The organism is Pseudonocardia tropica (genome assembly GCF_040105315.1).
GTDB lineage: Bacteria > Actinomycetota > Actinomycetes > Mycobacteriales > Pseudonocardiaceae > Pseudonocardia > Pseudonocardia alni.
Map to the genome: position 1 here is coordinate 225,173 of NZ_JBEDNP010000004.1, position 56,058 is coordinate 281,230.

Below are 56,058 nucleotides of genomic sequence, written 5' to 3' on the forward strand. Positions count from 1 at the left end.
GGTGGCGGCGAAGAAGTCCAGCAGCTCGTCGACGAAGCGCGCCGGGCCGGTCCCGACGGCGCGGATCGCGTGGCGCACCTCGGGACCGGCCAGCGCCTGGTGGGTCAGGTCGAGGCCGACCATGACCACCTCCCAGCCCGCCTCGAACACGATCGCGGCGGCCTCGGGGTCGATGGCGATGTTGAACTCGGCCACCGGGGTCCGGTTGCCGACGGCGACGCCGCCGCCCATGAGCACGACCCGCTTGACCCGGTCGACGATCTCGGGTGCGCGCCGGGCGGCGAGCGCGATGTTGGTCAGCCCACCGGTGGGGACGAGGGTGACGGTGCCCGGCTCGTAGGCCAGCACGGTCTCCACGATGAGGTCCACGGCGTGGGTGTCGACCGCGGCGAACGCCGGAACGGGCAGCTCCGGACCGTCCAGGCCGGTCTCGCCGTGGATGTCGGCGGCGACGGCGATCTCCCGCAGCAGCGGGCGGTCGGCGCCGGCCGCGAACGGCACGCCGGTGATCCCGGCCAGGGTCGCGACCGAGAGCGCGTTGCGCGTCACCTTGTCCAGCGTCTGGTTCCCGACGACCGTGGTGACGGCGAGCAGCTCGATCCGCGGGTCGCCGTGGGCCAGCAGCAGCGCGATCGCGTCGTCGTGGCCCGGATCGCAGTCCAGGACGATCTTCTCGGTCATCTCCGGTGTCCCACCTCGTCGTCGCGGTCGTCCGGGGCGCTCCGGACGTGTCGACTGTGACCTGTCAAGCGTATGACGTCAAGCGCTTGATGCCAGGTGCGTCCGGGTAGGCTCGTCGGATGGCAGGACCGGTGGGCCGGCGGGTGACCGCGGCGATGGTGGCCCGGCGGGCGGGGACGAGCGTGTCCACCGTGTCGCTGGTGGTGAACGGCAAGTCGCGCGGACGGGTGTCCGCGGTGATCACCGAGCGGGTCCGGGCCGCGGTCGACGAGCTGGGGTACGTCGTCGACCACGCCGCGAGCTCGCTCGCCCGCGGGACCACCGACCTCGTCGTGCTGCTCGCCCCCGACCTGCCCAACCCCTACTTCGGCCGGGTCACCACCGGGATCCGGGAGTCGCTGGGCAGCAGGCACCAGCTCATGCTGTCGGTGATCGAGGGCGGCGAACAGCCCGGCGCCGACGACGTCCGCCGGGTCGCGGCGTTCCGCCCGGCCGGGCTGCTGGTGCACGCGCCGTCGCCGACGTTCCTCGACGACCTCGAACCGGGCGGCCCGCCGCTGGTGCTGATGGACGCCCCCGGCTTCGAGGGCCGCGCCGCCACGGTGACCTTCGACCTGGAGCCGGGCGTGCGCGCGCTGGTCGCACACCTCGCCGCGGCCGGGCACACGGTGCTCGCCTACCTGGAGGGCTCGACGCCCTCGGCCACCTTCACCGTGCGCCGTGAGCTGCTCGCCCGGGTCGCCGCCGAGCACGGCCTGCGGATCCTCGACGACGGCACCCGGGCCGGGCTGACCCTCGACGCCGCCGCCGACGTCAGCACCGAGGCGCTGCCGCGCTGGCGGGCGGCCGGGGCCACCGCGGTCGTCGCGGCGGCGGACACGATGGCCTACGGCGTGCTGGCCGCCGCGCACCGGCTCGGACTGGCCGTGCCGGGGGACATCGCCGTCGCCGGGTTCGACGACCTGCCGTACTCCCAGGTGACGGCGCCGTCGCTGACGAGTGTGGCGCTGCCGGCGGAGGAGCTCGGCCGGGCCGCAGCCCAGCGGCTGGCCGCCGTCCTCGCCGGGGACGGCGACGGCGCCGCCGCCCCCCTGCTGCCCTCGCGGCTCGCGGCCCGGGCCAGCACCGGGGCCTGAGACACACCACCGGGGCGGCTCCGGGTGGAGCCGCCCCGGGGACGGACGGGTCAGCCGCGCAGCATCTCCGCGACGAGGAACGCCAGCTCCAGGCTCTGCTGGGTGTTCAGCCGCGGGTCGCAGGCGGTCTCGTACCGGCCGGCGAGGTCGGTGTCGGAGATCCGCTGCGCACCGCCGAGGCACTCGGTGACGTCCTCGCCGGTGACCTCGACGTGGATGCCGCCGGGGTGCGTGCCGAGCGAGCGGTGCACCTCGAAGAAGCCCTGCACCTCGTCGACGATCCGGTCGAAGTGCCGGGTCTTGTAGCCGGTCGAGGCCTCGTGGGTGTTGCCGTGCATCGGGTCGCACTGCCAGATGACCTTGTGCCCGGAGGCGGTCACCTTCTCGACGATCGCCGGGAGCACGTCGCGGACCTTGTCGTTGCCCATCCGGGAGATCAGCGACAGCCGGCCCGGGCGGTTGTGCGGGTCGAGCCGCTCGACGTACTCGACGGCCTGGTCGGGCGTCGTCGTCGGGCCGATCTTCATGCCGATCGGGTTGGCCAGCAGCTCCGCGAAGGCGACGTGCGCGCCGTCGAGCTGACGGGTCCGCTCCCCGATCCAGAGGAAGTGCGTGGACAGGTCGTAGAGCTTCGGCGACTCCCCGCCGGTGGGGTCGCGCTCCAGGTCCAGGCGCAGCATCGCGCGCTCGTAGTCGAGCAGCAGCGCCTCGTGGCTGGCGTAGAACTCGACCTGGTGCAGGTTGTGGTCGCGCACCCCGCAGGCGTCCATGAAGCGGACCGCGCGGTCGATCTCGGCGGCGACGGCCTCGTAGCGCACGCCCGCGGCGGAGGTGCGGACGAAGTCCTTGTTCCAGTCGTGCACCTTGGACAGGTCGGCCAGCCCGGTCGCGGTCAGCCCGCGGACCAGGTTCATCGCCGCCGAGGCGTTCGCGTAGGCGCGCACCATCCGCGACGGGTCCGGGATGCGGCCCTGCGCGTCCGGGGCGAGCCCGTTGACGATGTCCCCGCGGTAGGACGGCAGCCCGCTCGCGTCGATCGGCGAGCTGCGCGGCTTGGCGTACTGACCGGCGATGCGGCCGACCTTGACCACCGGCATCGAGGCGCCGTAGGTCAGGACGACGGCCATCTGCAGCAGCGTGCGGATCGTCGCCCGGATGTGCGGCTCGGTGTTGTCGACGAAGGTCTCGGCGCAGTCGCCGCCCTGCAGCAGGAACGCCTCACCGTTCGCGACGTCGGCGAGCCGCGACTGCAGCCGGTCGACCTCCGGCGGCAGCACCACCGGCGGGACGGACTCGAGGACCTTCCGCACGTCGCCCACCTGCGACGGGTCGGGCCACTCGGGCTGCTGGGCGGCAGGGCGGGAGAGCGCATCGTCCAGGGCGGAGCGCAGGTCCGCGGGCAGCGGCGGCAGCTCCGGGAGGACGTCGATGGGCGCGTCGACGGACCAGTTCACACGGCCCAGCCTAGGCCGGGGCCGATCCCTACCGGGGCGCGGCCCCCGTCGCGAGGGTTTCGGCGATCACTTCCCAGCGCCGCAGGTTGTGCCGGGCGTCGACGAGCGCGTCGTGCGCCTCGGCGGGCGGCGGGGGCAGCGCCGGGCGGCCCGCGTCCTCCCACCGCTGGCGCAGCTCGCGGGTGAAGCGCGGGATCGGCCGCGGCAGCGCGGGCATCGCACCCCACAGCTGGCACAGCGCCACGTGGTCGTAGGCGGCGATCCAGGCCCACAGCTCGACGTCGCCGGGGGCGCCGGTGCAGAAGTCGAGGATCTCGGAGCGCATCCGGGACCGCGACATCCAGGCCCGGTCGCTGGGCGAGGGCAGCTTGGGCAGCACGTTGGCCCGCACCCACTTGCCGGCCCGGTCCGGGTCGAACTCGGTGGACACGGCGTAGAACTCGCGGCCGTCCTCGCCGACGATCCCGATCGACACCAGGTCGATCGTCGTGCCGTCCTCGATGAACTCGGTGTCGTAGAAGAAGCGCATTGCCGTCCTGGGCTCGGGTTCGGTCGTTGAGCTGTGCCGCCCGACGAGCGTACGTGCCTCTGCTGCCGTGATCGGGACCGCTCCGGGTCAGGCGTCCTCCGTTGTCTGAACCGCACGCAGCTGGACCGCCAGCGCCGGGACTTCCTGAGACGCAGCAGCCCAGAGGATTTCGAGATCGATCTCGAAGTACTCGTGCACGACACGATTGCGCATTCCCGCCAGTGCCCGCCACGGCAGGTGCGGATGAGCAGCAGCCAGCTCGGGGCTCACGCGTGCAGCAGCCTCACCGAGCACCTGGATCAGATGCGTCAAGACGATCTGCAAGTCCTCGTCGGCATCAAACCGCGCGCGGCCGCGCGCAACCCGGACCCGGATCTTCTCAGCGGCTTCCAACATGTCCGCGATCCGCTCCCGGTCACGTCGGACCAACAGGGATCCCTCCATCACGAGCGATCGTCGAGAAGACAGTCACACTGCCACCGCCTCGGCGAGAACCTGATCACGGACACGGCGTTTGAGACCGTTCACCGTGGCGACCTGTGTGAGAACCCCAAGTGAGTCCTCGACCGCGAGGGCGAAGGAAACCATGTCGACATAACCATGGCCGGGTTCCAGGTCGACCAGCAGGTCGAGATCACTGGTGGGGGTCGATTCGCCGCGCGCGACGGAACCGAAGACACGGATGTTGTAAACACCATGACGGCGCCCGACGTCCACGATGTAGTCCCGACGTGCACTCACGTCGGCCAGCGTGACGGCCTGGTGGGTTCCGGCGGTCATCGCGCCTCCCATACGAAACAGTGCGGCGATCGTACTGCGCTCGCGCGATATCGGGACCGGCCGAGCCCGGGCATCGAGCTCATCCGTCGGACGACACCGGCAGCCGCCCCGCCGCCGAGTTGAAGAACCGGCACTGAGCTTCGCCACGGCTCGACGACCTTCGATCGTAGAGGAGGTCGTCCACCTACCGGATCGAAACGAGCATGCTCGACGCCCTTGTCGCAAGCCGGAAGCTCCACTGACCGGACAGGTGAGCGGGCCGCCGTCCGGCTCCGGCCGACTCGGTCGCCTGCTTCGCCTCCCGAGAGGTCACCGACCGCCGGATTCTGCCGGGCGACAGGTCGGTCCACCACGGGCTCTCACCGACAGAGGAGCCTTCGCCCAGCTCCACATCGGTGGGTCAGATCGCCGGGACGCACTTCCGGAGTCGATCAGGAGGCGCGGGAGTCGGGCACGTTCGCGTCCGGCCGCTGCGGGGCGGGACGCGACGGCGCGGGCGGTGGAGCACCGGCCGCGGCCTTCTCCTTGACAGACGCCGCGTAGAGGTCGACGTAGGTCTGTCCGGACAGCTCCATCAGCGAGTACATGATCTCGTCGGTCATGGAGCGCTCGATGAACCGGTCCCCGGCCATGCCCTCGTACCGGGAGAAGTCCAGCGGCTCGCCGATCACGATCTTCACCTTGCGCGGGCGCCACATCTTGGAGCCGATGGGGTTGACCTTGTCGGTGCCCACCATCGCGACCGGGATGACCGGCACCCCGGCCTCCAGGGCCATCCGGGCGACGCCGGTCTTGCCCTTGTAGAGCCGCCCGTCGGGCGAGCGGGTGCCCTCCGGGTAGATCCCGAGCAGCTTGCCCTCGTTCAGCAGCCGGACCGCGGTGTCCATCGCGGCGCGCGCCGCGGACCCACCGGAACGGTCCACCGGGACCTGCCCGACGCCGGTGAAGAACTGCTTCTTGAACCAGCCGCGGATCCCGGGCTCGGTGAAGTACTCGCGCTTGGCGAGGAAGGTCACCCGGCGCGGCAGCATCAACGGCAGGAAGAAGGAGTCGGCCACCGCGAGGTGGTTGCTGGCGAGGATCGCGCCGGCACCACCGGGCACGTTCTCGGCACCGCGCACCTCCGGCCGGCAGAACAGCCTCATCAACGGGCCGAGCAGCACGAACTTGGACCACCAGTACAGCACCCTGCGCTGCCTCCCTACCGACTTCGGCGACAGCCTACGGAGCGTCGACACCTCCTCACAACGGGGCGGTGGTCACCGGGGTCGGGCGGGCCCCGCGCGGCGCCCGCGCGGGCCCGTGGGCGGTGTCGGGCGGGACACGGGCCGTGACAGGATGGGAGCCGCCGCGAGCGGGGAGGGACGGACCGGTATGAGTTCCGCAGACCCCTCGCGTGACCGCGAGAACCGGCCCGACGACGACTTCGACGCGATCGTCGCCGCCTGGCGCGACGAGGGCTCGGTCCCGGACTGGCCCGCCGAGCCCGTGGAGCGCGCCGACCGCACGGACCGCGGCGACGCCGGTGACGCCGCGGGCGCGGCGGGCGGCGCCGACCGGCCCGCGCACCGGCCCGGCCCGGCCGCCCCGCACCCGGGCACCGGCACGGGTGCCGACCCGGACGACCACTACCACCCGCCGGAGCCGCCGCCGCTGCCGCGGCCGGGACCACCGGCCGTCGTGGGTGGCGGGCTGATCGCGGTGGGGCTGCTGCTGTGCATCGCCCCGGGGCTGATCGGCGTCGGCGGGACCTGGCCGCTGCCGCTCGGGCTGGTGCTCATCGCGGCCGGCCTGGGCTGGCTGCTGCTGCGGCTGTGGAGCCCCGACTCCGACGAGGGCCCCGACCCCTGGGACGACGGCTCGCGGCTGTAGCGCGCTCAGCGCCGGGCGCCGGACCGCAGGCTCTCGCGGGCCAGCGTCGCCGCCCCCACGACGGCGGCGGCCGCGCCGAGCTGCGCGGTCCGGATCCGGGCCAGCGGCCGGTTGCCCGCCCCGGTGAGGATGCGGGCGTAGTGCTCGCGGGCGGCGTCGAGGAACAGCGGCGCCGACGCCGACACCCCGCCCGCGATCACCACGAGGTCCGGGTCGAAGACGTCCGCGACGAGCGAGAGCCCCTCCCCCAGCCAGCGCCCCATGTCGTCGACGGCGGCGCGGGCGACCGGGTCCCCCTCGCGGGCGGCCGCGGCGACCCGCTTGCCGGTGACCCGCCCCGGGTCGACGGCGGCCTCGCGGGCCAGCCCGGACGGGCCGGGCACGTCGCCGCCCGAGAGCATCTCCAGCGCGGTGGCGCCGAGGGCGGTCCCGCTGCAGTAGCGCTCCCAGCAGCCGCGCTTGCCGCACGGACAGGCCCGTCCGTCCGGGACGACCCGCAGGTGCCCCAGTTCGGGTGCGACACCGTGCGCGCCGCGGAACAGCTCGCCGTCGAGCAGCAGGGCGCCGCCGATCCCGGTGCCCAGCGCGATCACCAGCGCCACCGAGGCACCGGCCGCGGCGCCGTGGCGCCGCTCGGCGAGCGCGGCGGAGTTCGCGTCGTGCTCCACGACGACCGGGATCCCGCCGAGCCGGTCGCCGATCCGCTCGGCGACCGGGGCGTCGCGCCAGGACAGGTGCGGCGCGTAGCGGACCAGGCCCCGCGGGGCGTCGACGAACCCGGCGAGCGCGAGACCGACGGCGGCGACGGTGTGCCTGCGCCGCAGCTCGTCGACGGCGCCGGCGATGGCCGCCTCCAGCGCGTCGTCGGTGCGCGGGGTCGGTGCGGAGGCGGAGTCGAGGATGTCCCCCTCGGCGTCGACGACGCCCGCGCGCACGCTGGTGCCCCCGACGTCCACCCCGATGGTGCGGACGTCGGACATCCGGGGGCTCACGTCCGGTGCACCACGATCCGCTGCACGGAGCGTCCGCCGCCGTGCGGGCGGCGGGGCTCCTGGCGCGCGGGCGGGGCGGCCTCCTCCAGCACCGCGACGAGCACGGCGAGCAGCCCGCCGGCGTGGGCGGCGAGCCGGGTGACCAGCTCCGACCGCTCCCCCCGCACGACGGCGATCAGCGCGCACACCGGGCAGGCGGTGCAGGAGCCGGCGTCGCCGGGGCCGGGGTCGCTCCCGCCGGCCCGCAGCGAGTCCGACATCGTCTCGGTGGCCGCACGCAGCCGGTCGAGCAGCGCCACCGCGGTGACCCGCAGGTCCTCCGGGATGCCGCCGTGATCGCCGCAGTGGGTGCCGCCCCGCGTGTCACGGCCGCTCACGAGGTCATCCAGGTGCCCGGGTCGGGCACGAAGGAGATCACCAGGCGGGCGTCGGAGCCGCGGCCCTCCAGCCGGGCGCCGGTGGCCTCGCAGCGGCGCAGGACCGACGGCAGCGAGACCACGCGCCGGGAGAACCCGATGCCGACGACCATGTCGTCGCCGACCCGGGCGAGGTCCAGCGGGGCGTCCTGCGCGCCGGGCAGCGCCACGTCGAGCTCGAACTCGGTGTCGGCGGAGACGCCGTGACCTGCGGTGCGGCGCAGCTCCATCAACGGCCGCGGCGGGGCGCCGTCGGCGGCGCCCGCGGGGTCGTCGTCGCCGTAGACCGACAGGGCCAGCTCGCGCAGCGCACCGACGCCGGTCGGCTCGGCGGCGGTGTAGCGGACCGCGGTCACCGGCACGTCCGCACCGAGCTCGCCCAGCTCGGCGAGCACGGACTGCTGCTCGGTGGCGCGTTCGCGCAGCCAGCGCGCCGCGGGCCCGCGCAGCGACGGCGGCGGGCCGGGCATCACCCGGTTCGCCAGCAGCCCGTCGACCCGCAGCTCGTGCAGGGCGAGCGCGGTCAGGGTGCGGCGGGTCTCGGCCGCGACGACCCGCTCCGGGGTCAGCACCAGCCGGATCGAGGTGCGGGAGCGGTCGGCGAGCAGGCCGCGCAGCCCGCGCAGCTGCTCGGCCAGCACCCCGAGCGCGTCGACCGTGCGGTCCCAGCCCGCGCCGTCGGCCTTGGCCCCGGCGAGCCCGGCGACCAGGCCGCGCACGGCGCGGCGGTGCGCGGGGAACAGCCGCTCCAGGTAGCCCGACAGCGCCTCGGGCAGGGTGAGCAGCCGCAGCGTCTCCGCGGTCGGCCCGCAGTCGACGACGACGACGTCGAAGCGGCCCGATTCGGCGTAGCGCTGCACCTCGACCAGCGCGAGGAGGTCCTCGACGCCGGGCAGCACGGTCAGCTCGTCGGCGACGAGCTCGTCCACCCCGGCCCCGGCGAGCATCGTGCGCAGGTGCCCCTGCAGGTCGCCCCAGGCGCCCTCGAGCAGGTGCCGGGCCTCGATGTGGGCGCCCCACAGGTTCTCGGTGACCTCGGTGGGCTCGGCGCCCAGCTCGGCGTCCAGCGCGTCGCCGAGGGAGTGCGCCGGGTCGGTGGACACGACCAGCGCGGACCGGCCGGTCCCGGCCACGTGCGCGGCCGTCGCGGCGGCCAGGGTCGTCTTGCCGACCCCGCCCTTGCCGGTGAAGAGCACGACGCGCACAGCGCGGAGCCTAACGATCGCGTCCGGGGCGCCGCCGACCGGCTCAGCCCTTCTCGACGCGGCGCTTGAGGCCCTTCAGTGCGGCGTCGATGATCACTTTCTCCGCCTTGCGACGGAGCATCCCGATCATCGGGAAGTTGACCTCGACGCTGAGCTCGTAGGTGACGGTGGTGCCGCCGGCGTCGCCGACCAGCCGGTACGCGCCGTCCTGGGCGCGCTGGATGCCGCCCTTGACCAGCGTCCAGGACACCGAGCGGTCGTCGGCGGCCCAGTCGTAGTCGAGGGTGTAGGTGTCCTTGATGGCCCCGGCGTCCATCGCGAAGCGGACCTGGCGGGCGCGGCCGTCGGCACCGGCGTCGAGGATCTCGACGCTGGTGATCTGGTCGGTCCACTCGGGATAGGACGCGAAGTCCGCGATCACCGCCATGACCCGCTCCGGCGGGGCGTCGATGTGGATCGAGGACGAGGTCGCGTCGGCCATGGCGGGAGGCTATCCGGTGGTCAGAACCGGAGCACGTAGGGCGTGCCGTGCGCGCGGAAGTGCCCGGCGTTGACGCACTCGGTGCGGCCGATCCGGGCGCGGCGGTGCAGCGGCTGGTGCACGTGTCCGAACAGGGCGTGCGACGGCTGGTCCGCCCGGATCCGCGCGGTCAGCGGGGCGCTGGCGATCTCGGCGCGGCGGGTGACGACGTCGTAGGTCAGGCCCGGGTGCGCCGGCGGGACGTGGGTGCACAGCACGTCGGCCGGGCCGAGCGCGTCCAGGCGCGCGGTCCAGTCCTCGTGGGTCGTGAAGTGCGGGCGCCAGGGGCCGGTGCGGCGCGGGTCGACCCCGGGCGGCAGCGGCACCCCGCCGAGGAAGCCGAACCGGCGACCGCCGATCTCGACCACCCGTCCGTCGGCGCGGGTGACGCCGTCGGTGTCGGGCCAGGCGTCGGGGACGTCGACGTTGCCCGGGATCGCCCACACCGGCACCCCGAGCCCGCCCAGCACCCCGAAGACCTCGGCGTACTGCGCGGCGACGGCCTCGGCGACGGCGGCGGCCGGGTCGGCGAACCGGGCCCAGGAGCGCTCCAGCAGGCCGAGCATCTGCGCGCGCGGCGCCCCGATCCGGCGCATCCGGCCGAACTCCGCGGCCACCTCGGGCCCGAGCAGCCGGGAGATGATCCCGTTGGCCGGGTCGCGGTAGTCGATGAACTCCAGCAGGTCGCCGAGCACGAGCACACCGTCGGCGCCCTCGGCGGCCCGGGCGAGGGGGCCGGTCGCGCCGTGGACGTCGGTGACGACGTGCAGCCGCACGCTCAGGCCGTCCGGTCCGGCCGGAACGCCGACGGCGCGACGCCCGCCGGGCGCCCGTCCTCCAGGCGCCGCTTGAGCGCGAAGGCGTGTGCCTTGAACGCACGGTGCCGCCGGTCGGTCTCGGCGCGCAGCCACCGGCGCCGGCGCAGCCGTCCCCCGGGCGGCGGGCCGTCCGGGTCCGCGCGCAGGAAGAAGTGCAGGACGGTGCCGTCGCCCTCCGGCTCGCACCAGACCTCCATGGTCCCGAGGAGGGCACCGGTCACGGTCCAGCGCAGCCCGGCCGGGCCCCGGTCGTGCGCCACCTCCGGGCACAGGTCCGGCCAGAACGAGGCCCAGCGCGCGGGGTCGGCGAACTCCGCCGCCACCCGCTCGCGGGGCACGGCCAGGAAGGTCTCGTCGATCACGTCGATCGCGGGCACCCGGTCAGCGTGCCACTCCGTGCGACGGCCCCGGTCACGGGTACCGTCGCGGCCCGGACAGGACCGCCGGCACCACCGACCGATCCGTTATGTCCGATTCGATGTACGTGGACCTTACTCTCCGGTAGGTTCTGCTCCGAAGTGTCGCCGCAGCCGTCGCGGCGACCGTGTTCAGCCTGTCGAGGCCGCCAGGAGGTCGATCCCCGTGCGTGAGTACAGCGTTCCCGCCGCGGTGTCCGTGGAAGACGAGGAATCGCTCTCGGACGCCGTGTTCGACAACGCCGCGCAGCACCCGTCGGACGTGCTCTACCGCCGCAAGGGCGCGGACGGGAGCTGGTCGGAGGTGACCGCCGCCGAGTTCGGCGAGCAGGTCACCCGGATCGCCGCCGGGCTGGTCGCCGCGGGCGTGCAGGCCGGGGACCGGGTCGCGCTGCTGTCGCGGACCCGGTACGAGTGGACCCTGTTCGACTACGCGATCCTCGCCGCGGGCGGGGTCACCGTCCCGATCTACGAGACGTCGTCGCCGGACCAGATCTCCTGGATCGTGTCCGACTCCGGCGCCGTCGGGATCGTGGTGGAGACCGCCGAGCACGCCGCGTCGGTCGAGAAGGTCCGCGGGGACCTGCCCGAGCTGCGCACGGTGTGGCAGATCGAGCCGGCCGCGTCGGCCCCGGACGCCCCCTCGGCGGTCGAGCAGCTGCGCGGCCTCGGCGCGGACACCCCCGACGACGTGGTGCACTCCCGGCGCGGCGGGGTGCGCGCCGACGACCTGTGCACCCTGATCTACACCTCGGGCACCACCGGTCGCCCCAAGGGCTGCGAGCTGACCCACCGCAACCTGATCGCCGAGATCCGCACGATCGCCGCGACGATCCCGCACCTGTTCGAGCCCGGGGACTCGGTGCTGCTGTTCCTGCCGCTCGCGCACGTGTTCGGCAAGGCCATCCAGTGCGGCTGCCTGTCCACGCGCACGATCGTCGGCCACTCCCCCGACGTGAAGACCCTCCTGCCCGACCTCGCGGACTTCCGGCCGACCTTCCTGCTCGCGGTGCCGCGGGTGTTCGAGAAGGTCTACAACGGCGCGCGGCTCAAGGCGCACGACGGCGGCAAGGGCAAGATCTTCGACGCGGCCGCCGACACCGCGATCGCCTACTCCGAGGCGCTCGACGCGGGCGGGCCCGGCCTGCTGCTCAAGGCCCGGCACGCGCTGTTCGACAAGCTCGTCTACGGCAAGCTGCGCGCCGCCGTCGGCGGCCGGGTCAAGGCCGCGGTGTCCGGCTCGGCGCCGCTCGGGGGCCGGCTCGGGCACTTCTTCCGCGGCGTCGGGCTGCCCGTGCTGGAGGGCTACGGCCTGACCGAGACCTCCGCGGGCATCACCCTGAACACCGTCGACGCCCAGCGCGTCGGCTCGGTGGGACGCCCGGTCCCCGGCTGCGCGGTCCGGATCGCCTCCGACGGCGAGATCATGCTGCGCGGCGACATCGTCTTCCGCGGCTACTGGAAGAACGAGGAGGCCTCGGCCGAGGCCCTGGAGTCCGACGGCTGGTTCCACTCCGGCGACATCGGCGAGCTCGACGACGGCGGCTTCCTCACGATCACCGGCCGCAAGAAGGAGATCATCGTCACCGCGGGCGGCAAGAACGTCGCCCCGGCCGTGCTCGAGGACCGGCTGCGGGCGCACCCGCTGGTCGGGCAGTGCATCGTGATCGGCGACCAGAAGCCGTTCATCTCCGCACTGGTCACCATCGACCCGGACGCCCTGCCGGGCTGGCGCGAGCGCAACGGCAAGCCCGCGGGCGACGGCAGCTCGGCCGCCGACCTCGTCGACGACCCGGAGCTGCGCGGCGAGATCGCGGCCGCGGTCGAGGACGCCAACCAGGCCGTCTCGCGGGCCGAGCAGATCCGCAAGTTCACGATCCTGCCGCACGACTTCAGCGAGGCAGGCGGCGAGCTGACGCCGACGATGAAGGTCAAGCGCAAGGTCGTCGTGGAGTCCTACTCCGGCGAGATCGAGGCGCTCTACGCGGGGACCACCGCCGACCGGGGCTGACCCTCCGCCGACGACCTCCTCCGGCGACGACCGGGTCGCGCCACTCAGCGCACCCCGTCGTCGCCGGTCAGGAAGCCGTGCAGGCGCGCCGCCGACGACGGCCCGCCCCAGATCCGCCGGACGCGGGCCCGCCCGGCGCGGCCCATCGCCGTCGCGCGGGCGGGGTCGGCGAGCAGGTCCGCGACCCGGTCGGCGACGGCGGCGACGTCGCGCCCCGGCACGACGTGGCCGGTCACGCCGTCCTCGACGGTCTCCGGCGCCCCGCCGGAGTCCCCCGCGACGACGGGCAGCCCCGACGCCGCGGCCTCCAGCAGCGCGATCCCCAGCCCCTCGACGTCGAGCCCGCCCAGGTGGGTGCGGCACGGCAGGGCGAACACGTCCCCGGCGGCGTGGTGCGCGGGGAGTTCGGCGGCCGGGACCCCGCCGGTGAGCACCACGGCGTCGGTCACCCCGGCGCGTGCCGCCAGTGTGCGCAGCCGGTCCCGGTAGGGTCCGCCGCCGACGAGCAGCAGCCGGGCGCCCGGCACCCGGCGGCGGATCCGGGGCAGCGCCGCGACCAGCACGTCCTGGCCCTTGCGCGGCACCAGCCGGGACACGCACGTCACCACCGGTGCGCCGCCGAGCCGGTACCGGGCCCGGAGCGCGGCGCGGGCGTCCGGGTCGGGCGCGAAGCGGACGGTGTCCACCGGGGGCGGCAGGACCTCCAGCGCCGCGTCCGGGCCGAGCGCGCCGGCGAGCCGGCCGCGGGTCCAGCGCGAGACCGTGGTGACGACGTCGGCGTCCCGGCCGATCCGGTGCAGCGCCCGGCGCGCGCCGGGCAGCATCGACCAGCCGACCTCGTGGCCGTGCGTGGTGGCGACGACCCGCTCCACCCCGGCCCGGCGGCGCAGGTACGGGCCGAGCAGCCCCAGCGGCGCGGCCGCGCCGAACCAGACGGTCCCGGCGTCGTGCTCGCGGGCCAGCTCCGCGGCGCGCCGGGCGACCTCGGGGACCGGCAGCATCAGCGACGACCGGTGCCGGTGCACCGGGAACGGCAGGGTGGCGTCGTGGGCGTCGGCGCCGCGCCAGGCGGGCGCGTGGACCGCGAGCGAGTCCGGCGGGAGCGCGCGGGCGAGGTCGGACAGGTAGGACTGGATGCCGCCGCGCCGGGGCGGGAAGTCGTTGGTCACCAGCAGCGTGCGCGCCACGGACGGCGACGCTAGTCCCCGGCGGGGCGCCGGCCGCCGGTGGTCACCGGCGGACCGGGCGGCGGGGGGTCGGGACGGCGGCTCCGCACGCGCGCTGCGCGTCGGGGATGCGGGCCGCCGACCGACACTCCGGGGAGCGGACGAGTTCCGCGTCCTCACCGTCGCGTGACCGGAACGGTCGCCCGCCGGGACGCCGCTGCTCCGTACGAGTGGTGGTGGTCGCTCCACGGCACAGCTGGTGAGGATGTCGTGCTGTTCAGGTGAACGAGCGCGGCGGCCCGCGGTGACGGTCCGGCCCGGATCTCCTCCGGCGCGGCCATTCTGTCGGACCCCTCCCCTAGCGTCCGCGGTGCTCGACCACCTCGGGTCCGACGAAGGAGGAGCCATGATCGTCGACTGCGATCGCTGCGAGGTCCGCGGTGCCGCGTGCGGTGCCTGCGTCATCGGGGTGCTGCTGGAGGTCCCGGAGGACGACCGGCCGATCCCCTACCTTCCCGTCGACCTGCCGGCCGGCACGGTCGCCACGACCGCCGCCCCGGTGGAGTTCGCGGAGCCGGAGCGCCGGGCGCTGCAGGTGCTGGCCGAGGGGGGCCTCATCCCGCACCTGCGCCTGGTCGAGCCGGGCGCACCGATGCCCGGTCGAGCCGGACGTTCGGCGCTGCCGATGCCGGTGGTCCCACCGGCCGGGCACGGGCCCCGGCACCGTGACGTGGGGTGAGCGCTCAGCCGCCGAGGCGGCGCAGCAGCACCGCGGAGGCCACGGTGTGCGCCCCCCGGCGGCGCACCGAGCGCACGATCTCCTGGTCCGACGTCGCGACCAGCAGCGGCCGGCCCGCCGGCTCGGCGGCGACGAGGTCGCGGACGACGTCGTCGGCGATCACCCCGGCGTCGCTGAACAGCACCCGCACCCCGCGGCTGCCGCGCACCGGCGCGGCGATCACGGCGGCCCCGTCGAACACCACGGTGATCTCGGCCCCGGTGCGGGCACCCAGCGCGCCGAGCTGGGCCACCAGGCGGGATCGCTGGTCGGCCAGCGGCAGATCCGGGTAGCCGGTCTTGCTGACGTTGTAGCCGTCGACGATGAGGTGCACCGACGGCACGGTCAGCAGCGCGTCCAGCGCGGCCAGCCCGTCGACGGGGGCCGCGACGCGCGCGCCGGTCCCGCGGTCGCCCGTGCCCGCGACGAGGTCCGCCGGCCGCGGTCCGCCCGCGCCGACGTCGAGCTCGCGGCGCAGACCCGAGATCGCGCCGCTGACGGTGTCGAGCAGCAGCTCCAGGCGCACCTCGTCACCGCGACGGGCCTCGCGGGCGGCCTGGCGGGCGGCGGCGACCTGACCGGCCGCGGCGTCGGCCCGGCGGCGTTCCCGGTCGGCGCGCTCGCGCTCGGCGGCGGTCTCGGCGCGGGAGCGGGCGAGCTCGTCGTCGACGCCGCCGCGCAGCCGCGCGACCTCCTCCTCCAGCTCGGTGCGGGCGTCGAGTGCGGCGCGCAGCCGGGCACCCTGATCACTGACCCGGCGGCGCATCTGCTGGTACTCGGTCTGCCGCTCGCCGACGAGCGCGCGGGCCCGCTCCCGTTCCTCGACCAGCTCGGCCCGGGCGCGTTCGAGCTCGGCGGTGAGCTTGTCGACCTTGGCCAGGGCCTCGTCGCGCTCGGCGCGCAGGTTCGCCAGGTCCGCGCTCTGCCCCACCTCGGCGACCCGCCGGTGCGCGAGCGGATCGGCGGTGAGCAGTGCGACCGCGGCCGCGTCGAGCTTGTCGACGGGTGCGGGCAGCGGCCCTGCCCCCTCGGCCGCTCCGGCTCCGGCTCCGGCTCCGGCTCCGGCTCCGGCTCCGGCTCCGGCTCCGGACGAGGTGACCGCACCGGGGTCGGCGGGTGCACCCGCGGTCGGCGCTCCCTCCTCGGGCGTGTCACCGGTTCCGGACCGCGGATCCGCGACGGACCCGACCTCCGCGGCGGGGATCGTCCCGTCCACCGGTGATCCGGCTGCGCGCTGCGCCGCGGGACGAGCGGACGGGCCGGCCCCCTCCGCGGCTCCGGTGTCCCCGGTGGGTGCACCGGGTCCGCCAGGGGGCACGGGCGGGCCGCCGGCGGACCGCGCCGGGGAGGGTTCGGGCAGCTCCAGCTCACCGGGCCGGTTCTCGGCCCACCAGGCCACCACGGCCGCCCGGAACGCCGCGTCCTGCTGCAGCCGGGCCACCAGCACCTGACCGCCGAGACGGGCCCGCTTGGCGGGGGTGAACCGGGCGAAGCGGCGCAGCGGGGTGGGGACGTCCCCTTGCGGCAGCCCGCCCAGCGCGGTGCCCGCGATCTCCGCGAGTCGGGCACGCAACGGGGCGGGCAGCTCCGGCCAGTCGCCCCCGGCCGGGTCGGCGGCGCACGACGGGGCCCCGGAGCACGTGGGCTCCGGTCGCTCCGAGTCGTCGTGCGCCATCGGTCCAGGTTATCCCCGTCCGCCCCGGATCGCCGTCGGCGTGGCCGTCCGCACCCGTGACGTCCCCGATCGGTGTCGGCGCCCCGCTCGCACGGGCGCGGGCCGGGTGTTCGAACATACTGTCGGACCCCACGGCTACGGTGCGGGGTGTGACCTCCTGCTCCCCGCAGCTCACCTTCGACGAGCTGGGCACGCCGCTGCGCGACGTCACCTTCTGTGTGGTGGACCTGGAGACCACCGGCGGCAGCCACCGGACCGACGCCATCACCGAGGTCGGTGCCGTCGCGGTGCGCGGCGGCAGCCGGATCTCCGAGCTCGGCACCCTCGTCGACCCGGGCGTGCGGGTCCCGGCCGACATCACCCGGCTGACCGGCATCACGAACGCGATGCTGCACGACGCGCCACCGCTGGGCGCGGTCCTGCCCTCGGTGCTCGACATGCTCCGCGGCTCGGTGCTGGTGGCGCACAACGCCCCGTTCGACACGGGGTTCCTCAGGGCCGCCTGCGAGCGCCTCGAACGCCCCTGGCCCGGTCCGCCGGTCCTGTGCACCGCCCGGCTCGCCCGGGCCGTGCTCCCGCACGCCGAGTGCCCCAGCGTGAAGCTGGGCACGCTGGCCCGGCACTTCGGCTGCGCCACCACCCCGGACCACCGGGCGCTGACCGACGCCCGGGCGACCGTCGAGGTGCTGCACCACCTGCTGGAGCGGATCGGGAACCTCGGCGTGCAGAGTCTGGAGGAGCTGCTGCAGCTCGTCCGTGACCGGGCCCCGCACCGGCCCACCGCCACCCAGCGCCGCCGCAGGCACCTGGCGAACGACGTGCCCTCCGAGCCCGGGGTGTACCTCTTCCGGGGTGGCGACGGCCAGGTGCTCTACGTCGGCACCAGCGGCGACCTGCACCGGCGGGTGCGGTCGTACTTCACGGCCGGGGAGAAGCGCCGCCGGGTCCGCGACATGCTCGCCCGCGCCGAGAAGGTCGACACGGTGGTCTGCGCGCACGCCCTGGAGGCCTCGGTGCGCGAGCTGGCGCTCATCGCGGCGCACCGGCCGCCGTACAACCGGCGCTCGCGCAACCCCGGCCGGGCCTACTGGGTGGTGCCGACGGCGGAGGCGTTCCCGCGGCTGTCGGTCGTCGCCACCCCGCGGGCAGGTGCACTGGGCCCGTTCGGGTCGCAGCGGGCCGCGACCGACGTGCTCGACGCGGCGCTGGACGCGCTGCCGCTGCGCCGGTGCACGATCCGCATCCCCGCCCGGAACCCGTCGGCGACGCCGTGCGCGCTGCACGAGCTGGGCCGCTGCGCCGCCCCGTGCGCCGGTCTGCAGCCCGCCGAGGACTACGCGCCCGCCGTGCACGCCTGGGGCGACCTCGTCGCGGGGCGGGACGACGGCCCGCTGCGGGTGCTGGCCGCCGAGGTCGACGACCGGTCCGCCGGCGGGCGGTACGAGGCGGCCGCACGGGCCCGGGACCGGCTGGTCACGCTGGCCGCCGGGGTCGACCGGGGCGGCACCCTGGCCGCGCTCGCGGGGATCGACGAGCTGGTCGGTGCCCGGCCCGACGGGCGGGGCGGCTGGGAGCTCGCCGTCCTGCGCCACGGACGGCTCGCCGCGGCGGGCAACGCCCCGCGCGGGGTGCGGCCGATGCCGGTCGTCGAGGCGCTGCGGACCGGCGCGCAGACGGTCCTTCCCGGCGACGGGCCGCTGCGCGGGGCGCCGTCGGAGGAGGTCCGGATCCTGCACCGCTGGCTCACCACCGGCGGGACCCGGCTGGTGTACTGCGACCCGCCGTGGACGGAGCCGGCGCGGGGCGGGGGCGCCTGGCGGGAGTGGGCCGACCGGGCCCGGGAAGCGTCGCACCGCACCGGTGACCGTTCCCCGGACGAGCCCGCGGGGGTCTGAGGCCGGCGACCCGCGGTTCCCCCGGACGGCGCCGCCGGGCGAGGCCCCCGTGGCGGACGCCCGGGACGCGATGCCCGACCGTGCGCCGCCCGCGCACGACGGCGGCCCCGCCACCAACGTACGACGGCGGCCCCGCCCTCCGGGACACATGACGGCGGCCCCGCCGGAGACCGTGTCTCCGGCGGGGCCGCCGTCGGGTGCTTCCGGGCCGTGCTCAGTCGCGCGGCTGCTGCGGACGACCACCGTCGTCCGGGCGGCCCGCGAGTTCACCACTCCGGGACTCCAGCTCCGCCTGCGCCTCGTGACGCCGGCGGGACTCCTCGAGCTCCTGCTCGTGGGCCTCGTGGCGGGCCGCGGCCAGCGCACGGGACTCCTCGACGGGGTCCGGCGTGAGCAGCGAACCGGAGACCGGCTCACCGGCGAGGCCGAGCTGGTTCATACGCTTGGGCACCGAGGCGCCCTGGTACTCCAGCGGGATGGCGTGACCGTGCGCGTCGACGCCGCCCAGCGGCTGGTGCACCTCGATGAACTCACCGTGCGGGAGCCGCTTGATGATGCCGGTCTCGATGCCGTGCTCCAGCACCGCGCGGTCCGACCGCTGCAGACCGATGCACCAGCGGTAGGCCACCCAGTACACGATCGGCGGCACGACGAGCAGGCCGATGCGGCCGGCCCACGTGGTCGCGTTCAGCGAGATGTGGAAGAAGTACGAGATCCAGTCGTTGAACCCGCACATCACGAGCCACAGGTAGAACGAGATCGCCATGGCGCCGAGCGCGGTCCGGACCGGGACGTCGCGCGGACGCTGCAGCAGGTTGTGGATCGCGTCGTCACCGGTGAAGCGCCGCTCGATGGCCGGGTAGGCCCCGGCGAGGACGAACAGGACCGGCAGGAAGCCCGCGGTCGGGATGAACGCCGCCGGGATCGTGTACGTCCCGAACAGGTAGAACTCCCACGGCGGGAAGATCCGGCCCATGCCCTCGGACCACAGCATGTAGAAGTCCGGCTGCGACCCGGCGGAGATGTGCGAGGCGTCGTACGGGCCGAGGTGCCAGATGGGGTTCATCTGGAACAGGCCCGAGATCAGCGTCAGCACACCGGCGACGACGAAGAAGAACGCGCCGCCCTTCGCCGCGAACTGCGGCATGATCCGCACGCCGACGACGTTGTTCTCGGTCCGGCCGGGGCCGGGGAACTGGGTGTGCTTCTGGTACCACACCAGGCCGAGGTGCACGGCGATCAGCGCGAGGATGATGCCGGGCAGGATCAGCACGTGGATGATGTAGAGCCGCGGGATGATCTCGGTCCCGGGGAACTCGCCGCCGAACAGCGCCCAGTGCACCCAGGTGCCCATGATCGGCACGGTCAGCGTGATGCCCGAGGCGATCCGCAGCCCGACGCCCGAGAGCAGGTCGTCCGGCAGGGAGTAGCCGGTGAAGCCGGCGAAGGTGCCCAGCAGGATCAGGACGATGCCGATGGTCCAGTTGGCCTCACGCGGCTTGCGGAACGCGCCGGTGAAGAACACCCGGAACATGTGGATGATCATCGCCGCGACGAAGAGCAGCGCCGCCCAGTGGTGCAGCTGGCGCATGAACAGGCCGCCGCGGACCTCGAGCGAGATCTCCAGCGCGGACTCGTAGGCCCGCGACATGTGGACGCCGCGCAGCGGGTCGTAGGGCCCGTTGTAGACGACCTCCTGCATGGAGGGGTCGAAGAACAGCGCCAGGTAGGTCCCCGACAGCAGCACGATGATGAAGCTGTACAGGGCGATCTCGCCCAGCATGAACGACCAGTGGGTCGGGAAGACCTTGTTGAACTGCTTCCGGAGCCCTCCCGCCGCGTGGTAGCGCTGGTCCGCCTGGTCGAGGGCCGCGCCGCCCTTGGCGGCGAGGCCCCCCGAGGAGGTGGTGGGTGTCGTGATCGAACTCATGTCGTCTTCGGCCTCTCCCAGAACGCGGGTCCGACGGGCTCCACGAAGTCGCTGCGGGCGACGAAGAAGCCCTCCTCGTTCACCGTGATCGGCAGCTGAGGCAACGGCCGGGCGGCCGGCCCGAAGACGGGCTCGGCGTCCTGCGTGGCCAGGAACTGCGACTGGTGGCACGGGCAGAGAATGCGGTTGTCCTGCGCCTGGAACAGCGAGGTCGGGCACCCGAGGTGGGTGCAGACCTTCGACCAGGCGTAGAAGTCACCATAGTTGAAGTTCTCCTGACCGGGGCGCTTGGTGACCTCGGTCCCGGGGCGGAGACGGATGAGCATGACCGGCGCGTCCGAGGCACGCTGCGCGTGCAGCAGCTCCTCCTCGTTGCCCCGCTCGCTCTCGCGGTACGGGAAGACGGTCATCATCGCACCCGGCTCCATGTCCTCGGGTCGCACACGGGCGATCTCGGACAGGATACCCGTGTCGGTGCGCAGGTACACCGTCTCGCCGTTCTCCGGACGCCAGCCGGTGTGCCACAGCGGGGCGTCGTCGCCCTCGGCCCACGGGTTCCGGATGATGCCGCCGAGCGCGACGACACCGGTGCCGATACCGGCCACGGCCGCGGCCAGACCGGCACTGCGGATGATCAGCTTGCGACGGCCGATCGTGGTGCCCTTGCCCGCGTCGGCGACCTGGGCCAGGAAGGTGGCGCGGTCGACGTCGGTGGACGGGCCGTCGTGACGCTGCTGTACCGCGGTCTCGTCGGGGAACAGCTTCTTCACCATCTGGATGACCGCGATGCCGATGGAGAGCACCGAGAACCCGAAGGTGAAGCCGATGACCGGGGTGTACAGGTTGTAGAGCGCGTGGCCGGGCTCGCCGACGTTGACGTACTCCCACGGCCACGCGATGAACGCGACCACGAAGGCGATCATGGAGACCGCCGAGATGACGAACCACAGCGCGACCGAACGCTCGGCGCGCTTCTCCGCGCGGGTCCCCGGGATCGGGAACGCCGGCGTGTTGTGCACGACCTCGACCTCGTCGAGCTCACCGGCCAGACGGGCCAGCTGCTCGGGCGACATCGCGTCGAGCTCCTCCTTGGTCGGACGACGGTCCGACCCGGTGCTGACTTCGCTGCTCAACTCTTCGCCCCCAACCAGATGGCGAACCCGACCAGACCGGACATCACGACGGCGAAGATGAAGACACCCTCGGCCGTCGGGCCGAGACCCAGCAGCGAGTAGCCGCCCGGGTCGTTGGCGTGGTTCACCGACTTGATGTACGCGATGATGTCCTGCTTCTCCTGCGGCGTGAGCTGCTGGTCGGAGAAGCGGGGCATGTTCTGCGGACCGGTCTGCATCGCGGTGTAGATCTGCTCCTCGCTGGCCGGCTCGAGCGCGGGAGCGTACTTGCCGGACGACAGCGCGCCGCCGACACCGGTGAAGTTGTGGCACGAGGCGCAGTTCAGGCGGTACAGCACGCCGCCACGGCCCGGGTCGTCGCCGCGCAGGGCCTCGCCGGTCGCGGCCGGGGTGACCGGCCCGCCGCCGTTGGCCTGCACGAACGCGCCCAGCGCCTCGAGGTTCGCCCGGCCCTCCTGGGTCTCCGGGTCGAAGATCGGCAGCGGGTGCTTGCGGGCCGCCTGGGCCTCCTGGCGCGCCATCGGCATACGCCCCGAGGACACCTGGAAGTAGACCGCCGCGTCGCCGACGCCGATGAGGCTCGGGCCGCGGTTCTCGACGCCCTGCAGGTTCGCACCGTGGCAGGTGATGCAGGTGTTGTTGTAGAGCTGCTCGCCCTTGGCGATCAGCGCGGTGTCCTGCTGCGCCTGGGCGACCTGCGGCTGCGGCGCGAAGGCGGCGTAGAGGAAACCGACGGACAGCAGGCCCAGCCCGATGGCGAGGGCGCCGGCGATGCGGCGCTTCAACTTGCCGTGCGGACGGGTGCGGCCCCCGGCCTTCTCGTCCGGCCGTGCGGCCGGTGGTGGGTTCTGGTTCTCGGTCATCGCTGGGGGTCTTCCAACCTCGACGTCGTGGCGGGTGCTGTCAGGGAACGGGCGGCGCGATCGGTCAGCGGATGAAGTAGATCGTGGCGAACAGCCCGATCCACACCACGTCGACGAAGTGCCAGTAGTACGACACCACGATCGCCGCGGTGGCCTGGGCGGGTGTGAACTTGCTGAGCTTCGTACGGATGATCAGGTACACGAACGCGACCAGACCGCCGACCACGTGCAGCCCGTGGAAGCCGGTCGCCAGGTAGAAGACCGATCCGTAGGCGCTCGACGCGATCGTCGTCTCGTGCGAGGTGACCAGGGTGTAGTACTCGAAGGCCTGGCCGAGCACGAAGAACGTCCCCATCGCCAGCGTCAGTGCGTACCAGCGACGCAGCCCGAACACGTCACCACGCTCGGCGGCGAACACACCGAACTGGCAGGTGAACGAGGACGCCACGAGGACGATGGTGATCGCGAGCGCGTAGGGGACGTCGAGCTCGGTGGGCGGCGGCGGCCAGGGGCCGTCGTTCTGCGCCCGCGCGGTGAAGTACATCGCGAACAGCCCGGCGAAGAACATCAGCTCGCTGGAGAGCCAGACGATGGTGCCGATGCTGACCAGGTTGGGTCGGTTCAGCGAATGGATCCGCGCGCTGATGTTGGGTGCCGCTGTCGTCACGTCGGGCATTATGACCCGAGCCGAACTTCTACGGCTTGTCGGGATACCCCTCGACACATCACGATCGGCGAACGGACCCCGTGATCGGGAACTCTTCGCCTGGTCGGGACGACCCGGCGGCCCCGTCCCGGACCGTCGGCACGACAACGTTCGGGGGCGACGGAGGGTTCCCCTAGTATCCCCGGCGTGAGCGGACGAGCGGCAGAGATCGGCAGCGCGGCCGGATCGGTGACGGGGACCAGCACGGTGCTGGTCTACAGCCACCGTCCCGAGGTCCGTGAGAGCATCATCGAGGCGGTCGGGCGGCGGCCCGCGCCGGACGTGGGCCGGGTGCGCTGGGTGGAGGCGGCCGGCATCGCCGAGGTCCTCGCCGCCTGCGACGCCGGTGCGGCCGACCTGCTGGTCCTCGACGGCGAGGCGCAGCCGACCGGCGGGATGGGCGTGGCCAAGCAGCTGCGTCACGAGATCGTCGACTGTCCCCCGATCGTGCTGACCGTCCGCCGCCGGGACGACCGCTGGCTCGCCACCTGGTCGGAGGCGGACGCCGTGCTCGTGCACCCGCTCGACCCGATCGAGGCCGCCGAGGTGGTCGCGCAGGTCCTGCGCGACCACCGGCCCGGCACCCTGACCCAGCAGCAGTAGCGAGACAGAGGACACCTCACGTCGTGAGCGCACCCACCTGGCCCTCCGTGATCGGCCGCCTGATGCGCGGCGAGGACGTCACGGCCGACGAGGCGACCTGGGCGATGGGTCAGGTCTTCGCCGGCGAGGCGACCCCGGCGCAGCTCGCCGGGTTCCTCGTGGCGCTGCGCGCGAAGGGCGAGACGCCCGCGGAGATCTCGGGCATGGCCGACGCGATGCTCGCCCACGCGCTGCGGGTGCACGTGCCCGGCCGCTCGGTCGACGTCGTCGGCACCGGCGGGGACCAGGCGCACACGGTGAACATCTCCACGATGGCGGCGATCGTCGTCGCGGCGGCGGGTGCGCCGGTGGTCAAGCACGGCGGGCGCGCGGCGTCGTCGCAGTGCGGGACGGCCGACGTGCTGGAGGAGCTGGGCGTCGCGATCGAGCTGACCCCGTCCGCGGTCGAGCGGTGCGCCGCGGAGCTGGGGATCGCGTTCTGCTTCGCGCAGTCCTTCCACCCCGCCATGCGCTACGCCGGCGGGGTCCGTCGTGAGCTCGGCGTCCCGACCGCGATGAACCTCCTCGGGCCGCTGTCCAACCCGGCCCAGCCGGAGACCGGCCTGATCGGCTGCGCCGACCCGCGGCACGCCGCGACGATGGCCGAGGTCTTCGCCCGGCGCGGCAAGTCGGTGCTGGTGGTGCGCGGCGACGACGGGCTCGACGAGCTGACCACCACCGGGCGCAGCACCGTCTGGATCAGCGACGGCGGCACCGTCCGCGAGGAACGGCTCGACCCGGCCGACCTCGGGGTCGGCGTGGCCACCGCCGAGGACCTGCGCGGCGGCACCCGGCAGGTCAACGCCGCGGTCGTCCGCGACCTGGTGGCCGGCAAGACCGGTCCGGTGCGCGACGCCGTGCTGCTCAACGCCGCCGGGGCGCTCGCGGCGCACCGCGGGGTCGGCCCGGACCTCACCGCGTCGGTCGGGGCGGCGCTCGACGCCGTCGCCGAGGCGGTGGACTCCGGCGCGGCCGCGGACCTGCTGGCCCGCTGGGCCGCGCTGTCGACCGGCCTCGCGTCGGCCTGACCCGCGGGGCCGGGCTCAGTCGAGCCCGATGGCGAACGCGGCGTCGGTGTCGGCCTTGGAGTAGGACCGGAACGCGATGTGGGTGTCGGTCCCGACGACGCCGTCGATCCGGCTGAGCCGGCTGGCGATCACGTCGGCGAGCTGCTCGTGCTCGCGCACCTTGACGATCGCGACCAGGTCCACGTCACCGGCGCAGGAGTAGACCTCCGACACGCCGTCGAGGTCCGCGATGGCCTGCGCGGTCTCGGGGATCCGGTCGGCGGCGGTGTGCACCAGGACGATCGCGGTGATCACGGTGGGGCTCCCCCTCGGGTCAGGGTGTGGCGGGCACCGATGAGGCTAGTGGGGGCGTCCCCTGGTGGCGCAGGCCGCATCCGGTTGCTACTGTGATCGTCATGCGCACCGTCGAGCACACCCTTGCTCCGGCCGCAGCGCTGCCCGCACGACTTCTCGCGGTAGTAGCACTGCGCGTCGGCTGATCCAGGCCGCCGACGCGCCCGCGCCGCAATCCCGGCGCTTCCCTCCCGCACACCGCGGTGAGGATCTACGAGACCTGGCTCGCGTTCCCGCTTCTCTCTCGCGCAACGCATGGAGCCACACGATCATGAGCATCACCGCCGACCGTCCCACCACCACCTTCTCCTTCCCCACCGGTTCCGGTGGCGCCGCGGACATCGCGTCCCGGATGCCCCGCCGGCACACCGTCGTCACCGGCGACGGGATGGCCGGGGTCATGCAGATCGCCTCGGCGCTGCAGAGCTGCGGCCGCACGCTGCGCGAGTTCTGCGTCGACGTCCGTGAGGGCGTCGCCTACAGCTCGGTCACCTGCACCATGTCGATGACCCCCGACGAGGCCGACGACTTCTCCCGCGGCATGGGCGCGATGTCCTGCGTCATGGCCGTCGACCCGTACTGAGCCGCGCGATGGCCGCGCGGGACCGGCCCGCTACGACCGTGAGCTGCGGCTGCGGGCCGCGTCGAGCATCTCCGCCCGATCGGCGATCTTGACCCGGTCGGTGCCCCCGCGCCGCTCCCCCAGGGCGAGCTCGGCGGCGTCCAGACGCAGCCAGTCCTCCCACAGCACGGGGTCCACGCCGTAGGAGCGCATCCGCTCGACGACGGCGTCGCCACCCGGCCGCGGCGGTGTCGACAGGGTCGGAAGGTCGGCCAGCACCGACTCCGCGGTCTGGGCGCCGTCGCCCTTGTTGGTGCCGATCACCCCGGTCGGCCCGCGCTTGATCCACCCGGCCACGTAGCTGCCGCGCACCGGCTCCCCACCGAGCAGCACCCGCCCGGCCTCGTGCGGGACGGTGCCGGTGGCCGCGTCGAACGGCAGCCCCTCGATGGGCTCGCCCGCGTAGCCGATGGCCCGCACGACCAGGCCCGCCTCCAGGGTCTCCCGCTCCCCCGTGCCGCGCACGCGGCCGTCGGCGTCGGGGGCGTTGCGTTCGATCTCGACGGCGCCGACCCGGCCGGTGCCGTCGTCGACGAGCCGGACCGGGGACCGCAGGAACCGCAGGTGGATCCGCCGGGGCGCGCCGGTGGAGGACCGGCCGGCCCACTCGGTGAGCATCTCGATGTTCTGGCGCATCCGGCGTTCCTCCGGCTCGGCCACGCCCGCGGCGAGCAGGCCGTCGTCGTGCACCACGACGTCGACGTCGTCCAGGCCGCCGAGACCGCGCAGCTCGGCGGGGGTGAACTTCACGTGCAGCGGGTCGCGCCGGACCAGCACGTGCACGTCGGTGACCGCGCTCGCCCGCAGCGCGTCGAGCACCGCGTCGTGCGCGTCGGTGGCGGCGAGGTCGTCGGCGGGGCGGGCCAGGACCCGCGCGACGTCGACGGCGACGTTCCCGGCGCCGACCACGACCGCGCCGGGGCGGTCGAGCAGCGGGCCGGGGCCCACCGCGTCGGGGTGCCCGCAGTACCAGGACACGAACGCACCGGACCCGACCGAGCCCGCGAGGTCCTCCCCCGGGACGCCGAGGTCGCGGTCGACCGCGCTGCCCGTCGCGTGCACGACGGCGTGGTAGTGCTCCCGCAGCGCCTCCCCGGGGATGCCACCGGGGCCGACGTGGACGTTGCCGAGGAACCGGACGCGGTCGCTGTCGTCGAAGGTCCGCACCAGCGCGCGGATGACCGACTTCATCTTCACGTGGTCGGGGGCGACGCCGTAGCGGACGAGACCGTAGGGCGCGGGCAGCCGGTCGATCACGTCGACGTGCACCGACGGGTCACCCGCCAGCAGCGCCTCGGCCGTGTACAGGCCGGACGGTCCGGACCCGATGACGGCGATCCGGTGGGGTCGTGGGGCGGGGACCTGCGGGGTCGACACGTGCGCACCTCCGAGCCGGGGACGGTGACGACGCTAACAGCGATGACCCGTCCGGGCGATCATCGGCGCAGCGCGGTGCCGACGGCGCGCACCGCGGTCCCCCGACCGCGACCTCGTCGTCGAGGTGCAGCAGGGTCGGCTCGGCGCGCAGCCACCGGGCCTCCGCGGCGGGGACGCCGGCGTGATCGAGCCGCAGGTCCACGGGGGCGCGCCGGCGGCGAGCCGGGCGGTGGACGACACGAGGTGGCCCGGTCCGGCGTCGGCGAGCAGCGCCGGGAGCCGTATGCGATCCCGGGGCCGGTCCGGGGCCGGTCCGCCGCGGCGGTGTCGGCCCGGTCATGATCCCGTCGTGCGTCACGCCGGGGGTGCGCCCGGGCCCGGGTCCCGGTACCAGGCGGCGAGGCGGCCGGCCTCGTCGTCGACGGCGCGCCGGTCGGCGGCCGCGAGCGGGACGAAGGGCGCGGTGACGACCCGGCCGTCGCGGTGCCCCCAGGTGCCCGCGACCCGGCCGTGCAGCAGGAAGGTCGGTGCCGACCGCGGGCGGTTCGTCGCGAACACGTGGTGGCGGTGCCCGGCGGGCACGATCCCGGTCGCCGCGGCGTGCCCGAGCAGCAGCACCGCGTCGTAGGGACCGAGGAAGCGCACCGGCAGCGGGGTGCCGGGCCCGGGCAGCGGGGCGCGCTTCACGTCGAGCAGCGCGGTGCCGTCCTCGGCGGCGAACGGGCGCAGGTCCTCCCCCGCCAGGGCGGCGCGGGCGACGCCGACCGGCCAGCCGGCGAACCGCGCGACGTCCGGCGCGGACGCGGGCCCGAAGGCCCGCAGGTAGCGGCGGGCCAGCGCGGCCCGCGCCGCGGCGGGGTCGGGCTCCGGGCCGGGTGCGGCGAGGCCGTAGACGTGGGCGCGCGGGGTCGCCCAGGTGCCCGCGGGCGGGACCCGCACGAGCCCGACCCAGTGCTGCACGCCGGGGAACACACCCGCGGGCAGGCCCGCGTCGGCGAGTGCGGCGGTGATCTCGGCGTGCCGGCGCGGCCCGTCGGCCAGCAGCCCGCCGACGACGCGTGCGGCGGCTGTCATGTCGGCGCCGGTGACGTCGCGGCGCAGCCGCAGCCAGTCCGCGCGCTGCTCGGCGCGGACGGCGGCGGTGAAGACCGGGTGGTCGCGGCGGCTGAACATGTGGATGGTCGAGCGCATCGCCCAGGCCTGTACGACCCGTCCGTCGTGCAGCATCGCGGTCAGCGTGGCCCGGTCGAACCCGCGCAGCCGCGACCAGAGCCCCAAATACCCCGAGGGGGCGTGCTGGGTCTGCAGCCCGCCGGTCCGTTCGAGGGCACGCGGCACCGAGAGGCCGGCCCGCTCGGTGAGGAGCTGGCGGGCCAGCAGCGCCCGGAGCCGGTCGTCGGGGGTGAGGACGCGCACCCCGGCAGTGTGCCGTGGCCGGTCAGCCCGTGGTGCGGGCGTACCGGTCCGCCGGGCGGGCGAGGCCGAAGCGGTCGCGCAGGGTGCCCTCGTAGGGGGCGGGCGTCCAGGCGTCGCCGAGTGCCGGCAGCAGGCCGTCGACGATCTCGTCCACCCCGGACGGCAGCGCCAGCGGGACCAGGACGAACCCGTCGGCGGCGCGCTCCTCGGCGGCACCGCGGAGCAGGGCGGCGAGCGCGGCCGGGTCGCCGACGTGGCGCAGCGTCGCCGGGGCGGGGTCGGCGTCCGCGGGGGCGAGTGCGTCGAGCCCGCGCAGCCGCGCGGCGGCGCCGTCGCCCAGCAGGGTCTCGACGTCGAGCAGCACGGTGACCTGCTCGGGGTCGCGCCCGGCGTCGGCGACGGCGGCACGGACCCGGTCCCGGGCCTCGGCGGCACCGGCGACCGTGTCGGCCGCGACCCGGACGACGTCGGCGTAGCGGCCGACGGTCGCCAGCGCGTCGGTCTCGTCGCCGCGCAGCACCGTCAGGGGTTGCCCCTGCGGCGGGCGCGGCGTGATCGACGGTCCGGTCACGGAGAAGAACTCGCCGGTGAAGTCGATGTGGTGGAGCCGGTCGCGGTCGACGAAACGGCCGGTGGCGGCGTCGCGGATCTCGGCGTCGTCCTCCCAGGAGTCCCACAGCCGGGCGGCGACCTCGATCGCCTCGCCGGCCTCCCGCCAGAGCGAGGCCGCGTCGCGGTCGGCGCGCGCACGGCCGAACAGGTCGGCCTCGGCCTGCGTGCGCGACACGTCGGGCTGCCAGCCGGCCCGCCCGGTGGACACGAAGTCCAGGGTGGCGACGGCCTTGGACAGGTTAAACGGCTCGGTGTGGGTGACCGTCACCGTCGGGACGAGACCGATGCCGGGGACGGCCGGCGCGACCCGCGCGGCGACGGCGACGGCGTCCAGGGTGCCGGGCAGTGCGGCCGGGTCGGCACCGGGCGGCCGCAGCGAGTCGGGCAGCGCGACGAGGTCGAGGCCGCCGCGCGCCGCGGTGCGGACCAGGTCCAGGTGGTGCGCGGCGGTGAACAGCCGGGCCGGGTCGGCGCCGCCGAGCCGCCACGCGCCGGGGTGGCGCCCCGCCGCTCCGAGTTCGACCGCCAGGTGCAGACGTCCGCTCACCGTGCCTCCGTCGCTCGTGATCAGCTCCTGGGAGGGCCAACCCACCGCGGGCGCGGTCTGTTCCCGGCTACCCGGCGGCGCGCAGGTCCGCCTCGATCGCGGCGGCGCAGGCGCGCAGCTCGGGCAGGATGTCGGCGCGCAGGCCGTCGGCGTCGTTGCGGGAGGCGTGGGTGGAGACGTTCGCGGCCGCGACGACCCGCCCGGCTCGGTCGTGGACGGGCACCGCGACCGAGCGCAGCCCGGCCTCCAGCTCCTGGTCGACGACGCAGTGCCCGTCGGTGCGGACCCGGTCCAGCTCGGTGCGCAGCTGCTCCGGGGTCGAGACGGTGTGCGCGGTCAGCGCCGCGGGCTCCAGCGCGCCGAGGTAGGAGTCGAGGGTGGCGGGCGGGAGCGCGGCGAGCAGGACGCGGCCCATCGACGTCGCCCGGGCCGGGAAGCGGGTCCCGATGGTGATGGTGACGGTCATGATCCGCGAGGTGGGGACGCGGGCGACGTAGACGACGTCGTAGCCGGTGTGCGGGTCTCCGTCGAGGACCGAGACCGACGCGGACTCGCGCACGGTGGCGACCAGGCGCTCCAGGTGCGGGGCGGCGACCTCGGGCAGGCCCATCGCGGACAGGTAGGACCAGCCGAGCTCCAGCACCCGCGGGGTGAGGGTGAACAGCCTGCCGTCGGTGCGGACGTAGCCCTCCTCGGCCAGGGTGAGCAGGAACCGGCGCGCCGCGGCGCGGGTGAGCCCGGTGGCACGGGCGACGTCGGCGAGGGTCTGCCGCGGGCGCTGCGCGTCGAAGGACCGGATGACGGCCAGCCCGCGGGCCAGCGAGCGGACCTGCTCGGTGCGCGGGGCGCCCACGCCCCCCGGGGTGCTCACGCCGGCCGCCCGGCGAGGACGGTGTCGACCAGGTCGGCGGCGTGCCCGGTGCCGGGCGGGTGGGCGGTCGACACCGCGCCCGCGGCGAGGGCGAGGTTGCGGGCCATCGCGTCGGGGTGCACCTGCAGCCCCTCCAGGCCCACCCGCAGCCGGGCCGCGGCGCCCGCGGTGACCCGCAGCAGCGCGACGAGCGTCTCCCACTCCGCGTGCCAGGCCCCGGCGGCGCGCTGGAACTCCTGCTCGGCGCCGGCGAGCAGCGTCGCGACCAGGCCGGGGGCGCGCTTCGCGGCGCCCCGGGCGGTGACGGCCGCGGCCGGGTTGCGCTTGTGCGGCATCGACGACGAGTCCCCCGGCGCGGACTCCGAGACCTCGCCGAGCTCGGTGGCGGACAGCAGCACGACGTCGCCCGCGGGTTTGGCGCAGGCCCCGGCGGCGACGCCGAGGGCCCCGGCGAGCTCGCCGATCCGGCTGCGTTCGGTGTGCCACGGCACGCCCTGCGGGGCGAGCCCGAGCCGCGCCGCCAGCGCGTCGGCGACGGCCGGGCCGTGCGGGTGGACGGCCGCGAGGGTGCCGGCGGCGCCGCCGTAGGAGACGGGCAACGCGTCGAGGACCCGGTCGAGGCCGGTGCGGGCCCGGTCGAGCCCGGTGCACCAGCTCGCGGCGACCAGGCCGAACGTGGTGGGCAGCGCCTGCTGGCCGAGGGTGCGGGCGGCGCAGGGGGTGTCGCGGTGGGCGGCGGCGAGCGCGGCGGCGGCGTCGGCGCAGGCGGTGAGGTCGGCGACGACGCGGTGCCCGGCCCGGCGGGTGAGCAGCATCAGCGCGGTGTCCATGACGTCCTGGCTGGTGGCGCCCGGGTGCACCGCCCGCTCGGCGCCGGGCTGGATCCGCGCCGCGGCCGCCTTGAGCCGCTTGACCAGCGGGATCACCGGGTTGCCGCCCTCGACCGACTCGGCGGCCAGCGCGTGCGGGTCGACGCCCGCGACGGCGGCGACGGCGCGCTCGACCGCGTCGGCGTCGTGCTCGGTGACCGCGCCCTGCTCGGCGGCGACGGCCGAGAGCGCGAGCTCGACCTCCAGCAGGGCGGCGATCCACGCACCGTCGTCGAGCAGGCCGTCGACCCGGTCGGTGCCGGACAGCGGCCCGAGCAGCGTGTTCGCCATGCGTACAAGCGTACGGCTCGCGACCGCCGGGGAGAAGGACGGCCGGGGCGCCCGGGAGGCAGAATGACCCGACGTGCTGACCCACATCCTGCTCGACCTCGACGGCACCCTCGTCGACTCCGCCCCCGGCATCCTCGGCTCGATGCGCCGCGCGATCGACGAGGTGGGCCTGGACGTCCCCGAGTCCGCGCTCGGCACGCACCTGCTCGGGCCGCCGCTCTACCGCAGCCTGCCCCCGATCCTCGGCGAGGAGGGCACCGCCGCCGTGCTGCCGGTGTACCGGCGCCTCTACGGCGACGAGGACGGCTGCCTGGACTGCGCGCCCTACCCGGGCGTCGAGGAGCTGCTGCGGGCCCTGTCCGCGGCCGGTGTGACGATGGCGCTGGCCACCAGCAAGGCCGAGCCGTCGGCGCGCAAGATCCTCGCCCACCACGGCTGGACCGACCTGTTCACCGAGATCGTCGGCGACACGCGCACCGCGGACCGGCCGACCAAGGGCGCCGTCGTCGCCGAGGCACTGCGCCGGCTCGGGTCGCCCTCGGGTGCGGACGAACCGCTGATGGTCGGCGACCGGCTGCACGACGTCGAGGGCGCCGCCGAGCACGGCCTGCGCTGCGTCGGGGCGGGCTGGGGCTACGCCGGGCCGGGCGAGCTGGCGGCCGCCGGTGCCACGACGGTGTACGCCTCCGCCGACGAGCTGCGGGCGGCGCTGCTCGGCCGCTGAGCTGCGGCGTCCGGGTGAACCCGGCTCCGACGGTCGCGCATCTGCGGCCGTCGGCCGGGACCGCCTCCTCAGCTGAGGAGCACTCGAGCGGGCCCGTCCGTTCGGGCCGTGCGCGTCGAACGGACGGGCCGATATACACCGGACATGACGGTCGCCGCGCTCTACCGCTATCCGGTCAAGTCGATGCTCGGGGAGTCCCTGACCCGGGCCACCATCACCGAACGGGGCCTGCTGGGCGACCGCGCCTACGCGGTGCTCGACAACGCGACCGGGATCATCGCCAGCGCCAAGGTGCCCAAGCGCTGGCTCGGACTGCTCAGCTTCTCGGCGCGGTTCGTCGCCGAGCCGGCGTCCGGGGAGCCGCTGCCGCCGGTCGAGATCACCTTCCCGGACGGATCGGTCCTGCGCAGCGACGACGAGGGACTGGACACCGCGCTGTCCGCCGCGCTCGGCCGGGACGTGTCGCTGATCTCGGTGCCGCCGGAGGGCAGCTACTTCGAGGAGCTGTGGCCCGACATCGAGGGCCTCACCCCGCAGCAGCTCGCGCCGCGCACACTCATCGAGGACACGACCACCCGGCACGAGGACTCCGGCGAGGTGATCAGCCGGTTCGACATCTCCGCGTTCGGGGCACCGGGCACGTTCTTCGACCTGTCGTCGCTGCACGTCCTCACCGAGTCCACCCTCGGCCGGCTCCGTGAGCTCGCGCCGGAGGCGACCTTCGACCCGCTGCGCTACCGGCCGAACATCGTGCTCCGCGACGACTCCTCCCCCGACGGCGGCAACGGTTTCGTCGAGAACGACTGGCCGGGCAGCACGTCGGCGATCGGCGACGAGGCCCGCGTCACCTTCTCCTTCGCCACCATGCGGTGCGTCATGACGACGCTCCCCCAGGGCGACCTGCCCGACGACCCGGACACCCTGCGCACGATCGCGAAGAACAACCGCATCGAGATCCCGCAGGTCGGCGGGGTCTGGGCCTGCGCGGGCGTGTACGCCGAGGTCGCCGCGGGCGGCGAGGTCGCCGTCGGGGACCCGCACACCGCGCCGGCCCCGGCCTGACCCCCACCCGCCCGGCCCGGCCCTCCCCACGGACGCCGCGCCCCGGCTCCGCCGCGCCCGGTGCGGCCGGGCCGCAGGGCGGTCGCCGGGATGCAGCTCAGCGGGGATGCGGACCGCCCCTGGGCCCGCTGAGCTGCATCTCGGCGCTTCCCTGAGGTGTTCGCACAGCGAACGTTGGTGCGTCTGCCGTACGCCGCGTACCGTCGTCGGCGACGGAGGTGCGTGATGGACAAGGTGGTGGCATCCGCCGCGGACGCGGTCGCCGACATCGGCGACGGGGCGTCGCTCGCGGTCGGCGGGTTCGGCATGTCCGGGGTTCCGACGGTGCTGATCGCGGCACTGCTGGAGCAGGGCGCGACGGACCTGGAGACGATCTCGAACAACCTCGGCGTCGACGGCTTCGGCCTCGGCACCCTGCTCGCCGCCGGGCGGATCCGGCGCACGATCGGCTCCTACGTCGGCAACAACAAGGAGTTCGCCCGTCAGTACCTGGCCGGTGAGCTGGAGCTGGAGCTGACCCCGCAGGGGACGCTCGCCGAGCGGCTGCGGGCCGGCGGCGCGGGCATCCCGGCGTTCTACACCCCGGCCGGGGTGGGGACGCTGGTCGCCGAGGGCGGGCTGCCCTGGCGCTACGCGGCCGACGGCGCGGTCGCCGTCGAGTCCCCGGCGAAGGAGACCCGCGGGTTCGACGGCATGACCTACGTCCTCGAGCGCGCCCTCACCCCGGACTTCGCGCTGGTCCACGCCTGGAAGGGCGACCGGCACGGCAACCTCGTGTTCCGGCGCGCGGCGCGCAACTTCAACCCGGACTGCGCCGCGGCCGGGCGGACCACGATCGCCCAGGTCGAGCACCTGGTCGAGCCCGGGGAGATCGACCCGGACGCGGTGCACACCCCCGGCATCCACGTGCACCGCGTGCTGCACGTCCCCGGCGTCGAGAAGCCGGTCGAGTTCAGGACGGTGCGTTGACCATGGCCCTCGACCGTGACGAGATGGCCGCCCGGGTCGCGGCCGAGCTGCCCGACGGGGCCTACGTCAACCTCGGCATCGGCATGCCGACCCTGGTGCCCGGACACATCCCCGAGGGCCGGACGGTCGTCCTGCACTCGGAGAACGGGATCCTCGGCGTCGGCCCCTACCCCACCGACGACGAGGTCGACGCCGACCTCGTCAACGCCGGCAAGGAGACCGTCACCGTCGCCGACGGCGCCGCCTTCTTCGGCTCGGCGGAGAGCTTCGGCCAGATCCGGGCCGGGAAGCTCGACGTCGCCGTCCTGGGCGGGATGGAGGTCGCCGCGAACGGCGACCTCGCGAACTGGGCGGTCCCCGGCACGATGGTCAGGGGGATGGGCGGGGCGATGGACCTCGTCCACGGCGCGCGCTCGGTGATCGTGATGATGGACCACGTCTCCAAGGACGGGTCCCCCAAGATCGTCGAGCGGTGCTCGCTGCCGATCACCGGCCTGGGCTGCGTCACGAAGATCGTCACCGACCTGGCCGTGATCGACGTGACGCCGGACGGGCTCGCGCTGGTCGAGACCGCACCCGGCGTCAGCGCCGACGAGGTGCGGGAGAAGACCGGCGCCCCGCTGCGCTGACACCGCGCCGACACCGCGCTGACACCGCCCCGCTGCGCCGACGACCGCTCCGCCGGGCCGACGCCCACCCCACCGGGCCGACGGTCACCCCGCCGGACCGACACCCCCCGGCCGGGCGCGCCCCGCTCGTTCGCGCCGGCGGTGGCGATGCCTCAGGCCGGCTCGCCCGGCGTGACCGGCAGCCGGGACAGGCCCCGGACCAGCGTCGACTCGCGGTACACCAGCTCGGACGGCTCGACGGCCAGCGCCAGGTCCGGTCGCTGGGCGATGAGCTTGCCGATCGCCACCCGGCCCTCGGTGCGGGCGAGCTGCGCGCCCAGGCAGAAGTGGATGCCGTGACCGAAGAACACCCCGGACGACGAGTCCCGGGTGATGTCCAGCCGCTCCGGGTCCTCCAGCCACTCCGGGTCCCGGTTCGCCGCGGCGAGCCCGAGCATGACGGTCGCCCCGGCCGGAATGGTCACCCCGGAGTACTCGACGTCCTCGCTGGCGAACCGCATCGGGGCGTTGGCGACCGGGGACTCGAAGCGCAGGAACTCCTCCACCGCCGAGGTGATCAGCGACGGGTCGGCCTGCAGCCGGGCGCGCTGCTCGGGGTGGGTCAGCAGGGCGAGCACGCCGTTGCCGATGAGGTTGACCGTGGTCTCGTGCCCGGCGATGAGCAGCAGCGTCGCCATCGCGACGAGCTCCTCGGACGAGAGCCGGTCGCCGTCGGCGTCGCTGACGGCGAGCAGGCCGGACAGCAGGGCGTCGTCGGGCTCGGTGCGCTTGCGGTCGATCAGCTCGGCGAGGTAGCCGTTCAGGCTGCCCATCGCGGCGAACTTCTCCTCCTGCGGGGAGTCGTCGACCATCACCGACGACCACGCGGAGAACCTGTCGCGGTCCTCGGCCGGGACGCCCAGCAGCTCGCAGATGACCAGCACCGGGACGAGGAACGCGTACTGGCGCATGAGGTCGACGGGACCCTCGGCGGGCAGCGCGTCGAGCAGCTCCTGGGTGATCTCCTCGACCCGTGGCTGCAGGTCGTTCATCCGCCGCACGGTGAACGAGCGGCCGACGAGCTTGCGCAGCCGCGTGTGGTCCGGCGGGTCCATCAGGATCATCATCGGGATCGGCGCGGCCGGCTGGCCCTCGCGCTGGTCGGCGGGGAGCGTGTACCGCCAGTCCTTGCTCAGCCGCGGGTCGACGAACGCCGCGCGGACGTCGGCGTAACGGCTGATCAGCCAGGCCTTCCCGTCCGGCAGTGCGAGTTCCCGCACCGGCTCCTCGGTGCGCAGGGCTGCGTAGGCGGGGTGCGGGTCGGTCCAGAAGTCGCCCGAGAACAGGTCGTGCGTCTCGGTGCCGGTGGTGGTCAGCGCCATGGGGACCATGGTGCCAGCCGTAGGTAAGCGACCGCTTACGACAGTCGCGTGACCGAGCACACAGCGGGGTCGAGGTCGACGTCGGCCGGGGCCGGGCGGCCGAGGACCACCGACGCGGCCAGCGCCGCCAGCGCCGGGGCGGACTCGATGCCCGACCCGCCCTGCCCCGCGACGAAGAAGAAGCCCGGGTGCTCCGGGCGCGCGCCCAGCACCGGGGCGCGGTCGGGGGCGAAGGTCCGCAGTCCCGCCCACGCGGTCCGGACCGACCGCAGCCCGAGCGTGGTCGCCGAGCCCACCCGGTCCAGGGCGAGTGCGACGTCGAGCTCGTCGGGCCGCGCGTCGCCCGGCTCGGCCGGGGTCTCGTCGGCCGGGGAGACCAGCACGACGTCGGCCTCGGCCTTGAGGTACCAGCGCTCGGCGGCGTCGGCGATCATCGGCAGGACGGCGCCGTCGACGGTGAGCACCGACGGGTCGCCGACCGGGCAGGCGGCGATCGTGCGCCGGTACGGGGTCAGCCCGGCGCCGGGTACGCCGGCGAGTGCCGCCACCGCGTCGGCCCAGGCCCCGGCCGCGTCGACGACCACCGCCGCCCGCACCCGGTGCCCGGCGGTCGTCGTCGCGCTCCAGCCGGAGCCGTCCCGGTCCAGCGTCGCCACCCGGGCCCCGCGCAGCACGGTGCCGCCACGGGCGCGCAGCCCGCGCCGGTAGCCGTCGTGCAGGGCGGCGGTGTCGACGTCGCAGGCACCGGCGGTCCACGCGGCCGCCCGCGGGGCGCGGCGCAGCACCGGCGCGCGTCGCCACGCCTGCGCGGGGTCCAGGGCGACCGGGGCTCCGGGCTCGCCGTGCTGCTCGCGCAGCGTCGTGGCGAGACGGTCGACGGCCGGGTCGTCGTCGGCGACGTGCAGGACCGGGCGCGGGGACAGCAGCGGCGGCGTCCCGAGCTGCTCGGGCAGCGTGGCGAACCGCGGCCCGGAGGCGTCGATCAGCGCGCGGAAGGGGCCGGAGCCGTGACCGGGGATGTAGGTGGCGGCCGAGCGGGCGGTGGAGTGGACCGGCAGGTCCTGCTCGGCCTCGGTCAGCACGACGCGGGCGTGCGCGGCCAGCTCCCACGCGACCGACACCCCGGCGATGCCGCCGCCGACCACCAGCACGTCCGCCGTCTCCATGTCCGCGACCCTAGGTCGCCGGCCCTGGGTCGGCGGCCCTAGGTCGGCGGCACCGGGAAAAACCGGTGGCCCCGGTCCGGGCGGGCGTCGTAGCCTCGTCGCCATGCTGATCCGGTTCCTCTGAGCGGCCCGCGGAGTCGACCTTCGCGCCCTCCGCCGCCGGCCCGTGACGTCCGCACCGGGCCCGGAACCGTCGCCGCCCTCGTGCGGCCCTTCCGGCGTCCCCCGCGCTTCACCGGCCCTCCGCACCCGGTCCGAGTCCGACCCGATGCTCCGAGGAGGTCGTGTGCCCACGACCCGAAACACCCCTGTCCAGACCGCCGACACCGGTCCCGCCCCGGCATCCGGGCCCGTCGCCGGACCGCCCGCCGCCGGACCGCCCGCCGCCGGACCGACCGCCGCCGGACCGACCGCCGCCGGACCGACCGCCGGCGGGACCTCGGCCGACGGGACCGCGCCCGGCGGAATCACGCCCGGCCGGGACGCGACCGGCCGGGAGACCGGCGCGCCCGCCAACCGCGCCGAGCGTCGCGCGGCGAGGCGCGGCCGGTCCGGGGCCCCGGGCGGCCCGGCGGTACCGCGCACGGCGGGGCCGGCCCCGCAGGCCCGGCCGGCCCACGTCCGCACGGACTTCGCCGCCCGCCGCAGCGGCTGACCGCACGGGCATGATCACGGATCGGGCACCGGAGACGTCGGCAGCCGACCCTCCGCGTGCCCGATCCGTGATCACTCCCGGCGGTGCGGCCCGGCGCGGGGGTGACATGGGAGGCTGGACGCCGTGACCGTCACCGTCTGGTGGGCCGCCCCGGCCGATCCCGGCGACCGCGCCGACCTCGTCGCGCTGCTGGACGCCCATGAACGCGAGCGGCTTCTCGCACTGCGCCGGCCCGAGGACCGCGCCCGCTACCTCGCCGCGCACGCCCTGGCCCGGCTCGTGCTCGCCGAGCGGCTCGACGCCGACCCCGCCGCGCTCGTCCTGGACCGCACCTGTCGCTGCGGGGAGCCGCACGGCAAGCCGCGCCTGGCCGGGCGTGGCGACGACCCCGGCTTCTCGCTGACCCACTCCGGCGCGCTGGTCGGCGTCGCGGTCGGGACCGGGCCGGTCGGCGTCGACGTCGAGGCGCACCGCCCGCTGTCCGGCCTCGACGGCCTGGTCCGGCACGCCCTCTCCCCCGCCGAACTCGCCGCGACCCCGCCCGACGGGACCGGGTTCCTGGTCACCTGGACCCGCAAGGAGGCGTTGCTCAAGGCCACCGGCGAGGGCCTGTCGAGCCCGATGGACGCGATCACGCTGTCCCCGCCGGACGCGCCGGCCCGGGTGCTGGGCTGGACCGGCACCGGCGGGAGCTGGTGGGTCGCCGACGTCGCCACCGGGCTCGACGACCACCCGGGCGCCGTCGCCGGGGCGGGACCGGTGGCCCCCGTCGTCACCGTCGCCGACGGCGATGCGGTCCTGTCGGTGCGCCGGGGCACGATGCACGGGTGACGGTGAGGTGACCGCGGCGGCCGACCGCTGGGTGCTGCACCTCGACATGGACGCGTTCTTCGCCTCCGTCGAGCAGCTGACCCGGCCCACGCTGGCCGACCGGCCGGTCCTGGTCGGCGGCGCGGGACCGCGCGGCGTCGTCGCGGGGGCGAGCTACCAGGCGCGGGTGTTCGGGGCCCGCTCGGCGATGCCGATGGGCCAGGCGCGGCGGCGCTGCCCGCACGCGACGGTCCTGCCGCCCCGGTTCCCGCTGTACAAGGCGCTGTCCGACGAGGTCATGGCCGTCCTCGGCGAGTTCTCCCCGGTGCTCGAACCGGTGTCGGTCGACGAGGCGTTCGTGGAACCGCCCGACCTCGTCGGCGCCGATCCCGAGCAGGTGCGGGAGTGGGGCACCCGGCTGCGCGGCGCGGTGCGCGAGCGCACCGGGCTGCCCGCCTCGGTGGGTGCCGGGTCGGGCAAGCAGGTCGCGAAGATCGCCTCCGAGCTGGCCAAACCGGACGGGCTGCGGGTGATCGCCCACGCCGAGCAGGCCGCCGTGCTCGACCCCCTCCCGGTGCGGTCGCTGTGGGGTATCGGGCCGGTCTCCGGCGAGGCGCTGCGGAAGATCGGGGTCGAGACGATCGGACAGCTCGCCGCGATGGACCCCCGCGAGGTCGCCGGGGTGCTGGGCGCCGCCGTCGGGTCCGAGCTGCACCGCCTGGCCCGCGGCGTCGACGACCGTCCGGTCGCCCCGCGCGGCGCGGCCAAGCAGATCAGCGCAGAGACGACCTTCGACGCCGACCTGACCGCGATGACCGCGGTGCACACCGCGGTGGAGTCGATCTGCGTCGCCGTGCACCGGCGCCTGGTCGCCGACGGCAGGACCGCCCGCACCGTCACGGTGAAGGCGCGGACCGGGGACTTCACCACCCACACCCGGTCCGAGACGACCCCCTTCGGGACCCGCGACCTGGCCACCCTGGTCGCGGTGGCCCGACGGCTGGCCGAGGGCGCCGTCGGCGAGGGCGGGGTGCGGCTGCTGGGGGTGTCGGTGTCCGGCTTCGGCGACGAGCCGCCGCTGGCCCTGTTCGACGCGGTGCCCTCGGGGAGCGGGTGGACGACGGCCCCGGGGACCGGCACGCCCCCGGGGACCGGCGCGACCGTGGGGACCGGCGCGACCGTGGGGACCGGCGCGACCGTGGAGACCGGTGACGTGCCCGGCCCGCTCCGCCCGGGCCGGCCCGACCGCGAACCCGACCCGGACCGGCCCTGGCGCGCGGGCGACGACGTCGCCCACCCGGAGCACGGCCACGGCTGGGTCCAGGGCGCCGGGCACGGACGGGTCACCGTGCGCTTCGAGACCGCGCTCACCGGCCCCGGACGCACCCGCACCCTCGACGCCGCCGACCCGGACCTCACCCGGGCCGACCCGCTGGGCAGCTGGCGGGCCTGAGCCCGGGCGCGGGGCTCAGCCGATCAGCGGGCTGCGGTGCGGCGGAGCGACGCGGCCGCCCTCGGCGATTCGGGCGCGCAGCGCGGGGGCGGTGCGGTTCAGCCCGTCGAGGACGGCGCCGAGCGCGGCGTCGCCCGCGGGGTCGCCCCCGACCAGCAGCACCGCCGCACCGGCGGGTCCGGCGGCGGCCCAGGCCGCGATGCGGGCGACGGCGTCGCGCGGGGTGACCGGCTCGACCCGCCACGCCTCGGCGTAGAACAGGGCGGTCGGCTCGGCCTGCGGGAAGGCGAAGACCGTCTCGGCCTCCGCCAGCAGGTCGTGCGCACCCGGGCGGGACGCGTCGTCGCCGGACGGGTCGGTACCGAGCACCACCAGGTCGTGGCTCATCGCATGTCCTCCTCGAGGGTCCGCGCCCTCATCAGTGGGAATCCGCGACGACGGGCAGTGTCCTGGCTCCCGGATCGGTGCGCCCTCCCCGGCCTTCCCACCCTCGCGGGCGGTGGCGCCGGTGTGGGGAGGGCACTCCCCGGTGACAGTGGCGGGACCGCGCCGGACTCGCACCGGCTTCCTGATCCGTCGTCGCGGGGAGCCCATCACGCGACGCGACCCCGGTCAACCACCCGGTCGACCCCGTCACGACGACGGGGCCGACCGGTGGGGAGCGGCTCAGTACCCCTTGTCGTGCCCGCACGACACGGCGGGCTTGATCGTCCCGGTGGCGATGGCCGGCAGCGACGGCCGCTTCCAGCTCCGGACGAGGCTCTTCCCGACGGCCTTGAGCGCGCACTCGCCGGCGTCGACGTACATGGCACCCGTGTCGGACAGGGCGTCGTTGAGCCGCTGGTTGTCGTCGATCCCGCCGCCGCGGCAGCCCGAGCCGGGGCCGTCGTGCGTGCCGAACGGGCAGAACGCGACCGTCTGCACGGGCGCGGTGACGGTCCGGGTGGCGGAGTCGGCGGGGCCGAGGGTGAGCCCGGCCGCGAGCGCCCCGGTGAGCGCGAGGGCCGCGGCCACCGCGCCGACGGGTCGGCGGATCGGGGTGGACTGCTGTGTGGATCGCATCGTGCTGACCTCCGAGGTTGGACGGCCGTCTCGTACGGCCGGTGTCGGCACCGGTCTCCCGGTGGGAGAAGGTTCGCCGTGTCCGGCAGCTCTGTCCGGTACCGTGGAACTTGTCCGATCCGTCCGCGGGTGCTAACACTCGCCGGCCCGGGACGAGTACACCGACGGTTCGATGATCAGCTCGCTCCTGTGGAGGCCGTCGTCATGTCCGACCCCGCCGGGGACGTGTACGCCGTCGTCACCTGGCAGGGCGCCCGGTCGTGTCTGCGGCCCCGCGAGTCGATCGGGTTCGGCCGCGCCCCGGCGAACCGCATCCTGATCGGCGCCGACCCCGAGGACGACCGGGTGTCGCGTCGGGCGGGTTCCATCGAGTGCACCCGGGACGGGGTCGTGCTGCACAACCTGTCCGAGAAGCACCCGTTCGACGTGCAGACCTTCCCCGGCCGCGGCTTCACCGTGCCCCCGCTCGAGGTACGCGGTTCACGGCCGCACACCAGGCTGGCCGTGCGCGTCACCGGCACCGGCCGCACCTACGTGATCGGGCTCGATCTCGCCCGGCTGACGGCCGCGGCCGGTGCGCACGGCCGCGCCCGGCACGACCTGACCGGCCGGACGACGACGGGTGTCACCCGCATCGACCTGCCCGCCGAGGACCGGCACCTCCTCGCGGCCGTCTGTCTCCGACCGATGACCCGGACCGGACCGGCCGCCGTGCCCACACATGCCACCGTCGCCGCGGACCTGACCGCCCACGGCCACGGGCCGGTCGCTCCCCTCACCGTGCGCAACCGGGTCGCGGCGTTGCGCACCACGCTGGTCGAGCAGTTCGGGGTCGACGAGCTGTGGGGCCCGTCCCCGGGTGAAACCGTCCTGGACCGCCTGGCGAGGTGGGCACGCCGCTCCGGGAACGTCCTCGCCGCCGATCTGGAGGCCCTCGACCTGCGTGCGGAGGACGCATGAGCACTCCGGGCGCGGGTGGCCGGGACCCGGCGACGACGGCGGCACCCGACCGGGACGACCCGACCCCACGCCGCGCCGGGACCTGGGCCGGGCCGCGCGACCGCCCGTTCCGCTACGAGGTGCTCGCCGAGGTCGGCAGCGGCGGGGAGGGCCGTGTCTACAAGGTGCGCTACGCCGACGACGACAGCGGCGCCGACGAGGTCTTCGCACTCAAGGAGTACCGGGCACCCGCCGCCGCACCGGCGGGCTGGCCCGACGACGGCACCTGGGACCGGGTCCGGAACCAGGCCCGGCTGCTGACCTCGGTCGCGCGCGGGGACCGGCTGGTCCGGGTGATCGAGGTGTTCCGCGGCCGCGTGGTCACCGCACCGGCCGCCCCGGAGGGCCCGCTGGTCCCGGTCGTCGTCATGGAGTGGCTGGACGGTCCGGACCTCGACACCGCTGCCCGTGCCCAGGACTGTGCGGTGCAGACCCGACTCACCTGGCTCGGTCAGCTGGCCGAGGCCGTGCACGCCCTGCACGGCCCGGACGAGCGCGGCCGCCCGTCGGTCGTGCACGCCGACGTGAAGCCCGGGAACTGCATCATCGACGGCGACCGGGGCCTGGTGCTGGTCGACACCGGCACCACCCAACGGGCCGGCGGCGCGCCGGACCCACGACTGCTGCGGTCCGGCCAGTACGCGGCACCGGAGATCCTCCTCGACCCGGGTCGGGCCCGGGACGTCGCCAGCGACGCCTACTCGGTGGCCGCCGTCGCCGTGTTCCTGCTGACCCGCACACCGCCCCCGGCCGCCGAGCGGCCGGACCTGGCGACCGCCGTCCGCACGCTGTTGCTCACCCACGCCGACCTTCCACCGCGGCGGCGGTCCGCCGTGGCGGACCGTGTCGTCGGGTTGCTGGTGGCGCCGCCGGACGAGCGTGCGGTGGTGGACCTCCCGGAGTGGGTGGCGGGGGTGCGACGGGCGGCCGGGCCGCGCCGTCGACGGGTCGTGGTCCGGGTCGTCGCCGCCGTCGCGGTGCTCGTCGCACTCGGGGTGGGTCTCCTGGTCGGGCTCCCCACCGGGGAGCGGGCAGCGGCACGGGTACCGGCCCCGTTCGAGGGGGAACTGCTGTACGCCGCCGACCTGACCGCACCGGCGCCGGAGTGGCCCGAACACACCGATCCCGGTGTCACGACCCGCTACGCCGAGGGCCGTTACGACGTGCACGTCGTCCGGCCCGGCACCTACGTCACCGTCCCCGCACCCCCGACCCCGCAGATCGGCGACGAGGTGGTCACCGCGACCGCCCGGATCGCCTCCGGCCAGGGCGCCTGGGGGGTGTGGTGCCGCGGCACCGACGAGCGGGGCACCCGTCGCTACGAGTTCCAGGTCAGCCACGGTGGCGCTGTGCGCGTCGTCCTGCCCGACGGTACTGCGACCACCTGGTCCTACGTCGACGGTCTCGACACCTCACTGCCGGTCACGCTGTCGGCGCGCTGCGACGACGTGCCGGACGCCCCGGTGGAGCTGACCCTGGCGGTGAACGGCACGACGGTGCTGACCCACCGACCCGCATCGATCCTGGGGCCGGGCTTCGCGGGGGTGTCCGGGATGGCCTTCTCCGACGTCGACGGTCCCACGGTCACGGCCGCCGTCACCCGGTTCGAGGTGCGGCGCGGCCGCTGATCGGCGGTCAGGACCCGACGGGAGCCCGCAGCCCGGCGACCGGTCCGATGACGACGATCGCGGGCGGACTGATCTCCTGCTCGGCGGCGACCCGCTCGGCCGTCTCCAGCGTCGCGCGGACCGACCGCTCGATGCGGGTGGTGCCGTCCTGCACGATCAGCACCGGGGTGTCGGCCGGGCGGCCGTTGGTGATCAGCGCCTCGGCGAACCTCCCGAGCCGCTCCACGGCCATCATCAGCACGATCGTGCCGGTCATCCGGCCCAGCGCGGTCCAGTCGGTGAGGCTGCGCGGGTCGCCCGGCGCGACGTGCCCGGACACGACGACGATCTCGTGTGCGACCCCGCGGTGGCTCACCGGCGTCCCGGCGACGGCCGGTGCGGCGAACGCGCTGGTGATGCCCGGGACGACGGTCACCGGCACCCCCGCCGCGGCGCACGCCTGGACCTCCTCGAACCCGCGGCCGTAGACGAACGGGTCGCCGCCCTTGAGGCGGACCACGAACTTCCCGGCGCGGGCGTGCTCGACGAGCAGCTCGTTGATCCGCTCCTGGGCCATGGCGCGGCCGTAGGGGATCTTCGAGGCGTCGATGACCTCGACCTCGGGGGACAGCTCGTCGAGGATGTCGCGCGGGCCGAGCCGGTCGGCGACGACGACCTCGGCGCGGGACAGCAGCCGCCGCCCGCGCACGGTGATCAGCTCCGGGTCGCCCGGGCCGCCACCGACCAGCGCGACACCGGCCTGCGGGGGCTCGGCCGACTCGTCGACGACGCCGGCGGCCAGTGCCTCGACCAGCGCGGTGCGCACGGCCGCGGACCGCCGGTGCGCGCCCCGGGCCAGCACGCCGACGGTGAGCCCGTCGTACCCGCCGGTGGCGGGGGTGACCGCGGTGCCCTTGTCGCCGTCGTCGGCGCGGACGCAGAACACGCGGTCCCGCTCGGCCTCGGCGACGACGGCGGCGTTGGTCGCGGCCTCGTCGGTGGCCGCGATCGCGTACCAGGCGCCGGCGAGGTCGCCGTCGACCCAGCGGCGGGCGGTCCAGGTGATCTCCCCGGCCGAGGCCATGCCCTCGACCGCCGGGGTGGCCTCCGGCGAGACGACCTCGACGACCGCCCCCGCGGCGATCAGGCGGGCGACACGGCGCTGGGCGACCTGTCCCCCGCCGACGACGACGGCCCGGCGGCCGGCCAGGTCCAGTCCGACCAGGTACTGCTCGTGGTGCGCGTTCAACGACGTTCCTCTCCCGGACTCCGACGCCCGGCGGTGGCGGCGGACCCCTGCACCAGGCCCCCGCGCGACGGCGACGCCGGAGGATAGCCGGACCCGCATGTTCGGGAGGACCCCTCGGAGGGCAATCCCACATCCGCCGCCCGGGCGGCCACGGCGACCGTGACGCCCTGAGCAGCGGTCTTCCCGACGATCAGGTGGGCCCCGTTCCCGGCGGCGAGGAGCGCGGCGGCCTCTGCGACGGACGGGGTCCCGACGGCCGCAGCGACCCGGGTTCCCGGCCGCGGTACCGCGACCGCGGCCAGCGCGGCGGCCGCGAACCCGTGCGGCTCCCGCGGTGCGACGGCCGCACGCAGCCCCGGTTCCGAGGCCCGCCGGTCCAGGGTGGCGACGACGGCGTCGCCGAGCTCGAGCCCGTGCGCGGCGGCGACCCGGTCCAGCAGCGCGCGCACCGCGGCCTCGGTGGAGCCGGGCCGCAGCCCCACCCCGACGGTGATCATGCGAGCGCGGCCGGGGTGCCGAGGCGGGCCGCCGCGACGAACCGGGCGACGGCGCCGGGCACGCCGGCCGGGTGGGTGTGCAGGAACGACGCGTGCACGCGGGCGACGACGTGACCCTCCGGCTCGCCACCGCGCCACGCCCACGCCGGGGCGGCCCCGGCCCGGGGGGTGACCGCGCACCGGTGGAACTCGTGCGCCCCGGCCCGCTCACCGGCCGCGAACAGCGGCGACGCCGACACCGCGACCGCGTCGCGGTAGCCGAGGGTGAGCCGCGGGGTCATCCCCGCCGACGCGTCGAGGACCCCGCACATCGGCGTCCCGTCGAGGTCGCGGCACAGGTACAGCAGCCCGCCGCACTCGGCGTGCACCGGCGCCCCGGACGCGGCCAGCGCGGCGACCTGCGCCCGCAGCGGCGCGTTGTCCCCGAGCGCGCCGACGTGCTCCTCCGGGAAGCCGCCGGGCAGCACGAGCGCGGCCGTGCCCGCCGGGAGCGCGGGGTCGCGCAGCGGGTCGAACGTCACCACGTCCGCACCGGCCGCGGCGAGCAGCTCGGCGTGCTCGGCGTAGCCGAACCCGAAGGCCGGGCCCCCCGCGAGCGCGACCACCGGACGGCCCGGCACCGGGTCCACCCCGAGCTCGGCCGCCGGGTCCCAGACGGGGCCGTCGGGCAGCGGGCGGGCGAGTGCGAGGACGGCGTCGAGGTCGACGTGCTCGGCGACGAGCGCGGCCATCGCGTCCACCGCGGCGGTCGCGGCGACGCCGTGCTCGGCGGCGGTGACCAGACCCAGGTGCCGCGAGGGCACCGCCAGCTCGGCCCGGCGCGGGACCGCGCCCAGCACCGGGAGTCCGACCTCCTCGGCCGCGGCCCGGCAGACCTGCGCGTGCCGGTCGGACCCGACCCGGTTCAGGATCACGCCCGCGACCTGCACGGTGCCCATGTGCGTTCCGCCCGCGCTCCACGCCGTGTCGCCGAAGGAGCGGAAACCGTGCAGCAGCGCGGCCAGCGACCGGGACTGCCCCCGGACGTCGACGACCAGCACCACCGGTGCCCCCAGGGTCGCCGCGACCTGCGCGGTGGACCCGGCGCCGTCGGCGATCCGGCCGTCGAACAGCCCCATCACGCCCTCGACGACGGCGACGTCGGCGTCCCGGGCGCCGTGCCGGGCCAGCGGCGCGAGCCGGTCGGCGCCCTGCAGCACGACGTCGAGGTTCCGCCCCGGGCGGCCCGCGGCCAGGGTGTGGTAGCCGGGGTCGATGTAGTCCGGCCCGATCTTGAACGGTGCGACCCGGGTGCCGCGCCGCGACAGCGCGGCCATCAGTCCGGTCGCGACCGTGGTCTTCCCGCTCCCCGACGACGGCGCCGCGACGACCAGCGCGCGGGCCGTGGTCACCACTCGATCCCCCGCTGGCCCTTCTGTCCGGCGTCCATCGGGTGCTTGACCTTCGTCGTCTCCATGACCAGGTCGGCGGCCTCGATCAGGGCCGGCGGGGCGTCCCGCCCGGTGATGATGACGTGCTGCCGGCCGGGCCGCTCGACCAGCACGTCGACGACCTCGTCGACGTCGATCCAGCCCCACTTGAGCGGGTAGGTGAACTCGTCGAGCACGTAGACGCGGTGCGCCTCGGTCTCGATCCGGCGGCGGATCTCGGCCCAGCCCTCGGCGGCGTCGGCGGCGTGGTCGGTCTCGGTGCCGGCCTTGCGCGACCAGGACCAGCCCGAGCCCATCTTGTGCCACTCGACGGGCCCGCCCTGCCCGGTCCGCTCGTGGACCTCGCCCAGGGCGCGGAACGCCTCCTCCTCGCCGACCTTCCACTTCGCCGACTTCACGAACTGGAACACCCCGATCGACCAGCCCTGGTTCCAGCCGCGCAGCGCCATCCCGAACGCGGCGGTCGACTTCCCCTTCATCACCCCGGTGTGCACCACCAGCAGCGGCCGGTTGCGACGCTGGCGGGTGGTCAGCCCGTCGGTGGGGGTGACGGACACCTGTCCCTGCGGCACGGTGGTCTCCTCTCAGGCGGCGCGGGCGGACCGGGTCGCCCGGACCAGGTCGCCCACGCTGTCGGCGGTCAGCTCGTCGAGGGTCACCAGCTCGCCGCCCGCGGCGGCGGCGAGCGGCGCGGCGAGCCCGAGGCGGACGTGGCCCGCCTCGCAGTCGACGACGACGGTGTGCACCCCGTCCGCGGCCAGCAGTCCGGCGGCACGGCGGGAGTCGGCGACGGGGTCCCCGCCGTCGCGGGCGGCGACGGTGGCCCGCCCGTCGGTGAGCAGCACGACCAGCGGGCGGCGGCGCGGGTCGCGGCGGCGCTCGGCGTCGAGCACGGCGCGGGCCCTGAGCAGCCCGCCGGCCAGCGGGGTCCGCCCGCCGGTGCGCAGCCGGGACAGGCGCTGCTGGGCGGTCGGCACCGACGACGTCGGCGGCAGCGCCAGCTCCGCCTCCCGGGCCCGGAAGGTGACCAGCCCGACCTTGTCCCGGCGCTGGTAGGCGTCGCGGAGCAGGCCCAGCACGGCCCCCGAGACGGCGGTCATCCGCTTGCGCGCGGCCATCGAGCCGGACGCGTCGACGACGAACAGCACCAGGTTCCCCTCGCGGCCCTCCCGCTCGGCGCGGCGCAGGTCGTCGCGGTGGACCAGCAGGCCCGGCCCGCGGCGCCCGCGCCCGGCCTGGTGCGGCGCGGCGGCGAGCACGGTCGCGGGCAGGTGCAGGTCCGCGGCACGGGTGGTCCCGGCCCCGGACGGCCGGACGACGCGACCGGCGTCGGTGCGGGCCCGGGAGCGGCGGCCCGGCGCGCCCGCGCCCAGCCCGGGGACGGTGAACTTGCGGACCGTCGCCCGGTGCAGCCGCGCGGCGTCCCCGACGACGACGGCCCGGCCGTCCCCGCCGTCGCCGCCGGCCGGGGCCCCGGCGGTCTCCGGGGCCCGGTCGTCGCCGGGCGCCGCCGGGTCGGTGGCGTCGTCGGTGCCGTCGGCACCGTCCGAGCCGGGTGCCTCGGCGCGCTCGCCGGCGCCGGTCCCGCCGTCGCCGCGCGGGTCGCCGCCCGCGGGGGGTGCGTCCCCGGTCCCGTCGGCGTCGTCGGGCTCCTCGCCGGCGTCCGGGCCGTCCTGCGGCTCGGCCGGGTCGTCGGGGCCGGGGCCGCCGGGGTCCGGGTCGTCGTCGGGGTCCGGCTCGTCCTCGGGGCCCAGGTGGTCCTCGGCGTCGGCGAGGGCGCGGTCCAGCTCGGCCGGGTCCAGGCCGGGCTCGTCGAACGGGTCGCGACGGCGGCGGTGCGGCAACGCGAGCCGGGCGGCGACGCGCACGTCGTCGGCGGTCACCGCGTCGCGGCCCTCCCAGGCGGCGTGCGCGGCCGCGGCCCGGGTGATGACCAGGTCGGCGCGCATGCCGTCGACGTCGAACCGGGCGCACACGAACGCGATCCGCCGCAGCTCCCGGTCGCTCACCGCGACGGCCGAGACGTGGGCCTGCGCGGCGCGGAGCCGGGCCGCGGTCGCGTTCTCGTCCGGGGCGAAGCGGGCGACGAACCCGGCCGGGTCGTCCTCGAACGCCATCCGTCGCCGGGTCACCTCGACCCGGGTGTCGACGTCGCGGCTGGCCCGCACCTCCACGGTCAGCCCGAACCGGTCGAGCAGCTGCGGGCGCAGCTCGCCCTCCTCCGGGTTCATGGTGCCGACCAGCAGGAACCGGGCCGCGTGCGAGACGGAGACGCCGTCGCGCTCGACGTGCGCGCGGCCCATCGCGGCGGCGTCGAGCAGCAGGTCGACGAGGTGGTCGTGCAGCAGGTTGACCTCGTCGACGTAGAGCACCCCGCGGTGGGCGTCGGCGAGCAGGCCGGGCTGGTAGGCGCGGCGGCCCTCGGACAGCGCCTTCTCCAGGTCGAGCGAGCCGACCAGGCGGTCCTCGGTCGCGCCGACGGGCAGCTCGACCAGCCGGGCCGGGCGACGCCCGCCCGCCGCGCCCGCCGGGTGCGGGCCGTCGGGGCAGGACGGGTCCGGCGCGGCGGGGTCGCAGCCGAACCGGCAGGCGTCGACGACCTCGTGCGAGGGCAGCAGCGAGGCCAGCGCGCGCACCGCCGTGGACTTCGCGGTGCCCTTCTCCCCACGCACCAGGACACCGCCCACACCCGGGTGCACGGCGTTGAGCAGCAGCGCCAGCCGCAGGTCGTCGTGGCCGACGACGGCGGAGAACGGGAAACGGGGAGGTCCGGCGGCGGGGGCGGTGCTCGTGCTCACGCGGGTGAGGCTGCCAGACCGGAGGTCAGCACCGGGAGGCCCGGCGGCGCACCGTGTCCGATGACATGTTCAAGTGACGACGTGTCGAGGTGGTGTTCGACCAGGTCGGCCAGCAGATCCACCTGCCGGCTCCGCTCGGCCGCGAACGACGTGTCCTGCGCCACCACGAACCCCGTCCGTCCTGCCTCTCCGGCGAGGCGGGTGAGCAGCAGCCGTCGGAAGCCGTCGTTCTCGGCGAGGCCGTGCCAGTGGGTACCCAGGACGTGGCCGCGGTCGCTGCCCTCGTCCCCGATCAGGCCGGGATCGCCGGAGCGCACGACGCGGCCGTGGTGGATCTCGTAGCCGGTGACGGTCTCGCCCCACGCCGTCGCCGTGGGGGTGGCGAGGTGCTTGACCGGGTCGAACGCGATCTCCAGGTCCAGCAGACCCAGCCCGGCGACGGTCGTGCCGGGAGCGGCCTCGGCGCCGTCGGGGTCGGAGACGGTGTGCCCGAGCATCTGGTAGCCACCGCAGATCCCCAGCACCGGGCGCCCGGACCCGGCGTGCGCGCGCACCGCGTCGGCCATCCCGGACGCCCGCAGCCAGGCCAGGTCCGACACGGTCGCCTTGGTGCCGGGCAGCACGACGACGTCGGTGTCGGCGATCCGCGACGGCTCGGTCACGTACCGCACGGCGACGCCCGGTTCGCAGGCCAGCGCCTCGGCGTCGGTGGCGTTGGAGATCCGCGGGAACCGGACGACGGCGACCCGCAGCCACTGCCCGCCGCGCGGCGGGGCCGGGTGCCCGAGCACCCCGTCGGCGACGGCCGAGAGCGAGTCCTCGGCGTCGAGCCAGAGTCCCTCGGCGAAGGGCAGCACGCCCAGCGTCGGCCGCCCGGTGAGCTCGCGCAGCCGGTCGAGGCCGGGTTCGAGCAGGCGCGGGTCCCCGCGGAACTTGTTGATCACAAAGCCGGCGACCAGCGCCTGGTCGGCCGGGTCGAGCACGGCGAGGGTGCCGAACAGGTGCGCGAGCACCCCGCCGCGGTCGATGTCGCCGACGACCAGCACCGGCAGGTCGTTGCGCCGGGCGAAGCCCATGTTGGCGAGGTCGGTGGCCCGCAGGTTGATCTCCGCCGGCGAGCCCGCGCCCTCGCAGACCACGACGTCGTGCCGGGCGCGCAGCCGGGCCAGGGAGTCGGCGACGACGTCGGACAGCGCCGCGGTGCGGTGCCGGTAGGACAGCGCCGACACCTGGCCGTCGGCGCGGCCGCGCACCACGACCTGCGAGGTCCGGTCCCCACCGGGCTTGAGCAGCACCGGGTTCAGGTCGACCGAGGGGGCGATGCCGCTGGCGAAGGCCTGCATCGCCTGCGCGCGGCCGATCTCGCCGCCGTCCGGGGTGACGACCGAGTTGTTGCTCATGTTCTGCGCCTTGAACGGCGCCACCGAGACCCCGCGCCGGTGCAGCCACCGGCAGACACCCGCGACGACGGCGCTCTTGCCCGCGTCCGACGTCGTCCCCGCGACGAGGACCGCTCCCTGAACCACCACGGCGGGAAGTATCGCCCCGGCGGGACCGGCCGCGGGCGCGGCTACCCTGGGCCGCGTGCGTTTCCTGCTGCGTCCCGGGTGGATCGCGTTCGTCGTTGCGGTGCTGGCCTTCGCCGTCGCCTGCTACACGCTGCTCGCGCCGTGGCAGTTCGACCGGGAGTCCGAGCGCTCGGCGCAGAGCCGGGCCATCGCCACCGCCGACGCGACCCCCGCGGTCGGGTTCGACACGCTCGTCCCGCCGGGTACGGCGATCGGCGCCGACGACCAGTGGCGCCGGGTCGCCCTGACCGGCACCTTCGACCGCGCCGCGGAGACCCTGGTCCGCCTGCGGGTCGTCGACGGCGCGCCCGCCTTCGAGGTGCTGACGCCGCTGCGGCTCACCGACGGCCGGACCGTCGTGGTGAACCGGGGGTCGGTCCCGGCCGCGGACCGGGGCGCCGTCCCCGACTACGCCGCCGCGCCCACCGGGCCGGTGACCGTCGAGGGCAGGCTGCGCCTGGACGAGACCGACCCGCAGGGCCGCCCGCCGCTGGTCGAGAACGGCACCCGCCAGGTCTACGTGTCCGACTCCCGCTCGGTCGCCGCCGCCACCGGCCTGACGCCGGTCGAGGGCGTCGTCGTCCTGGAGGCCGGCCGGCCCGGCGTGCTGGACCCGATCCCGGTCGAGCCGGTCGGGGGCGGAGCGCCGTTCAGCAACTTCTCCTACGCCCTGCAGTGGCTGACCTTCGGCGCCGTCGCCCTGGTCGCGCTGGGCCTGTTCATCCGACTGGAGCTGTTGCAGCGCAACGGGAAGCGTGAGAAGGCGGGCAGCCTGCGGGACCAGCTCTCGGGCCGCGACGGCTTCGGCGACGAGCCCGTTCCCGCCGACCGGGCCGACGGCAGCACCCCCGGCACCACCCGCGACGCCGCCGCCGGGTCCGGTCCGGGCTCGGGCTGACCCCGCAGCGCGGTACACCCGCCCCGGGCCGCCGCCCTGCGGGGTCCGAGGTGCGGCGTCAGCGTGCCGCGCCGGGCTCCCGGATGCTGTGGGCCGGCTCGCGGACGCCGCGCCGGGCTCCCGGGGTGCTGCGGCTGGATTCGCTTACCCGGTAAGCGGATTCGTCCGTCCGACACGGTGGCCCGCCGGCCGTTCCCCGCCGGCCGTTCCCCGCCGGCCGTTCCCCGCCGGCCGCGACCCTCCGGGACGGTTCCCTCCGAATTCGCTTACCCGGTAAGCGGATTCCCGCGCTCCACCCTCTCCGACCGGGTGGCCGTGAAGACCCGCCGGACTCCGGCGCCACACCACCCCGGAGCGCCGGACCCGCGGACCGCGCACGGTGTCTGCCGGGGCGTCGCCGGGCCGGTCGGAGCAGGCCGGGCCCGGGGCGGACGGTGCCGGTCCGGGGCGACCGGCTCAGCCGCGCCGCCGCCCCAGCACCGCCGCCGTCGCGACGGCGAGCAGTCCGGCCGCCCCGGCCACCAGCCGGGACAGCCGCGCGACACGGTGCAGGTCGGCCACCCGGGGCGGGTGCCCGTCGCCGAGCGACGGGCGGTCCTCGGTGCCGTGGGCGTAGACGGTCGGCCCGCCCAGGCGCAGCCCGAGCGCGCCGGCGGCGCTCGCCTCGACCGGGCCGGCGTTCGGGCTGGGGTGCCCGGCGGCGTCGCGGCGCCAGACCTGCAGCGCGGTCGCCCGCGAGCCGCCCACCAGCGGCGCGACGGCCACGGTGAGCACCGCGGTGACCCGGGCCGGGGCCAGGTTGGCCACGTCGTCGAGGCGGGCCGCGGCCCACCCGAAGCGGGCGTGCCGGGCGGAGCGGTAGCCGACCATCGCGTCGAGGGTGTTCACCGCGCGGTAGCCCAGCAGCCCCGGGATCCCGGCGACCGCGCCCCACACCAGCGGCCCGACGACGGCGTCGGAGGTGTTCTCGGCCAGCGACTCGGTCCCGGCGCGGGCCATGCCGTCGGCGTCGAGCAGCTCCGGGTCGCGCGCGCACAGGTGCGGGATCCGGGCGCGGGCGGCGGCCAGGTCACCGGCGTCGAGCGACGCCGCCAGCGCGGCGCCCTCGCCCACCAGCGAGGTCCCGCCGAGCACCGCCCAGGTGGCGACGGCGGTCAGCCCGGCCCGCACGACGGGCTCGGCCCGGGCGCCCGCACGTGTCGCGCCCGCCTCGGCGAGGGCCCCCGCCGCGACCGCCGACCCGACCAGGATCGCGGTGTAGGCCACCCCGGGTGCGACGGCGTCGCGGTGCATCCGGCCCTCCAGCCGGGCGGCGAGCGTGCCGAAGCCGGCGACCGGGTGCCACCGGCGCGGGTCGCCGAGCAGTGCGTCGGCGACGATCCCGGCGGCCAGTCCGGCCGCGCGGCCACGTGTTCCCATGCGCCGAACCTAGAGCGGCGCGCGCGCAGGGTGCGGGCAGGCCGGGCAGGATCATGGGCATGCGCACGGACCTCAAGCCGGACGAGATGGGCAGCGGCCCGTTCTACAAGCTCCTGACCAGCGTCGTCGTCCCCCGGCCGATCGCCTGGGTCTCCACCCGCTCGGCCGACGGCGTCGACAACCTCGCCCCGCACTCGTTCTTCACGGTGTCCTGCGTGGACCCGCCCATGATCCAGTTCACGTCGGTCGGGAAGAAGGACTCGCTGCGCAACGTGTCGCAGACCCGTGAGTTCGTCGTCTGCCTGGCGAACGAGCCGATGTTCGAGAAGATCAACGCGACCGGCACCGACTTCCCCGCCCGGATCAGCGAGTTCTCCTCGGTCGGGCTGACGGCCGAGGCGTCGTCGGTCGTCGCCCCGCCGCGGGTCGCGGAGTCACCGGTCGCGCTGGAGTGCCGGCTGCACGCCGCGATCGAGCTCGGCGACAGCACGGTGGTGATCGGCCGGGTCGTGCACGCCGCGATCGAGGAGAGCGTGTTCGTCACCGACGAGCGCGGCAACTCCCTGCCCGACATCCGGCGGCTCGCCCCACTGGCCCGCCTGGGCCGCAACGAGTGGTCGCGGATGGGCGAGATCCTGGAGATCACCCGGATCCCCTACCAGCAGTGGCCGGGTCACTTCGGCGACGACTGACCCGGCCCCCGCCGGGTCAGAGGGTGTACTCGGTGGGCGGCGTCGCGTTCGGGTCGGCGTGGATCTCGCCCTCCCGGCCGCGCAGCTCGACCCGGCGGATCTTGCCGGAGATCGTCTTCGGCAGCTCGAAGAACTCGAGCCTGCGGATCCGCTTGTAGGGCGCGAGGTTGTCGTAGGCGAACTGCAGGATCGCCTTCGCCGTCTCCTCGGTCGGCTCGTGCCCGTTGGCGAGCACCACGTAGGCCTTCGGCACGGCGAGGCGGACCGGATCCGGGGACGGCACGACCGCGGCCTCGGCGACCGCCGTGTGCTCGATCAGCACGCTCTCCAGCTCGAACGGGCTGATCCGGTAGTCGCTGGCCTTGAACACGTCGTCGGCCCGGCCGACGTAGGTGATGTAGCCCGACTCGTCGCGGGAGCCGACGTCGCCGGTGTGGTAGTACCCGCCGGCCATGGCCTCGGCGTTGCGCTCCGGGTCGTCGGCGTAGCCCACCATCAGCCCGGTCGGGCGGTGGTCGAGGTCCAGGCAGATCTCGCCCTCGTCGGCGACCTTCCCGGTGGCCGGGTCGACCAGTGCGACGACGAACCCGGGGATCGGCCTGCCCATCGAGCCCGGCTTGACCGGCTGCCCGGGCGGGTTGCCGATCTGCACCGAGGACTCGGTCTGGCCGAACCCGTCGCGGATGCGCAGGCCCCACGCCTTCTCGACCTGCTCGATGACCTCGGGGTTGAGCGGCTCCCCCGCCCCGACGACCTTGGACGGCGGCGTCGCCAGCCCGGACAGGTCGGCCTGGATCAGCATCCGCCACACCGTCGGCGGGGCGCAGAAGCTGGTCACGCCGCAGGAGTCCAGGACCGACAGGACGGACTCCGCGTCGAACCGGGCGTAGTTCATGACGAGCACCGTCGCCTCGGCGATCCACGGCGCGAACACGTTCGACCAGGCGTGCTTGGCCCAGCCGGGCGAGGAGATGTTGAGGTGCACGTCGCCGGGCTCGAGGCCGATCCAGTACATCGTCGACAGGTGCCCGACCGGGTAGGACGTGTGGGTGTGCTCCACCAGCTTCGGCTTCGCCGTGGTGCCGGAGGTGAAGTACAGCAGCAGCGTGTCCGACGCCTTGGTGGTGCCGTCCGGGGTGAACTCGGCGGCGGCCGAGTAGGCCTCGCCGGTGTAGTCGCGCCAGCCCGCCACGGCGCCGCGGACGGCGATGCGGGTGTAGTCGCCGTCGACGTCGTCGAACTTGCCGGCGTCGTCCGCCCCGACGACGACGTGCGCGGCCCGCCCGCGGTCCACCCGGTCCTGCAGGTCGGCCGGGGTGAGCAGGGTGGTCGCGGGGATGACCACGGCGCCCAGCTTCATCGCCGCCAGCAGCGTCTCCCACAGCTCCAGCTGGTTGCCGAGCATCAGGATGATCCGGTCGCCGCG

At 75.4% G+C, this 56,058-nt stretch carries 55 protein-coding genes and 1 riboswitch (2 of these 56 only partly in view); of the genes, 19 read left to right on the plus strand and 36 right to left on the minus strand.

Annotated elements, in window-relative coordinates; translation table 11 throughout:
* A protein-coding gene (gene uriH, locus WHI96_RS08895) for a uridine-preferring nucleoside hydrolase UriH (RefSeq protein WP_345652306.1) crosses the window boundary here: on the minus strand, positions 1–681 show its 5' portion. It extends 300 nt beyond the left edge of the window; 681 of the gene's 981 nt are visible here — the first part of the coding sequence; it begins with the start codon at positions 679–681; its stop codon lies beyond the left edge, outside the window.
* A 119-nt stretch (positions 682–800) separates the two neighbouring features.
* Here uriH and WHI96_RS08900 point away from each other — a divergent pair, with 119 nt between their 5' ends.
* The gene (locus WHI96_RS08900) at positions 801–1,817 is read left to right on the plus strand and encodes a LacI family DNA-binding transcriptional regulator (protein WP_345652304.1); all 1,017 of its coding nucleotides are present in this window, start codon (positions 801–803) and stop codon (positions 1,815–1,817) included.
* Positions 1,818–1,867: 50 nt separating this feature from the next.
* Here WHI96_RS08900 and WHI96_RS08905 read toward each other — a convergent pair whose 3' ends face one another.
* The 5 genes from WHI96_RS08905 to WHI96_RS08925 form a co-directional block, all read right to left on the minus strand.
* The gene (locus WHI96_RS08905) at positions 1,868–3,271 is read right to left on the minus strand and encodes a class II 3-deoxy-7-phosphoheptulonate synthase (RefSeq protein ID WP_208824702.1); all 1,404 of its coding nucleotides are present in this window, start codon (positions 3,269–3,271) and stop codon (positions 1,868–1,870) included.
* A 28-nt stretch (positions 3,272–3,299) separates the two neighbouring features.
* On the minus strand, positions 3,300–3,800 hold the full coding sequence (locus WHI96_RS08910) for a polyadenylate-specific 3'-exoribonuclease AS (RefSeq protein WP_345652300.1): 501 nt from the start codon (positions 3,798–3,800) through the stop codon (positions 3,300–3,302).
* A gap of 87 nt (positions 3,801–3,887) precedes the next feature.
* Positions 3,888–4,244: a HepT-like ribonuclease domain-containing protein gene (locus tag WHI96_RS08915; RefSeq protein WP_345652295.1), complete on the minus strand. Its 357-nt coding sequence runs from the start codon at positions 4,242–4,244 to the stop codon at positions 3,888–3,890.
* Positions 4,245–4,268: 24 nt separating this feature from the next.
* Entirely contained in the window at positions 4,269–4,580 is a 312-nt protein-coding gene (locus WHI96_RS08920) for a nucleotidyltransferase family protein (RefSeq protein WP_251785132.1), read from the minus strand.
* A gap of 431 nt (positions 4,581–5,011) precedes the next feature.
* Entirely contained in the window at positions 5,012–5,767 is a 756-nt protein-coding gene (locus tag WHI96_RS08925; protein ID WP_062396084.1) for a lysophospholipid acyltransferase family protein, read from the minus strand.
* Between the two features lie 187 nt (positions 5,768–5,954).
* On the opposite strand from WHI96_RS08925, the gene WHI96_RS08930 reads away from it, so the two are divergent.
* Complete coding sequence (locus WHI96_RS08930) at positions 5,955–6,452, plus strand: hypothetical protein (protein ID WP_349302358.1); 498 nt, start codon at positions 5,955–5,957, stop codon at positions 6,450–6,452.
* A gap of 5 nt (positions 6,453–6,457) precedes the next feature.
* Here the strand turns inward: WHI96_RS08930 and WHI96_RS08935 are convergent, their stop codons facing one another.
* Genes WHI96_RS08935 through WHI96_RS08960 form a run of 6 tightly spaced genes read right to left on the minus strand, consistent with a single transcriptional unit; the run spans position 6,458 to position 10,780 of the window.
* Positions 6,458–7,432 carry an ROK family protein gene (locus WHI96_RS08935; protein WP_345652902.1) on the minus strand — a complete coding sequence of 325 codons (975 nt, stop codon included), beginning with the start codon at positions 7,430–7,432 and terminating at the stop codon, positions 6,458–6,460.
* 8 nt (positions 7,433–7,440) lie between these two features.
* Positions 7,441–7,821, minus strand: a complete 381-nt coding sequence (locus tag WHI96_RS08940) for a hypothetical protein (RefSeq protein ID WP_251785134.1) — start codon at positions 7,819–7,821, stop codon at positions 7,441–7,443.
* Complete coding sequence (locus WHI96_RS08945; RefSeq protein ID WP_345652279.1) at positions 7,818–9,065, minus strand: ArsA family ATPase; 1,248 nt, start codon at positions 9,063–9,065, stop codon at positions 7,818–7,820. Before WHI96_RS08945 ends, WHI96_RS08940 begins: the two co-directional genes overlap by 4 nt.
* A gap of 43 nt (positions 9,066–9,108) precedes the next feature.
* The gene (locus tag WHI96_RS08950; RefSeq protein ID WP_020623841.1) at positions 9,109–9,546 is read right to left on the minus strand and encodes an SRPBCC family protein; all 438 of its coding nucleotides are present in this window, start codon (positions 9,544–9,546) and stop codon (positions 9,109–9,111) included.
* 20 nt (positions 9,547–9,566) lie between these two features.
* A complete protein-coding gene (locus WHI96_RS08955; protein ID WP_345652276.1) occupies positions 9,567–10,361 on the minus strand; it encodes a metallophosphoesterase family protein in 795 nt (264 codons plus the stop codon).
* 2 nt (positions 10,362–10,363) lie between these two features.
* A complete protein-coding gene (locus WHI96_RS08960) occupies positions 10,364–10,780 on the minus strand; it encodes a polyketide cyclase / dehydrase and lipid transport (protein ID WP_345652273.1) in 417 nt (138 codons plus the stop codon).
* A gap of 205 nt (positions 10,781–10,985) precedes the next feature.
* Between WHI96_RS08960 and WHI96_RS08965 the strand changes: the two genes are divergently transcribed.
* On the plus strand, positions 10,986–12,830 hold the full coding sequence (locus tag WHI96_RS08965) for an AMP-dependent synthetase/ligase (protein WP_345652271.1): 1,845 nt from the start codon (positions 10,986–10,988) through the stop codon (positions 12,828–12,830).
* Positions 12,831–12,874: 44 nt separating this feature from the next.
* On the opposite strand, the gene WHI96_RS08970 is transcribed toward WHI96_RS08965, so the two are convergent.
* On the minus strand, positions 12,875–14,017 hold the full coding sequence (locus WHI96_RS08970; RefSeq protein WP_345652268.1) for a glycosyltransferase family 4 protein: 1,143 nt from the start codon (positions 14,015–14,017) through the stop codon (positions 12,875–12,877).
* A gap of 385 nt (positions 14,018–14,402) precedes the next feature.
* On the opposite strand from WHI96_RS08970, the gene WHI96_RS08975 reads away from it, so the two are divergent.
* A complete protein-coding gene (locus WHI96_RS08975; protein WP_345652265.1) occupies positions 14,403–14,735 on the plus strand; it encodes a hypothetical protein in 333 nt (110 codons plus the stop codon).
* A gap of 4 nt (positions 14,736–14,739) precedes the next feature.
* Here WHI96_RS08975 and WHI96_RS08980 read toward each other — a convergent pair whose 3' ends face one another.
* Positions 14,740–16,449: an NYN domain-containing protein gene (locus WHI96_RS08980; RefSeq protein ID WP_345652262.1), complete on the minus strand. Its 1,710-nt coding sequence runs from the start codon at positions 16,447–16,449 to the stop codon at positions 14,740–14,742.
* A gap of 149 nt (positions 16,450–16,598) precedes the next feature.
* On the opposite strand from WHI96_RS08980, the gene WHI96_RS08985 reads away from it, so the two are divergent.
* On the plus strand, positions 16,599–18,344 hold the full coding sequence (locus WHI96_RS08985) for a DEDD exonuclease domain-containing protein (protein ID WP_345652259.1): 1,746 nt from the start codon (positions 16,599–16,601) through the stop codon (positions 18,342–18,344).
* A 214-nt stretch (positions 18,345–18,558) separates the two neighbouring features.
* Here the strand turns inward: WHI96_RS08985 and qcrB are convergent, their stop codons facing one another.
* From qcrB to ctaE, 4 genes are all read right to left on the minus strand, one after another.
* Positions 18,559–20,274 (minus strand): cytochrome bc1 complex cytochrome b subunit, encoded by a 1,716-nt coding sequence (gene qcrB, locus WHI96_RS08990; protein ID WP_345652257.1) that lies wholly within the window; start codon positions 20,272–20,274, stop codon positions 18,559–18,561.
* Entirely contained in the window at positions 20,271–21,407 is a 1,137-nt protein-coding gene (gene qcrA, locus WHI96_RS08995) for a cytochrome bc1 complex Rieske iron-sulfur subunit (RefSeq protein ID WP_345652254.1), read from the minus strand. Before qcrA ends, qcrB begins: the two co-directional genes overlap by 4 nt.
* On the minus strand, positions 21,404–22,270 hold the full coding sequence (gene qcrC, locus WHI96_RS09000) for a cytochrome bc1 complex diheme cytochrome c subunit (RefSeq protein ID WP_345652251.1): 867 nt from the start codon (positions 22,268–22,270) through the stop codon (positions 21,404–21,406). Before qcrC ends, qcrA begins: the two co-directional genes overlap by 4 nt.
* Positions 22,271–22,334: 64 nt before the next feature.
* A complete protein-coding gene (ctaE, locus tag WHI96_RS09005) occupies positions 22,335–22,946 on the minus strand; it encodes an aa3-type cytochrome oxidase subunit III (RefSeq protein ID WP_062396094.1) in 612 nt (203 codons plus the stop codon).
* A gap of 237 nt (positions 22,947–23,183) precedes the next feature.
* Here ctaE and WHI96_RS09010 point away from each other — a divergent pair, with 237 nt between their 5' ends.
* Together WHI96_RS09010 and trpD are read left to right on the plus strand one after the other, a co-directional pair.
* Positions 23,184–23,579, plus strand: coding sequence for a response regulator transcription factor (locus WHI96_RS09010; protein ID WP_425571713.1), 396 nt, complete (start codon positions 23,184–23,186; stop codon positions 23,577–23,579).
* A gap of 23 nt (positions 23,580–23,602) precedes the next feature.
* Positions 23,603–24,646, plus strand: a complete 1,044-nt coding sequence (gene trpD, locus WHI96_RS09015; RefSeq protein WP_345652245.1) for an anthranilate phosphoribosyltransferase — start codon at positions 23,603–23,605, stop codon at positions 24,644–24,646.
* A gap of 15 nt (positions 24,647–24,661) precedes the next feature.
* Here the strand turns inward: trpD and WHI96_RS09020 are convergent, their stop codons facing one another.
* A complete protein-coding gene (locus WHI96_RS09020; RefSeq protein WP_345652242.1) occupies positions 24,662–24,940 on the minus strand; it encodes an Lrp/AsnC family transcriptional regulator in 279 nt (92 codons plus the stop codon).
* A 310-nt stretch (positions 24,941–25,250) separates the two neighbouring features.
* Here WHI96_RS09020 and WHI96_RS09025 point away from each other — a divergent pair, with 310 nt between their 5' ends.
* Entirely contained in the window at positions 25,251–25,562 is a 312-nt protein-coding gene (locus WHI96_RS09025) for a hypothetical protein (RefSeq protein WP_062396096.1), read from the plus strand.
* A gap of 30 nt (positions 25,563–25,592) precedes the next feature.
* Here the strand turns inward: WHI96_RS09025 and WHI96_RS09030 are convergent, their stop codons facing one another.
* The 5 genes from WHI96_RS09030 to WHI96_RS09050 all read right to left on the minus strand — a co-directional run bounded on the left by WHI96_RS09030 (position 25,593) and on the right by WHI96_RS09050 (position 31,584).
* Positions 25,593–26,978 (minus strand): FAD-dependent oxidoreductase, encoded by a 1,386-nt coding sequence (locus WHI96_RS09030; RefSeq protein WP_345652237.1) that lies wholly within the window; start codon positions 26,976–26,978, stop codon positions 25,593–25,595.
* A 354-nt stretch (positions 26,979–27,332) separates the two neighbouring features.
* Positions 27,333–28,394: a winged helix DNA-binding domain-containing protein gene (locus WHI96_RS09035; protein WP_345652234.1), complete on the minus strand. Its 1,062-nt coding sequence runs from the start codon at positions 28,392–28,394 to the stop codon at positions 27,333–27,335.
* Between the two features lie 22 nt (positions 28,395–28,416).
* Entirely contained in the window at positions 28,417–29,553 is a 1,137-nt protein-coding gene (locus tag WHI96_RS09040; RefSeq protein ID WP_345652231.1) for an LLM class flavin-dependent oxidoreductase, read from the minus strand.
* A gap of 67 nt (positions 29,554–29,620) precedes the next feature.
* Positions 29,621–30,424, minus strand: a complete 804-nt coding sequence (locus WHI96_RS09045) for an IclR family transcriptional regulator domain-containing protein (RefSeq protein ID WP_345652229.1) — start codon at positions 30,422–30,424, stop codon at positions 29,621–29,623.
* Positions 30,421–31,584, minus strand: a complete 1,164-nt coding sequence (locus WHI96_RS09050; RefSeq protein WP_345652227.1) for a lyase family protein — start codon at positions 31,582–31,584, stop codon at positions 30,421–30,423. Before WHI96_RS09050 ends, WHI96_RS09045 begins: the two co-directional genes overlap by 4 nt.
* Positions 31,585–31,657: 73 nt before the next feature.
* Here WHI96_RS09050 and WHI96_RS09055 point away from each other — a divergent pair, with 73 nt between their 5' ends.
* The 4 genes from WHI96_RS09055 (at position 31,658) to WHI96_RS09070 (ending at position 34,968) form a co-directional block, all read left to right on the plus strand.
* Positions 31,658–32,308, plus strand: a complete 651-nt coding sequence (locus WHI96_RS09055) for an HAD hydrolase-like protein (protein ID WP_345652224.1) — start codon at positions 31,658–31,660, stop codon at positions 32,306–32,308.
* Between the two features lie 144 nt (positions 32,309–32,452).
* Entirely contained in the window at positions 32,453–33,370 is a 918-nt protein-coding gene (locus tag WHI96_RS09060; protein ID WP_345652221.1) for an MOSC domain-containing protein, read from the plus strand.
* Positions 33,371–33,595: 225 nt separating this feature from the next.
* Positions 33,596–34,339: a CoA transferase subunit A gene (locus tag WHI96_RS09065; protein WP_345652218.1), complete on the plus strand. Its 744-nt coding sequence runs from the start codon at positions 33,596–33,598 to the stop codon at positions 34,337–34,339.
* Positions 34,340–34,341: 2 nt separating this feature from the next.
* Complete coding sequence (locus WHI96_RS09070) at positions 34,342–34,968, plus strand: 3-oxoacid CoA-transferase subunit B (protein ID WP_345652215.1); 627 nt, start codon at positions 34,342–34,344, stop codon at positions 34,966–34,968.
* Positions 34,969–35,120: 152 nt separating this feature from the next.
* Here the strand turns inward: WHI96_RS09070 and WHI96_RS09075 are convergent, their stop codons facing one another.
* Together WHI96_RS09075 and WHI96_RS09080 are read right to left on the minus strand one after the other, a co-directional pair.
* Positions 35,121–36,329 (minus strand): cytochrome P450 family protein, encoded by a 1,209-nt coding sequence (locus WHI96_RS09075; protein ID WP_345652212.1) that lies wholly within the window; start codon positions 36,327–36,329, stop codon positions 35,121–35,123.
* 35 nt (positions 36,330–36,364) lie between these two features.
* The gene (locus WHI96_RS09080; protein ID WP_345652209.1) at positions 36,365–37,495 is read right to left on the minus strand and encodes an NAD(P)/FAD-dependent oxidoreductase; all 1,131 of its coding nucleotides are present in this window, start codon (positions 37,493–37,495) and stop codon (positions 36,365–36,367) included.
* Between the two features lie 286 nt (positions 37,496–37,781).
* On the opposite strand from WHI96_RS09080, the gene WHI96_RS09085 reads away from it, so the two are divergent.
* The 3 genes from WHI96_RS09085 to WHI96_RS09095 all read left to right on the plus strand — a co-directional run bounded on the left by WHI96_RS09085 (position 37,782) and on the right by WHI96_RS09095 (position 40,413).
* The gene (locus WHI96_RS09085) at positions 37,782–38,150 is read left to right on the plus strand and encodes a hypothetical protein (RefSeq protein ID WP_345652206.1); all 369 of its coding nucleotides are present in this window, start codon (positions 37,782–37,784) and stop codon (positions 38,148–38,150) included.
* Between the two features lie 123 nt (positions 38,151–38,273).
* A complete protein-coding gene (locus WHI96_RS09090) occupies positions 38,274–38,981 on the plus strand; it encodes a 4'-phosphopantetheinyl transferase family protein (RefSeq protein WP_345652203.1) in 708 nt (235 codons plus the stop codon).
* A gap of 46 nt (positions 38,982–39,027) precedes the next feature.
* The gene (locus tag WHI96_RS09095) at positions 39,028–40,413 is read left to right on the plus strand and encodes a DNA polymerase IV (protein ID WP_425571711.1); all 1,386 of its coding nucleotides are present in this window, start codon (positions 39,028–39,030) and stop codon (positions 40,411–40,413) included.
* Between the two features lie 15 nt (positions 40,414–40,428).
* Here WHI96_RS09095 and WHI96_RS09100 read toward each other — a convergent pair whose 3' ends face one another.
* Together WHI96_RS09100 and WHI96_RS09105 are read right to left on the minus strand one after the other, a co-directional pair.
* Entirely contained in the window at positions 40,429–40,800 is a 372-nt protein-coding gene (locus WHI96_RS09100; RefSeq protein ID WP_345652198.1) for a hypothetical protein, read from the minus strand.
* Positions 40,801–40,835: 35 nt separating this feature from the next.
* Positions 40,836–41,022, minus strand: a riboswitch (cobalamin riboswitch).
* Between the two features lie 57 nt (positions 41,023–41,079).
* Positions 41,080–41,475, minus strand: coding sequence for a hypothetical protein (locus WHI96_RS09105; RefSeq protein ID WP_345652195.1), 396 nt, complete (start codon positions 41,473–41,475; stop codon positions 41,080–41,082).
* A gap of 204 nt (positions 41,476–41,679) precedes the next feature.
* Between WHI96_RS09105 and WHI96_RS09110 the strand changes: the two genes are divergently transcribed.
* Positions 41,680–42,435 (plus strand): hypothetical protein, encoded by a 756-nt coding sequence (locus WHI96_RS09110; RefSeq protein WP_345652193.1) that lies wholly within the window; start codon positions 41,680–41,682, stop codon positions 42,433–42,435.
* Positions 42,432–44,102 carry a protein kinase domain-containing protein gene (locus tag WHI96_RS09115; protein WP_345652191.1) on the plus strand — a complete coding sequence of 557 codons (1,671 nt, stop codon included), beginning with the start codon at positions 42,432–42,434 and terminating at the stop codon, positions 44,100–44,102. The genes WHI96_RS09110 and WHI96_RS09115 overlap by 4 nt, the downstream gene beginning before the upstream one ends.
* Before the next feature lie 7 nt (positions 44,103–44,109).
* Here WHI96_RS09115 and cobA read toward each other — a convergent pair whose 3' ends face one another.
* Genes cobA through WHI96_RS09145 form a run of 6 tightly spaced genes read right to left on the minus strand, consistent with a single transcriptional unit; the run spans position 44,110 to position 51,581 of the window.
* Positions 44,110–45,330 (minus strand): uroporphyrinogen-III C-methyltransferase, encoded by a 1,221-nt coding sequence (gene cobA / locus WHI96_RS09120; RefSeq protein ID WP_345652189.1) that lies wholly within the window; start codon positions 45,328–45,330, stop codon positions 44,110–44,112.
* Complete coding sequence (locus WHI96_RS09125; protein ID WP_345652187.1) at positions 45,327–45,827, minus strand: cobalamin biosynthesis protein; 501 nt, start codon at positions 45,825–45,827, stop codon at positions 45,327–45,329. Before WHI96_RS09125 ends, cobA begins: the two co-directional genes overlap by 4 nt.
* The gene (locus tag WHI96_RS09130) at positions 45,824–47,221 is read right to left on the minus strand and encodes a cobyrinic acid a,c-diamide synthase CobB (RefSeq protein WP_345652184.1); all 1,398 of its coding nucleotides are present in this window, start codon (positions 47,219–47,221) and stop codon (positions 45,824–45,826) included. Before WHI96_RS09130 ends, WHI96_RS09125 begins: the two co-directional genes overlap by 4 nt.
* Entirely contained in the window at positions 47,215–47,829 is a 615-nt protein-coding gene (cobO, locus tag WHI96_RS09135; RefSeq protein WP_345652181.1) for a cob(I)yrinic acid a,c-diamide adenosyltransferase, read from the minus strand. Before cobO ends, WHI96_RS09130 begins: the two co-directional genes overlap by 7 nt.
* A gap of 12 nt (positions 47,830–47,841) precedes the next feature.
* Positions 47,842–50,055 carry a putative cobaltochelatase gene (locus tag WHI96_RS09140; RefSeq protein ID WP_345652178.1) on the minus strand — a complete coding sequence of 738 codons (2,214 nt, stop codon included), beginning with the start codon at positions 50,053–50,055 and terminating at the stop codon, positions 47,842–47,844.
* Positions 50,052–51,581, minus strand: a complete 1,530-nt coding sequence (locus tag WHI96_RS09145; protein WP_345652900.1) for a cobyric acid synthase — start codon at positions 51,579–51,581, stop codon at positions 50,052–50,054. The genes WHI96_RS09140 and WHI96_RS09145 overlap by 4 nt, the downstream gene beginning before the upstream one ends.
* 58 nt (positions 51,582–51,639) lie before the next feature.
* Between WHI96_RS09145 and WHI96_RS09150 the strand changes: the two genes are divergently transcribed.
* A complete protein-coding gene (locus WHI96_RS09150) occupies positions 51,640–52,521 on the plus strand; it encodes an SURF1 family cytochrome oxidase biogenesis protein (RefSeq protein WP_345652175.1) in 882 nt (293 codons plus the stop codon).
* 456 nt (positions 52,522–52,977) lie between these two features.
* On the opposite strand, the gene WHI96_RS09155 is transcribed toward WHI96_RS09150, so the two are convergent.
* Positions 52,978–53,940, minus strand: coding sequence for a cobalamin biosynthesis protein (locus WHI96_RS09155; RefSeq protein ID WP_345652172.1), 963 nt, complete (start codon positions 53,938–53,940; stop codon positions 52,978–52,980).
* Between the two features lie 59 nt (positions 53,941–53,999).
* Between WHI96_RS09155 and WHI96_RS09160 the strand changes: the two genes are divergently transcribed.
* Entirely contained in the window at positions 54,000–54,632 is a 633-nt protein-coding gene (locus WHI96_RS09160; protein ID WP_345652169.1) for a flavin reductase family protein, read from the plus strand.
* A 16-nt stretch (positions 54,633–54,648) separates the two neighbouring features.
* Here the strand turns inward: WHI96_RS09160 and WHI96_RS09165 are convergent, their stop codons facing one another.
* On the minus strand, positions 54,649–56,058 hold the 3' portion of the coding sequence (locus tag WHI96_RS09165; protein WP_345652167.1) for an AMP-binding protein. Its footprint extends 288 nt past the window's final position; 1,410 of the gene's 1,698 nt are visible here — the last part of the coding sequence; its start codon lies off the right edge, out of view; its stop codon occupies positions 54,649–54,651.

What these genes read in the sequence shown, in the direction of transcription:
- WHI96_RS09105 (WP_345652195.1), bottom strand. Translation starts at nt 41,475, where the DNA reads ATGCGATCCACACAGCAGTCCACCCCGATCCGCCGACCCGTCGGCGCG.
- WHI96_RS09110 (WP_345652193.1), top strand. Translation starts at nt 41,680, where the DNA reads ATGTCCGACCCCGCCGGGGACGTGTACGCCGTCGTCACCTGGCAGGGC.
- WHI96_RS09025 (WP_062396096.1), top strand. Translation starts at nt 25,251, where the DNA reads ATGAGCATCACCGCCGACCGTCCCACCACCACCTTCTCCTTCCCCACC.
- WHI96_RS09075 (WP_345652212.1), bottom strand. Translation starts at nt 36,329, where the DNA reads ATGGCGCTGACCACCACCGGCACCGAGACGCACGACCTGTTCTCGGGC.
- WHI96_RS09060 (WP_345652221.1), top strand. Translation starts at nt 32,453, where the DNA reads ATGACGGTCGCCGCGCTCTACCGCTATCCGGTCAAGTCGATGCTCGGG.
- WHI96_RS09070 (WP_345652215.1), top strand. Translation starts at nt 34,342, where the DNA reads ATGGCCCTCGACCGTGACGAGATGGCCGCCCGGGTCGCGGCCGAGCTG.
- WHI96_RS09125 (WP_345652187.1), bottom strand. Translation starts at nt 45,827, where the DNA reads ATGATCACCGTCGGGGTGGGGCTGCGGCCCGGCTCCACCGAGGCCGCG.
- WHI96_RS08930 (WP_349302358.1), top strand. Translation starts at nt 5,955, where the DNA reads ATGAGTTCCGCAGACCCCTCGCGTGACCGCGAGAACCGGCCCGACGAC.
- qcrC (WP_345652251.1), bottom strand. Translation starts at nt 22,270, where the DNA reads ATGACCGAGAACCAGAACCCACCACCGGCCGCACGGCCGGACGAGAAG.
- WHI96_RS09080 (WP_345652209.1), bottom strand. Translation starts at nt 37,495, where the DNA reads ATGGAGACGGCGGACGTGCTGGTGGTCGGCGGCGGCATCGCCGGGGTG.
- WHI96_RS08980 (WP_345652262.1), bottom strand. Translation starts at nt 16,449, where the DNA reads ATGGCGCACGACGACTCGGAGCGACCGGAGCCCACGTGCTCCGGGGCC.
- ctaE (WP_062396094.1), bottom strand. Translation starts at nt 22,946, where the DNA reads ATGCCCGACGTGACGACAGCGGCACCCAACATCAGCGCGCGGATCCAT.
- WHI96_RS08950 (WP_020623841.1), bottom strand. Translation starts at nt 9,546, where the DNA reads ATGGCCGACGCGACCTCGTCCTCGATCCACATCGACGCCCCGCCGGAG.
- WHI96_RS08910 (WP_345652300.1), bottom strand. Translation starts at nt 3,800, where the DNA reads ATGCGCTTCTTCTACGACACCGAGTTCATCGAGGACGGCACGACGATC.
- WHI96_RS09155 (WP_345652172.1), bottom strand. Translation starts at nt 53,940, where the DNA reads ATGGGAACACGTGGCCGCGCGGCCGGACTGGCCGCCGGGATCGTCGCC.
- WHI96_RS09095 (WP_425571711.1), top strand. Translation starts at nt 39,028, where the DNA reads ATGGACGCGTTCTTCGCCTCCGTCGAGCAGCTGACCCGGCCCACGCTG.
- WHI96_RS09050 (WP_345652227.1), bottom strand. Translation starts at nt 31,584, where the DNA reads ATGGCGAACACGCTGCTCGGGCCGCTGTCCGGCACCGACCGGGTCGAC.
- WHI96_RS08900 (WP_345652304.1), top strand. Translation starts at nt 801, where the DNA reads ATGGCAGGACCGGTGGGCCGGCGGGTGACCGCGGCGATGGTGGCCCGG.
- WHI96_RS09115 (WP_345652191.1), top strand. Translation starts at nt 42,432, where the DNA reads ATGAGCACTCCGGGCGCGGGTGGCCGGGACCCGGCGACGACGGCGGCA.
- WHI96_RS09065 (WP_345652218.1), top strand. Translation starts at nt 33,596, where the DNA reads ATGGACAAGGTGGTGGCATCCGCCGCGGACGCGGTCGCCGACATCGGC.
- qcrB (WP_345652257.1), bottom strand. Translation starts at nt 20,274, where the DNA reads ATGAGTTCGATCACGACACCCACCACCTCCTCGGGGGGCCTCGCCGCC.
- WHI96_RS08975 (WP_345652265.1), top strand. Translation starts at nt 14,403, where the DNA reads ATGATCGTCGACTGCGATCGCTGCGAGGTCCGCGGTGCCGCGTGCGGT.
- WHI96_RS08920 (WP_251785132.1), bottom strand. Translation starts at nt 4,580, where the DNA reads ATGACCGCCGGAACCCACCAGGCCGTCACGCTGGCCGACGTGAGTGCA.
- WHI96_RS09160 (WP_345652169.1), top strand. Translation starts at nt 54,000, where the DNA reads ATGCGCACGGACCTCAAGCCGGACGAGATGGGCAGCGGCCCGTTCTAC.
- WHI96_RS08935 (WP_345652902.1), bottom strand. Translation starts at nt 7,432, where the DNA reads ATGTCCGACGTCCGCACCATCGGGGTGGACGTCGGGGGCACCAGCGTG.
- WHI96_RS08915 (WP_345652295.1), bottom strand. Translation starts at nt 4,244, where the DNA reads ATGGAGGGATCCCTGTTGGTCCGACGTGACCGGGAGCGGATCGCGGAC.
- WHI96_RS09100 (WP_345652198.1), bottom strand. Translation starts at nt 40,800, where the DNA reads ATGAGCCACGACCTGGTGGTGCTCGGTACCGACCCGTCCGGCGACGAC.